The sequence below is a fragment of the Ruegeria sp. K11 genome (assembly GCF_056531905.1).
In genome coordinates, this window is sequence record NZ_JBQFMP010000008.1 from 221,669 (window position 1) to 274,517 (window position 52,849).

Annotated in this window: 52 protein-coding genes (1 of these 52 only partly in view); 22 read left to right on the forward strand and 30 right to left on the reverse strand. The window is 59.3% G+C overall.

Features of this window, described 5'->3' with window-relative positions; all coding sequences use genetic code 11:
* Nucleotides 1-462, reverse strand: partial view of a flagellar basal-body MS-ring/collar protein FliF gene (gene fliF / locus ACR0K4_RS14710; protein ID WP_480854582.1) — the 5' end (the start) only. It extends 1,134 nt beyond the left edge of the window; 462 of the gene's 1,596 nt are visible here — the first part of the coding sequence; it begins with the start codon at nucleotides 460-462; its stop codon lies off the left edge, out of view.
* A 119-nt stretch (nucleotides 463-581) separates the two neighbouring features.
* Here fliF and ACR0K4_RS14715 point away from each other — a divergent pair, with 119 nt between their 5' ends.
* From ACR0K4_RS14715 to ACR0K4_RS14735, 5 genes are read left to right on the forward strand one after another with little or no spacing between them, the layout of a single operon-like run.
* Nucleotides 582-1,079, forward strand: coding sequence for a flagellar basal body-associated FliL family protein (locus tag ACR0K4_RS14715; RefSeq protein WP_480519207.1), 498 nt, complete (start codon nucleotides 582-584; stop codon nucleotides 1,077-1,079).
* Between the two features lie 9 nt (nucleotides 1,080-1,088).
* Entirely contained in the window at nucleotides 1,089-1,646 is a 558-nt protein-coding gene (locus tag ACR0K4_RS14720; RefSeq protein ID WP_480854583.1) for a hypothetical protein, read from the forward strand.
* The gene (locus tag ACR0K4_RS14725) at nucleotides 1,643-2,233 is read left to right on the forward strand and encodes a MotE family protein (protein ID WP_480519203.1); all 591 of its coding nucleotides are present in this window, start codon (nucleotides 1,643-1,645) and stop codon (nucleotides 2,231-2,233) included. The genes ACR0K4_RS14720 and ACR0K4_RS14725 overlap by 4 nt, the downstream gene beginning before the upstream one ends.
* Nucleotides 2,234-2,278: 45 nt before the next feature.
* Nucleotides 2,279-3,148: a flagellar motor stator protein MotA gene (gene motA / locus ACR0K4_RS14730; RefSeq protein WP_480519201.1), complete on the forward strand. Its 870-nt coding sequence runs from the start codon at nucleotides 2,279-2,281 to the stop codon at nucleotides 3,146-3,148.
* Nucleotides 3,145-5,283, forward strand: coding sequence for a hypothetical protein (locus ACR0K4_RS14735; RefSeq protein ID WP_480519199.1), 2,139 nt, complete (start codon nucleotides 3,145-3,147; stop codon nucleotides 5,281-5,283). The genes motA and ACR0K4_RS14735 overlap by 4 nt, the downstream gene beginning before the upstream one ends.
* Before the next feature lie 52 nt (nucleotides 5,284-5,335).
* On the opposite strand, the gene ACR0K4_RS14740 is transcribed toward ACR0K4_RS14735, so the two are convergent.
* The gene (locus ACR0K4_RS14740; RefSeq protein WP_480854584.1) at nucleotides 5,336-6,694 is read right to left on the reverse strand and encodes an MmgE/PrpD family protein; all 1,359 of its coding nucleotides are present in this window, start codon (nucleotides 6,692-6,694) and stop codon (nucleotides 5,336-5,338) included.
* Between the two features lie 522 nt (nucleotides 6,695-7,216).
* Between ACR0K4_RS14740 and ACR0K4_RS14745 the strand changes: the two genes are divergently transcribed.
* Nucleotides 7,217-7,546: a hypothetical protein gene (locus ACR0K4_RS14745; protein ID WP_480519195.1), complete on the forward strand. Its 330-nt coding sequence runs from the start codon at nucleotides 7,217-7,219 to the stop codon at nucleotides 7,544-7,546.
* Nucleotides 7,547-7,549: 3 nt separating this feature from the next.
* Here the strand turns inward: ACR0K4_RS14745 and ACR0K4_RS14750 are convergent, their stop codons facing one another.
* Nucleotides 7,550-8,059, reverse strand: coding sequence for an ion channel (locus ACR0K4_RS14750; RefSeq protein ID WP_480854585.1), 510 nt, complete (start codon nucleotides 8,057-8,059; stop codon nucleotides 7,550-7,552).
* A 76-nt stretch (nucleotides 8,060-8,135) separates the two neighbouring features.
* Nucleotides 8,136-9,041: an oxygen-dependent tRNA uridine(34) hydroxylase TrhO gene (gene trhO, locus ACR0K4_RS14755; protein WP_480854586.1), complete on the reverse strand. Its 906-nt coding sequence runs from the start codon at nucleotides 9,039-9,041 to the stop codon at nucleotides 8,136-8,138.
* A gap of 96 nt (nucleotides 9,042-9,137) precedes the next feature.
* On the opposite strand from trhO, the gene pncA reads away from it, so the two are divergent.
* Nucleotides 9,138-9,737, forward strand: a complete 600-nt coding sequence (pncA, locus tag ACR0K4_RS14760; protein ID WP_480854587.1) for a bifunctional nicotinamidase/pyrazinamidase — start codon at nucleotides 9,138-9,140, stop codon at nucleotides 9,735-9,737.
* On the opposite strand, the gene ACR0K4_RS14765 is transcribed toward pncA, so the two are convergent.
* Nucleotides 9,734-10,267 (reverse strand): hypothetical protein, encoded by a 534-nt coding sequence (locus tag ACR0K4_RS14765; protein WP_480854588.1) that lies wholly within the window; start codon nucleotides 10,265-10,267, stop codon nucleotides 9,734-9,736. The genes pncA and ACR0K4_RS14765 overlap by 4 nt on opposite strands.
* A gap of 165 nt (nucleotides 10,268-10,432) precedes the next feature.
* Here ACR0K4_RS14765 and pncB point away from each other — a divergent pair, with 165 nt between their 5' ends.
* Nucleotides 10,433-11,725, forward strand: coding sequence for a nicotinate phosphoribosyltransferase (gene pncB / locus ACR0K4_RS14770; protein WP_480854589.1), 1,293 nt, complete (start codon nucleotides 10,433-10,435; stop codon nucleotides 11,723-11,725).
* Nucleotides 11,726-11,835: 110 nt separating this feature from the next.
* Here the strand turns inward: pncB and ACR0K4_RS14775 are convergent, their stop codons facing one another.
* Nucleotides 11,836-12,909 (reverse strand): ligand-gated ion channel, encoded by a 1,074-nt coding sequence (locus ACR0K4_RS14775; RefSeq protein ID WP_480519184.1) that lies wholly within the window; start codon nucleotides 12,907-12,909, stop codon nucleotides 11,836-11,838.
* Nucleotides 12,910-13,045: 136 nt separating this feature from the next.
* Nucleotides 13,046-13,246, reverse strand: coding sequence for a hypothetical protein (locus tag ACR0K4_RS14780; RefSeq protein WP_480854590.1), 201 nt, complete (start codon nucleotides 13,244-13,246; stop codon nucleotides 13,046-13,048).
* Between the two features lie 158 nt (nucleotides 13,247-13,404).
* On the opposite strand from ACR0K4_RS14780, the gene panB reads away from it, so the two are divergent.
* The 3 genes from panB to glpK all read left to right on the forward strand — a co-directional run bounded on the left by panB (nucleotide 13,405) and on the right by glpK (nucleotide 16,628).
* Complete coding sequence (gene panB / locus ACR0K4_RS14785; RefSeq protein ID WP_480854591.1) at nucleotides 13,405-14,244, forward strand: 3-methyl-2-oxobutanoate hydroxymethyltransferase; 840 nt, start codon at nucleotides 13,405-13,407, stop codon at nucleotides 14,242-14,244.
* Nucleotides 14,241-15,083, forward strand: a complete 843-nt coding sequence (gene panC, locus ACR0K4_RS14790; RefSeq protein WP_480854592.1) for a pantoate--beta-alanine ligase — start codon at nucleotides 14,241-14,243, stop codon at nucleotides 15,081-15,083. The genes panB and panC overlap by 4 nt, the downstream gene beginning before the upstream one ends.
* A 66-nt stretch (nucleotides 15,084-15,149) precedes the next feature.
* Nucleotides 15,150-16,628 carry a glycerol kinase GlpK gene (glpK, locus tag ACR0K4_RS14795; RefSeq protein ID WP_480854594.1) on the forward strand — a complete coding sequence of 493 codons (1,479 nt, stop codon included), beginning with the start codon at nucleotides 15,150-15,152 and terminating at the stop codon, nucleotides 16,626-16,628.
* A gap of 95 nt (nucleotides 16,629-16,723) precedes the next feature.
* Here glpK and smpB read toward each other — a convergent pair whose 3' ends face one another.
* The 10 genes from smpB to ACR0K4_RS14845 all read right to left on the reverse strand — a co-directional run bounded on the left by smpB (nucleotide 16,724) and on the right by ACR0K4_RS14845 (nucleotide 24,876).
* Nucleotides 16,724-17,206 carry an SsrA-binding protein SmpB gene (gene smpB / locus ACR0K4_RS14800; protein ID WP_480519174.1) on the reverse strand — a complete coding sequence of 161 codons (483 nt, stop codon included), beginning with the start codon at nucleotides 17,204-17,206 and terminating at the stop codon, nucleotides 16,724-16,726.
* Between the two features lie 48 nt (nucleotides 17,207-17,254).
* On the reverse strand, nucleotides 17,255-17,797 hold the full coding sequence (idi, locus tag ACR0K4_RS14805; protein WP_480519172.1) for an isopentenyl-diphosphate Delta-isomerase: 543 nt from the start codon (nucleotides 17,795-17,797) through the stop codon (nucleotides 17,255-17,257).
* A 147-nt stretch (nucleotides 17,798-17,944) separates the two neighbouring features.
* On the reverse strand, nucleotides 17,945-18,358 hold the full coding sequence (locus ACR0K4_RS14810) for a c-type cytochrome (protein WP_480519170.1): 414 nt from the start codon (nucleotides 18,356-18,358) through the stop codon (nucleotides 17,945-17,947).
* 113 nt (nucleotides 18,359-18,471) lie between these two features.
* The gene (locus tag ACR0K4_RS14815) at nucleotides 18,472-19,485 is read right to left on the reverse strand and encodes a P1 family peptidase (protein ID WP_480519653.1); all 1,014 of its coding nucleotides are present in this window, start codon (nucleotides 19,483-19,485) and stop codon (nucleotides 18,472-18,474) included.
* Between the two features lie 82 nt (nucleotides 19,486-19,567).
* A complete protein-coding gene (locus ACR0K4_RS14820; protein ID WP_480854596.1) occupies nucleotides 19,568-20,314 on the reverse strand; it encodes an SDR family oxidoreductase in 747 nt (248 codons plus the stop codon).
* Nucleotides 20,315-20,369: 55 nt separating this feature from the next.
* Nucleotides 20,370-20,789, reverse strand: coding sequence for an alternative ribosome rescue aminoacyl-tRNA hydrolase ArfB (gene arfB, locus ACR0K4_RS14825; protein WP_480854597.1), 420 nt, complete (start codon nucleotides 20,787-20,789; stop codon nucleotides 20,370-20,372).
* Nucleotides 20,790-21,052: 263 nt separating this feature from the next.
* Nucleotides 21,053-21,700, reverse strand: a complete 648-nt coding sequence (locus ACR0K4_RS14830; RefSeq protein WP_480519164.1) for a queuosine precursor transporter — start codon at nucleotides 21,698-21,700, stop codon at nucleotides 21,053-21,055.
* Between the two features lie 91 nt (nucleotides 21,701-21,791).
* Complete coding sequence (locus ACR0K4_RS14835) at nucleotides 21,792-22,676, reverse strand: esterase-like activity of phytase family protein (RefSeq protein WP_480519162.1); 885 nt, start codon at nucleotides 22,674-22,676, stop codon at nucleotides 21,792-21,794.
* Nucleotides 22,649-23,512: a penicillin-insensitive murein endopeptidase gene (mepA, locus tag ACR0K4_RS14840; protein ID WP_480854598.1), complete on the reverse strand. Its 864-nt coding sequence runs from the start codon at nucleotides 23,510-23,512 to the stop codon at nucleotides 22,649-22,651. The genes ACR0K4_RS14835 and mepA overlap by 28 nt, the downstream gene beginning before the upstream one ends.
* Nucleotides 23,509-24,876: an MFS transporter gene (locus ACR0K4_RS14845; protein ID WP_480854599.1), complete on the reverse strand. Its 1,368-nt coding sequence runs from the start codon at nucleotides 24,874-24,876 to the stop codon at nucleotides 23,509-23,511. The genes mepA and ACR0K4_RS14845 overlap by 4 nt, the downstream gene beginning before the upstream one ends.
* A 128-nt stretch (nucleotides 24,877-25,004) precedes the next feature.
* Here ACR0K4_RS14845 and ACR0K4_RS14850 point away from each other — a divergent pair, with 128 nt between their 5' ends.
* The 3 genes from ACR0K4_RS14850 to yaaA all read left to right on the forward strand — a co-directional run bounded on the left by ACR0K4_RS14850 (nucleotide 25,005) and on the right by yaaA (nucleotide 28,214).
* Nucleotides 25,005-25,292 carry a YggT family protein gene (locus ACR0K4_RS14850; RefSeq protein ID WP_480519155.1) on the forward strand — a complete coding sequence of 96 codons (288 nt, stop codon included), beginning with the start codon at nucleotides 25,005-25,007 and terminating at the stop codon, nucleotides 25,290-25,292.
* A gap of 78 nt (nucleotides 25,293-25,370) precedes the next feature.
* Nucleotides 25,371-27,410 carry a DNA helicase RecQ gene (recQ, locus tag ACR0K4_RS14855; RefSeq protein ID WP_480519153.1) on the forward strand — a complete coding sequence of 680 codons (2,040 nt, stop codon included), beginning with the start codon at nucleotides 25,371-25,373 and terminating at the stop codon, nucleotides 27,408-27,410.
* Between the two features lie 33 nt (nucleotides 27,411-27,443).
* A complete protein-coding gene (gene yaaA / locus ACR0K4_RS14860) occupies nucleotides 27,444-28,214 on the forward strand; it encodes a peroxide stress protein YaaA (RefSeq protein ID WP_480519151.1) in 771 nt (256 codons plus the stop codon).
* 125 nt (nucleotides 28,215-28,339) lie between these two features.
* Here yaaA and ACR0K4_RS14865 read toward each other — a convergent pair whose 3' ends face one another.
* Nucleotides 28,340-30,553 (reverse strand): response regulator, encoded by a 2,214-nt coding sequence (locus tag ACR0K4_RS14865; protein WP_480854600.1) that lies wholly within the window; start codon nucleotides 30,551-30,553, stop codon nucleotides 28,340-28,342.
* Nucleotides 30,554-30,670: 117 nt separating this feature from the next.
* Here ACR0K4_RS14865 and ACR0K4_RS14870 point away from each other — a divergent pair, with 117 nt between their 5' ends.
* The gene (locus ACR0K4_RS14870) at nucleotides 30,671-31,522 is read left to right on the forward strand and encodes a 2-keto-4-pentenoate hydratase (protein WP_480854601.1); all 852 of its coding nucleotides are present in this window, start codon (nucleotides 30,671-30,673) and stop codon (nucleotides 31,520-31,522) included.
* A gap of 1 nt (nucleotide 31,523) precedes the next feature.
* Here ACR0K4_RS14870 and ACR0K4_RS14875 read toward each other — a convergent pair whose 3' ends face one another.
* Genes ACR0K4_RS14875 through ACR0K4_RS14890 form a run of 4 tightly spaced genes read right to left on the reverse strand, consistent with a single transcriptional unit; the run spans nucleotide 31,524 to nucleotide 38,201 of the window.
* Nucleotides 31,524-33,566 carry a hypothetical protein gene (locus ACR0K4_RS14875; RefSeq protein ID WP_480854602.1) on the reverse strand — a complete coding sequence of 681 codons (2,043 nt, stop codon included), beginning with the start codon at nucleotides 33,564-33,566 and terminating at the stop codon, nucleotides 31,524-31,526.
* Nucleotides 33,563-36,325: a DUF4159 domain-containing protein gene (locus ACR0K4_RS14880; protein ID WP_480854603.1), complete on the reverse strand. Its 2,763-nt coding sequence runs from the start codon at nucleotides 36,323-36,325 to the stop codon at nucleotides 33,563-33,565. The genes ACR0K4_RS14875 and ACR0K4_RS14880 overlap by 4 nt, the downstream gene beginning before the upstream one ends.
* Nucleotides 36,322-37,197, reverse strand: a complete 876-nt coding sequence (locus ACR0K4_RS14885) for a DUF58 domain-containing protein (RefSeq protein WP_480519141.1) — start codon at nucleotides 37,195-37,197, stop codon at nucleotides 36,322-36,324. Before ACR0K4_RS14885 ends, ACR0K4_RS14880 begins: the two co-directional genes overlap by 4 nt.
* Nucleotides 37,194-38,201 (reverse strand): AAA family ATPase, encoded by a 1,008-nt coding sequence (locus tag ACR0K4_RS14890; RefSeq protein ID WP_480519139.1) that lies wholly within the window; start codon nucleotides 38,199-38,201, stop codon nucleotides 37,194-37,196. The genes ACR0K4_RS14885 and ACR0K4_RS14890 overlap by 4 nt, the downstream gene beginning before the upstream one ends.
* A 64-nt stretch (nucleotides 38,202-38,265) precedes the next feature.
* Here ACR0K4_RS14890 and ACR0K4_RS14895 point away from each other — a divergent pair, with 64 nt between their 5' ends.
* Complete coding sequence (locus ACR0K4_RS14895) at nucleotides 38,266-38,844, forward strand: DUF1285 domain-containing protein (RefSeq protein ID WP_480519137.1); 579 nt, start codon at nucleotides 38,266-38,268, stop codon at nucleotides 38,842-38,844.
* On the opposite strand, the gene ACR0K4_RS14900 is transcribed toward ACR0K4_RS14895, so the two are convergent.
* Nucleotides 38,841-39,782, reverse strand: a complete 942-nt coding sequence (locus ACR0K4_RS14900; protein ID WP_480854604.1) for a DMT family transporter — start codon at nucleotides 39,780-39,782, stop codon at nucleotides 38,841-38,843. The genes ACR0K4_RS14895 and ACR0K4_RS14900 overlap by 4 nt on opposite strands.
* Before the next feature lie 173 nt (nucleotides 39,783-39,955).
* On the opposite strand from ACR0K4_RS14900, the gene ACR0K4_RS14905 reads away from it, so the two are divergent.
* Nucleotides 39,956-40,711 carry a hydroxypyruvate isomerase family protein gene (locus tag ACR0K4_RS14905; protein WP_480519133.1) on the forward strand — a complete coding sequence of 252 codons (756 nt, stop codon included), beginning with the start codon at nucleotides 39,956-39,958 and terminating at the stop codon, nucleotides 40,709-40,711.
* A 61-nt stretch (nucleotides 40,712-40,772) separates the two neighbouring features.
* Complete coding sequence (locus ACR0K4_RS14910) at nucleotides 40,773-41,003, forward strand: DUF2798 domain-containing protein (protein WP_480519131.1); 231 nt, start codon at nucleotides 40,773-40,775, stop codon at nucleotides 41,001-41,003.
* Between the two features lie 42 nt (nucleotides 41,004-41,045).
* Here ACR0K4_RS14910 and polA read toward each other — a convergent pair whose 3' ends face one another.
* The 5 genes from polA to ACR0K4_RS14935 form a co-directional block, all read right to left on the reverse strand.
* Nucleotides 41,046-43,841, reverse strand: coding sequence for a DNA polymerase I (polA, locus tag ACR0K4_RS14915; protein ID WP_480854605.1), 2,796 nt, complete (start codon nucleotides 43,839-43,841; stop codon nucleotides 41,046-41,048).
* A gap of 103 nt (nucleotides 43,842-43,944) precedes the next feature.
* Nucleotides 43,945-44,268: an SH3 domain-containing protein gene (locus tag ACR0K4_RS14920; protein ID WP_480519127.1), complete on the reverse strand. Its 324-nt coding sequence runs from the start codon at nucleotides 44,266-44,268 to the stop codon at nucleotides 43,945-43,947.
* A 153-nt stretch (nucleotides 44,269-44,421) separates the two neighbouring features.
* A complete protein-coding gene (locus ACR0K4_RS14925) occupies nucleotides 44,422-44,892 on the reverse strand; it encodes a hypothetical protein (RefSeq protein ID WP_480854606.1) in 471 nt (156 codons plus the stop codon).
* A 60-nt stretch (nucleotides 44,893-44,952) separates the two neighbouring features.
* Nucleotides 44,953-45,636 carry a TIGR02117 family protein gene (locus ACR0K4_RS14930; protein WP_480854607.1) on the reverse strand — a complete coding sequence of 228 codons (684 nt, stop codon included), beginning with the start codon at nucleotides 45,634-45,636 and terminating at the stop codon, nucleotides 44,953-44,955.
* Nucleotides 45,637-45,813: a zinc-finger domain-containing protein gene (locus ACR0K4_RS14935; RefSeq protein ID WP_480519121.1), complete on the reverse strand. Its 177-nt coding sequence runs from the start codon at nucleotides 45,811-45,813 to the stop codon at nucleotides 45,637-45,639. It lies immediately after the preceding gene.
* 87 nt (nucleotides 45,814-45,900) lie between these two features.
* Between ACR0K4_RS14935 and ACR0K4_RS14940 the strand changes: the two genes are divergently transcribed.
* On the forward strand, nucleotides 45,901-46,893 hold the full coding sequence (locus ACR0K4_RS14940; protein ID WP_480519651.1) for an ABC transporter ATP-binding protein: 993 nt from the start codon (nucleotides 45,901-45,903) through the stop codon (nucleotides 46,891-46,893).
* Here ACR0K4_RS14940 and ACR0K4_RS14945 read toward each other — a convergent pair.
* On the reverse strand, nucleotides 46,890-47,357 hold the full coding sequence (locus ACR0K4_RS14945) for a DUF1203 domain-containing protein (RefSeq protein WP_480854608.1): 468 nt from the start codon (nucleotides 47,355-47,357) through the stop codon (nucleotides 46,890-46,892). The genes ACR0K4_RS14940 and ACR0K4_RS14945 overlap by 4 nt on opposite strands.
* A 110-nt stretch (nucleotides 47,358-47,467) precedes the next feature.
* Here ACR0K4_RS14945 and ACR0K4_RS14950 point away from each other — a divergent pair, with 110 nt between their 5' ends.
* The 3 genes from ACR0K4_RS14950 to ACR0K4_RS14960 all read left to right on the forward strand — a co-directional run bounded on the left by ACR0K4_RS14950 (nucleotide 47,468) and on the right by ACR0K4_RS14960 (nucleotide 51,941).
* A complete protein-coding gene (locus tag ACR0K4_RS14950) occupies nucleotides 47,468-50,386 on the forward strand; it encodes an error-prone DNA polymerase (RefSeq protein ID WP_480854609.1) in 2,919 nt (972 codons plus the stop codon).
* A 49-nt stretch (nucleotides 50,387-50,435) separates the two neighbouring features.
* Nucleotides 50,436-50,849, forward strand: coding sequence for a group III truncated hemoglobin (locus ACR0K4_RS14955; RefSeq protein WP_480854610.1), 414 nt, complete (start codon nucleotides 50,436-50,438; stop codon nucleotides 50,847-50,849).
* Nucleotides 50,850-51,002: 153 nt separating this feature from the next.
* Nucleotides 51,003-51,941, forward strand: coding sequence for a DMT family transporter (locus ACR0K4_RS14960; RefSeq protein WP_480519113.1), 939 nt, complete (start codon nucleotides 51,003-51,005; stop codon nucleotides 51,939-51,941).
* Here the strand turns inward: ACR0K4_RS14960 and ACR0K4_RS14965 are convergent.
* Nucleotides 51,936-52,670, reverse strand: a complete 735-nt coding sequence (locus ACR0K4_RS14965; RefSeq protein WP_480519111.1) for an NYN domain-containing protein — start codon at nucleotides 52,668-52,670, stop codon at nucleotides 51,936-51,938. The genes ACR0K4_RS14960 and ACR0K4_RS14965 overlap by 6 nt on opposite strands.
* Between the last annotated feature and the right edge of the window lie 179 nt (nucleotides 52,671-52,849).

The following is a 52,849-nucleotide window of genomic DNA, read 5'->3' on the forward strand; positions in this document are numbered from 1 at the left end:
CGGGTTTGTTGATCCATTGGCGATATGCACACGCGCCTGGCTGACATGAGGACCGCCGACAATCGTGCGCGCCAGCTCCCCTTCTTTCGCGCGCCAATATGCAGCGTCGAACATCTGTGATGTGGTCCCGAAACCGCTGAGCGTATCCAGCAACTCATAGCCGCGATTGCCGTTGGCGGGCAGGCCTTCACTGGCCAAGGTCATCCTAAGTTCATCGCGTTGCGACGCCGGGACGTAAATCGAGCCGCCCTTGATGTCATAGGCCACACCGCGCTGATCCAGTGTGCGTACGATATCCCCGGCGGCTCCGTTCTCCAACCCGGCGTAGAGCAACGTCATCGATGGGGCGGTCGCGATTCGCGACATCGCCAATACGCCGAGAAAGACCAGAGCAGCAGCGCCCGCCACCGTTATTTTCTTACGCATGTCCAAACTTGCCCAGACAGTTCCGATCTGCTGCACGCTCACCTCCGACTCGTCGACATTCTGTGCGACTGATCCCTTGTTTGAACGATTGCTCTTAACAATCGGTTAGTCCCTGTGGGGTTATGACGGTTGCCGAACCGAAACATGAGGACGGCATGACCGACGCAACCGCAGAACAGGCAGAAAGCCCAAAAAAATCTGGGAAATCTGGGATGATTCTGGGTCTGATTCTGGCCCTTTCGGGGGCCGGTGGCGGTTACTACCTGACATCGTCCGGTCTCTTGCCAATCGGGCGATCAGAGACGCCAAAAGACGCCCTGACGACAGAGAATGGTCAAGGCGTAAAGGCCCTGCCCGATGTGGTCTTTGTCGATCTGCCGCCGGTCATCGTTTCGGTGAACGGGGGCGACGCACGCCATCTTAAGTTTCACGCGCAACTGGAAGTCGACGCTGGCCATGCCGCCGATGTCGAGACGTTGAAGCCGCGAATCATGGACGTCCTCAACACCTATCTGCGTGCAATTGAACTGCCCGATCTTGAGGATTCGCGAGCGTTGGTTCGGATTCGCGGCCATCTGCTGCGGCGGATCGAGATCGTCGTTGGTGACGGCCGCGTGCGGGATGTTCTCGTCATGCAATTTGTTCTGAACTAGGAGGCGATATTGGAGCTGATCGCAGATATTTTGCTGGTTGCGGGCGCGCTTGGGGCGGGATTGTATTGCTTCGTTCTGGCACGTCGACTGAAACGGTTCACAGATCTTGAAAAAGGCGTAGGCGGTGCGGTTTCCGTTCTGTCATCGCAGGCCGATGAGTTGAAGCAAACACTCGATTCGGCCCGTCATGCGTCGGACCAGTCCGGGGTTGTGTTGCAGGATCTCACTCATCGCGCGGAAACGGTTGCCCAGAAATTGGAGCTGATGATGGCGTCGATGCATGACATCGCGCCAGACGAACCGGTTGGGTCAACCTCTGTCGCGGAGGTTGTTTTGCCAGAAGTAAAAGACATGACACCGCCAGAGGCGGAGAGACCGAACAATGCCGGGGAAGCCGGGGAAGCCGGGGAAGCCGGGGAAGCCGGGGAAGCCGGGGAAGCCGGGGAAGCCGGGGAAGCCGGGGAAGCTTCAACGCAACTCGACGCCAAGACAACCAAACCTTCAAAATCGCCGGAAGGACTGTTGTTCTTTCGCCATGCCCGCCCGCAATCCGGAGCGGCACAATGAAACGCAGGTCAGCCCAAAAATCCAACGCGTCGCGCGGAGGCGTTCTAACGGTCATTTCACTACTCATGATCGGCTCGGCCATCATTCGTATCGGGTTGGAAGCAGGCCCGGTGCTGGCTTTGGGAATTGATCCAGAACAGAAGATCGAAACCGAGAAAAGCGGCAAACTCGGCACCCCGGACGATTTGCAAATCCTTCTGACGGCGCTCTTGCAGCGCGAGGCACAGCTGAATCAGCGTGAAGATGCGATCATTGACAAGGAAAAGGCGTTGGACATCGCAGGAACGGCAATCGCAACTCGATTGGCAGCCTTGCAGGACGCCGAAGACTCTCTGCGCGAAACGCTGGCTTTGGCGGACCAGGCCGCAGAAAACGATCTGACCCGGCTGACAGACGTCTATCAGAACATGAAACCGAAAGACGCTGCGGCGCTGTTCGAAACAATGGATCCGGTTTTTGCCGCCGGTTTTCTATCGCGCATGCCGCCAGATTCCGCGGCGGCTGTGATGGCCGGGCTCAGCCCGCAAGCGGCCTACACGATCAGTGTGGTTATGGCCGGGCGAAATGCTCAGGCACCGAAGGAGTAACGCAGTGCCTGTCATCCACATATCACCGAGTTTGGGAGAGCGTTCATGATCGGACTCATCGGTATTGTCGTCATTTTCGTCATGGTTTTCGGCGGCTATCTGGCTGCAGGCGGCAAGATGACCATTATCCTGAAATCCCTGCCGTTCGAAATGATGATGATCGGCGGGGCTGCCGTCGGCGCGTTTCTTATCAGCAATGACATGAGCGCGGTCAAACACACCGTCAAAGACATGGGAAAAGTGTTCAAAGGTCCTAAATGGAAACCCCAGGACTATCGCGATTTGCTTTGCCTGCTGTTTTCACTCATCCGTATCGCTCGATCAAACCCGGTTGAGGTTGAGCAGCATATCGAAGAGCCTGCCTCTTCAAGCCTGTTTTCAGCCTATCCCAAGATACAGGCCGACAAAGAGGCGGTCGATCTGATTTGCGACACCATGCGGTCAGCGGCCATGAATTACGATGACCCCCATCAGGTCGAAGAAGTTCTGGAAAAGCGGATGGAGGCGAATTTCCATCACGCGATGCATTCCAGCCATGCATTGCAAACGGTCGCTGATGGGCTTCCAGCCCTTGGCATCGTGGCGGCAGTTCTGGGGGTCATCAAAACGATGGGCTCAATCGATCAACCCCCCGAGGTGCTTGGGAAGTTGATCGGCGGGGCCCTGGTCGGCACATTTCTGGGGGTGTTTCTGGCCTATGGGCTTGTTGGTCCATTCGCCGGAAAACTGAAAGCCGTGGTCGAAGAAGACAACCATTTCTATCAGTTGATCAAGGAAGTTCTGGTCGCGAATCTTCACAACCACAATGCCGCCATGTGCATTGAGGTCGGACGGCAAAATACGCCCACACACAATCGACCCGGCTTTTCCGAACTTGAAGAGGCGTTGAAAGATCTCAAGCAGGCTGCCGCATGATCCGGATCTTATATGTCTTTCTCGGGTTTCTGTTGGCAGGATCGACCGCCATTGCACAGGAACTGCGCGTGCGATCGGGCGAACATGGCACCTACACGCGCCTGGTCGTTCAGATACCGGTCGGCAGCAACTGGACTCTGACGCCACGGCACAAAGGGGCCCGATTGGACGTTGCCGTAGATGGCGTGACATTTGACATGGAAGGCGTGTTTGCGCGGTTGTTCGGCAATCGCCTGATCTCGGCCACACAATCGGAACCCGGTGCAAGCCTTGAGCTGGAGTTTGGCTGCGAATGCGTAGCATCGGCCTATGTATTCCGGGGTTCAATGATTGTCATCGACATAGCACCTGGCAGGTTTCTGCCGTCTGTCAGTTCAAAACCCTTCCCTGTCTTGCCTTTGCCGCCCCGCGTTCAGCGGCAGGTTGAAGTGGATTTTCCCGGCAACGCACTGTCTTTGCCGCTGCAGTTGCCCCGCACAAATCTGGAAGAACAACTGATGTCACGGCTGCTGCAAGGGTCCGACCGTGATTTGATAGATCTGAACCTCGCGAATGTCGGTGATCGCCCCCTTGCGTCATCAGGTACAAATCCTGATTCTGACGCTTGGTTGAATAACCTGCAGGTCTCGTCGGTATTAGATGACCTGCACGGGATCGGCCCTTTGTCCCTGAAACCCATCGAAACAGAGCCGCCCTGTATCGCAGATGCGGATCTAAATCTTGAGAACTGGAAGGGCGAGCCGCCCTTTCAAAAACAGCTGGCCGCCTCAAGGGCTGGTTTGTATCGCGAGTTCGACAAACTGGACTCCTCCATCGCGAAAAACCTTGTGCATCTGTATATCTATTACGGGTTCGGCGCAGAGGCATTGCAGGTCATCGGCCTGACATCCCAAACCGGGCCAGAGGCCGACAGATTGATAGCAATTGCCGAATTGGTTGACGGCGATCCCGTTTCAGATCCCAACCCGTTTCGAGGGCAACAAAAATGCGACGGCGACGTCGCATTATGGGCTGCGCTGACCGAAGGATACCTTGAGCATGGGACAAACCCGAATGCGATCGAGCAGGCGTTTGCAAAGCTCCCAGCTCACCTGAGAAGGAATCTGGGGCCCGCTCTGGCAGACATTCTGGTTCGGGGCGACCAGTTGGAAGCGGCCCGGCGTGTTCTAAGGGCAGTTGACCGGATTGCTCCGAAAGGCAGCACCGATATGACGCTGGCACAAGCCCAAATCGCTGCGGCCCAAGGCGACACGGCTGAGGCCGAGGCGCTGCTTGCCAAAGCCACGACATCTGCACCGGCGGATCAGGCTCCGTTAGCACTTGCCCGGCTTGTCGAAAAACGCTGGTGGGACCGAGGGGGAATGGCGCAACACGAACTGGACCTCGCCGCGGCTTTTGCGCTGGAACTTCGCCGATCTGAAGATGGCCCTATGATGGCGCAAACGTATGTTCTGGCGCTGGGTCTACACCAGTCGTTTGACGAAGCAATGCGCAGAATGGGTGATGCGCCTGCTGACGTTGGATGGAACAAGACCCGAAACCGCGTGATGCAGCTTATGTCAGAACGCGCGGATGACATCACCTTTTTGCGTTATGCGCTCAGCATGTCGACGCCAACCCGTGACAGCCTGCAATCCGAGACTGCGGTTGTCATATCGAAACGTCTGGCCAATCTTGGGTTTGGGGCACCGGCCGTGGCATTGACTGAGCGCCTGCAAAACCAGAGCGTTGATCGCGCCATGGTTCGGGCGCAGGCCGCGTTGGCGAACGGCCGGCCCGATCAGGCACGCCTTGAAATCGAGGGGCATGAAACCGAGGATGCGGACCGGCTGCGCGCCAGAGCGTACGCAATGGCGAAAGACTATGAGAGGGCCGCGTCTTTGTCTTTGCGTCTTGGAGATCGCGATGCCGCCGCGCATTATTTCTGGCTGGCGGGACAACCGGATATTTCACATGAGCCTCACGCCGGGAAGTTCGGCGTGTTGGCAGATTTCAGTCGCGCACTGGAACAACCGATCCCCCGAGAGCCCCAGAAACCTCTGAGCGACGCCGCCGCTCTACTGGAAGACAGTGCTTTCGCACGTGACCAGATCATCAGCATGTTATCACATCTGGAGGCGGCACCGCTCGACTGAAGCATCCGCCCTACACCGCCTCTGGCACCAACCCTGCAAAGCAATCTACAGATCAGTGGTCGGGCAGTGGTGGATCGTACAATAGGGCTGCCAAGTCGAAAAAGCTGGAAGCTGGCGCGGGCAGGTGCAGTATGGCTGCGCAAATCTTCTCGGATCTAGAGAGACCAATGGTGGGAACAGAAAACTCCATGAATTTGTCGACAATGTCTTGGCGGCTCATCGGATTTTCCGGGCCACCGCGCGCGTGGATATCGCCTGATTTCAGAATCCGACCATCACTTGTCTTGACCTCGACATCCGCCCAGCGGCCAGACGGAAACCGGGCGCTGTGACGGGCACATTCGGACACTCTGATCCTGCGCATGACCTCAATGACCACGGGATCTGCCAAACCCGGACCCGAGATATGTTCAACTCCGATCCTGCCATGCACCGCCTGAATGGCTGCGGCGAAAGGCAGGGAATATTGTGCTTGTGACGTCGTTTCCGGCAGTTCGGAAAATAGGCAAGCAGCCTCGTGGAAGCTGTTGATCTTCACCGCCCTGATCTGTGGATGTGTCAGATCATGCGCGCGCATCAGCATCCTAATGCCGTCAATCGCAGCATGTGCCCACCGACAGATCGGATAGGGTTTCACATATTGATGCTCAATCTGCCAGAACGCACCCAGATCGGCCCAGTACGGTGCCGCGCCTTCGGCTTCCACCGTGATCGCGGGTGCCCCGGTAAAGCCACGCTCGGCCAGAATGGCCGCAGACACACCCACCATCGCCCCCCAGCCCGATCCGTCATGCAGCATTGTGGGGTTGGCGATTTCACGCATCATCTGGCTTCTGGGGCCATGATACTCGGCAATGCCCAAAGCATGCCGCAGCTGATCAGCCGAATGCGCGCGCAAGCGCGCGGCCATGGCGGCAACACCCAAGGCATTCCAGGCACCCGAGGTGTGGTAGTCTGACACGGAAGCATGCAAAGCCATAGCTGCCCGACCTGCAATTTCGTATCCGGTCACAATCGCAGCCAGCGCCTCACGACCGCTGAGGTCCGGTTTCTGCTCGGCCAGAGCCAGAAGCGCGGGGATGGCGACAACTCCGATGTGACCCTTGGTTGGGTTGTAACCGTCATGCGCATCCAGATTATCGGTTTGTGTCGCCGCAGCATAAGCCGCCCCGGCCAAACTAACCTGCCGCCCGTCGAACAACATGCGCGCACCAAAGGCGGGATCGTTCGTGGCATAGAGCAGCGCCGCCGTGTCCCGCGCGATTATCCCGGCCTGCATTGGACCCGCAGCAACTAAAACGCCCATCGTGTCCAGCAAGGTCAGCGCTGCGGCCTCAATTGCGCTTTCCGGCATGTCATCGGGTTGCGAGTCCAGGGCGAACGCGGCCAGTTTATCGAACGTGTTCGGCATCAGTTAACTCCAGAGCAGTTGTGCCGCAATGCGGGCATGCAAGGTTACGGTGGATCGGGTTGGACAAAAAGCTGGCGCAACAGGTTGCAAGGCCGTTCTGGCAATAGCTGCGTTGGAATTCATTGCTTTCCTCCGGTGTGCAGATCAAAACCCACGGGAAAATTCAGCCACATGACCGGGCAGGCTTGTGCTCTGATCCCGACGCGATGTGTCGGATCACTGCCTGAATTGCGTATGAAAACCTCGATACGGGCAAAAATCTACGAAATCGGCGGAAACGTTCGGCGGTCCGCCGCCGGTTTTTACCCTGCGCGCGAAGCCGTGAGCCATCGTGACTTGAAAACCGAATCAGTGATTCTTTCATATAACTGAGACGCAAAAAAACGCGCTGTACAAGGTCGGTAAACGACGGGACAGACTGGCAAAACTAGGCACCGAAAGTGCGCATGCTGGTGGAAATCTTGAAAAAGTTCCTAAAATGTTCTATATTTGTTCCAATGTGGAACGGAGGTTTATCGAGCGATGACATATGCTGCCCGTCAAAGCTGGTACGACGCACCCAGCAACGACTACCACATGCTTCCCATTACAGATCGGCAAATGCGCTATGCCCGCGCGATCGCCGAAAAATCCGCCCTCGAAATCCCGGTCGAGGCGCAACGTGACCGAAAATCTTTGTCGGATTGGATTTCGGCAAACAAACCGCATGATCCATCGCCCTTTGCCAACTATCCGACAGGCAAACAGGTCGCCTTTGCCGAGCGGATCTCTCGTAGTAAACGCCGTCCGATTCCGGCCGAGTGTTTTCGTGACAAACAAATGATGTCGCAGTGGATTGACCGCAATAAATAGACCCTAATTTGAGGTTTTTGTGTGCGCCCGCGCATAAAGACCAACTGCTGCCGCAACAAACAATCCCAGCAGGATGTAACCTGTGATCGCCTCGGCGACCGCCAGAGCCCGGCACAAACCGGCAGGGCGAAGGTCTCCGAAACCGACCGTGGTGAAGGTGACGTATGAAAAATACAAAACGTCCGCCGGCCCCTTCGCGCCTACCACGCATATATCGTGATACCCGAACGAGCCGTACACGGCGGCAAATAGAAAGGGCACGACCTGAATGAACGAAATGCCCATCAGCAACAGCAGCCTGCGTGGCGATTTGACCTGAGTAACGTAGTACCAGATCTGCGAGATCATCCAGACGAGCAAAGTGATGGTCGCAATGGTACCGATAGTATCGCCGGCCGCGGCCTCGCTGAGATTCGACAGGCCAAACCAGGCCAGAAAACTGACAAGAACCAGGCCCGACGCTGCAAATAACGTCGATTTCCATTCTTCCAGCGTTTTCGGCTCGTGACGCATATGGCCTCCGACAGGGTGTTCTGGCGGGCATCATCAAGCGTCAAGTACGTCCATGCAACCGGAATTGCAGGATGAATCAGCCCTGACCCAGATGGGATTGCCCGCGGTTTTTTGCCAGACCAATCTGTTTCTGCCGTTCACGAAAGCGCGCCTTGTCCTCGTCCGAGGTCTCGTCAATACAGCGGTGACACGACACGCCATGTTCATATTCAAGGCGTTTGACATCCTCGGGAAGAATCGGACGGCGACAGCCATGACACAGCCTGTGCGGTCCTTCGACCAGACCATGCCCGACCGAGACGCGATTGTCGAAAACGAAGCACTCACCCTGCCAGGCGCTGTTTTCGGGGGGCACCTCTTCCAGATAGCGCAGAATGCCGCCTTTTAGATGGTAGACATCCTCGACCCCTTGACCCAGCAGATAGTTGGTGGATTTCTCGCAACGAATACCACCAGTGCAGAACATTGCGACCCGCTTGTTATGAAAGCGACCCTTGTTTTCCTCCCACCAAGCGGGAAATTCACCAAAACTTGCCGTTTCAGGGTCTATTGCACCCTCGAATGTCCCGATTTCGACTTCGTAGTCGTTGCGGGTGTCGATCACCACTACATCGTCGGCGCGGATCAGATCATTCCAGTCCCGAGGCTCTACGTAATGTCCGACACTGGCGCGTGGATCAACATCCGGCTGCCCCATGGTCACGATCTCTTTTTTCAGCCGCACCTTTAACTTGCCAAAGGGGGGGTGATCCGAGCGCGCCTCTTTCCACTCAAGTGTCGCGCATCCGGGCAAGGCACGGATATGGGACAAAACAGCGTCGATCCCTGTTCGCGGTCCGGCAATGGTTCCATTTATTCCCTCTTGCGCCAGCAACAGGGTCCCTTTGACCGCATGCGTGCGGCACAGGTCCTGCAACGCGGGACGCAGGGCATCCGGGTCCTCGAACCGGGTGAAGTGATACAAAGCAGCGATGGTATACATGTGCGCGATCTAATGGTCTGTTGCACAACACGCAAGAGACCGCATTGACGACCCTTTGGGCAACCCATACCGATAGGGGCAGCAAAGGAGACGCCAATGACCCACGCCCTGATTGTGATCGATGTCCAGAACGATTTCTGCCCCGGCGGTGCATTGGCCGTGGCTGATGGAGATCAGATTGTTGCGCCCATCAACGCCATGATGGACAGGTTTGATGCGGTGATCCTAACACAGGACTGGCATCCGGCTGGTCACTCCTCGTTCGCCAGTTCACATCCGGGCAAAAGTCCGTTCGAACTGACGCAGATGCCATATGGTGCGCAAGTGCTTTGGCCAGATCACTGCGTTCAGGGCACTGAGGGCGCGGCTTTTCATCCCGATCTGCGCACCGATGCCGACCTGATCCTGCGGAAGGGATTCCGCAGCGCAATTGACAGCTATTCGGCGTTTTTCGAGAACGACCAGACGACACCAACCGGTTTAAAGGGCTATCTAGATACACGTGGCATCGCCCGACTGACCCTTGTTGGCTTGGCCACGGATTTCTGCGTGCATTACTCTGCGGTTGATGCCGCACGGTTGGGTTTTGACGTCACAGTCGATACGGATATGTGCCGCGCCATCGACATGGATGGCTCGCTGGCGGCTGCCCGGACTGCCATGACCGACGCAGGTGTCACCTTGATCGGCCCCTAAGGCGTCGCGCCCCGCGCGGCGAGGTACCGTATAATAACGAAAACCAAAACCGCCAGACCTATGGCAATCCCGATGCGGCGGGGCACTGGCTTACGCTCTGCCCGCGTCGGTATCGGATCTTGCGGTGCCAGGGGCTGCAACGGCTCCCGGCGTGGTCTGGCTTTGCCGGGCTGCGCCACTCTGATGTGGTTCAGAAACTGCCAGAAATCGAAATCCCCGCAATATTCACCCTGAACACCCATGTTTCGGATATTCGCAAACAAGCGTTTCAAAATGCGCGCACGATCCACAGCATCCTCGGGCGCATAAAAGCCGGTTGGCTGCCCGCTTTTGCGCGTTTCCAGACTGAACCCGGATTCCAGAAATATCCTGCGAATTTTAGGTGACGCAGACCGCAACGCCTGCGCCGTCCGGAAATCCCGGAACAAAGCCCTGACCGCACGGTTGCCGGTGAGCGCCGCCATTCCGTGTTCGGGATCAACTTCGTCCGGAGCAATCGCAACTATATCAAAGTCGTACTCGAGACCCATTCACTTATTACAACCTTTTCTTCCATCCCCATCTCCTCACTACACACTGAGGAGCGCATTTAATTTGCCCACTTTGTGACCTGTCCTTGTCATTGTCACTATTTGAGCGACTCTTGCCAATCTCCGCCTCGATTGATCTAAGAACGGAAATCGCAGGAGTTTCCCATGGTCGACATCGCAACGCGGGTGTACAATCATAAATGGAAAATTGACCCAATTATCAGGTCTTTAATCGACACAGATTTCTACAAACTGCTGATGTGTCAGTCAGTGTTTCGGAATAAGCCCCAAACGACTGTCGAATTTTCGCTGATCAACCGGTCGAATCACATACCCTTGGCCAGTTTGATTGACGAAGGTGAATTGCGCGAGCAGCTCGATCACATTCGGTCTCTTAGCCTCAGCCGTGGCGAGAGCACATGGCTGCGGGGCAACATGTTCTATGGCAAACGGCAGATGTTCCGTTCGGATTTCATGGAATGGTTCGAAAGCATGCGCCTGCCCGCCTACCATCTTGAGCGCAAGGGTGATCAGTACGAGCTGACTTTCGAAGGCAAATGGCACGAGGTCATGCTGTGGGAAATCCCCGCTTTGGCGGTGCTGATGGAATTGCGTTCACGTGCAGTTCTGAACGGTATGCGCCGGTTCGAGTTACAAGTTCTCTATGCCCGGGCCATGACAAGGGTTTGGGAAAAGATTGAACAACTGCGCAAAACGGATGGGCTTGGCATTGCCGATTTTGGCACGCGGCGGCGGCATTCCTTTCTATGGCAGGACTGGTGCGTACAAGCGATGATCGAAGGATTGGGATCATCTTTCACCGGCACTTCTAATTGCCTGATCGCCATGCGGCGCGAAGTCGAGGCCATCGGCACAAACGCGCACGAGCTGCCCATGGTCTACTCTGCCCTGGCCGAGGGCGACGACGCGCTGGCACAGGCGCCGTACGACGTTCTCAGCGATTGGCATGATGAGCATGACGGCAATCTGCGCATCATCCTGCCTGACACCTATGGAACCAAGGGGTTTCTGGATCATGCCCCTGACTGGCTGGCGGGCTGGACCGGGATTCGCATAGACAGCGGCGACCCGGCAACCGGGGCCGAGACCGCAATCCAATGGTGGAAGTCCCGCGGCGAAGACCCCAGAGAAAAACGGGTGATCTTCTCGGACGGGCTGGATGTCGACAAAATCCAGGACCTGCACCGGCAATTCGCCCATCGCACCAAAGTCTCGTTCGGCTGGGGCACTTTGCTGACCAATGATTTCCAGGGGCTCGTGTCCGATGACGCGCTCGCCCCGTTTTCATTGGTGTGCAAAGCGGTGTCCGCCAATGGGCGTCCAACCGTCAAACTGTCGGATAACCCCGAAAAAGCGATGGGTCCCGCAGACCAGATCGATCGGTACAAACGGGTGTTCGGTGTCGGCGCGCAAGAGGCGATTGAGGTGATTGTTTAGGCTCTGACCATGGTCTGCCCGCGCGCCCGGGCACGTCTTTGACCAAACCCTCGACAGAGAGCTGAACCCCGAAACAAACGTTAGGGTCACATTTTTCGCAGACCCTTTACCTAAGGCATCAAAAGGTAAGCGGAAACTGCGTAAACCACGATGGCTGCATATCCCAGCGGGTAAATCCATTTGATCGCGTAATTGTCCAGCTTTCGGGCAGCCTCTTCCCGGCCCGAGACCTTGAGCTTGCGCAGTGCCACGTTAAACACGATCAGCGCTCCGGTCATCAGGAACATGCATTGCAGGACGAAATCCAGAAATGTCAGGTAACCCAGCTTTGGGAGATCCGCGGAAATCGCCCAGTTGAACGCAACAAAAACCAACAGGTTACCCCCCGCGATCTCGATCCGTCGGCGATATTCATCCAGAAAGAACAGCGCCCAGCTGACCGTGATCAACACCAGCATCGGCAGGAAGACCCGGATAACGTAGTAGGTCTGATGCCGGCTGCCGTCGAAGGCCAGCGTCACCTGATCGCTATCGCGACCCGAAATCCCCTTGACCTGCGATGCCTGAACCCGTGCATTGCCCAGAATCCACTCTTCTTCGCCTAACATGTCGCCCAGGCCCGAGTGATCCTCCAGCGGGTAATAGCTCACGTATTCAGATGGCAAGATCGACACGACCTCGAAAAAGAAATCCTGCGTGTCGAACGGATATTTGCGGAAATCGAAATGCGGTGCCTGCAACGTCAGCGAAGATTTCTCGACATAGACCACATGCCCGTCATGGCTCAGCGAGGCGGCGGATTCGTGAATCCACTTGTTGCTTTGCTGGTTATGAATGACAAAAGCGGGCAATACCGCGCCAATCTCTGCCGCGTGATCAGCCAGATCGGGGGGATTGAACACCCGGATGTCGCGACCAACCGCTTCCGCATCAAACGCCAGGGACGGGTCCGTCCATTCGACGCGCAAGACAACAACCGCACCGTAGTTTTCAGCCTTCTGATCGACGCTCGTGATCTGATCGATCCGGATACCGATCCCAACATTCAGTGGGTTTTCCGGCGTTCCGGCCAGGGCATTCAGCCCACCGCCCAACACGTTCTGCGCACCTGCCCTGTCAGTCTGGATGAGGCACAAACAGACAGTTGCGACGATCAGGGAAAGAAAGCGGAGGAAACTCATCATCGTATTATTTCAGCTATCCAGGTGGTGGAATTGACAGGCGCGGCTCGCCTTCGGGTGTTGGGTCAAGTGATGGCAAACCTATCACGTGCGGTTGAGGATGCATTTTTCCGCTCATCCTGAGAGGCAGAACCCTTGTTCAGGCATGTATCCGACCTTGTAGGATGTCCGTGAAGACACCCGAATCAATCACCTGTGCAGCGGCGCTGATCAGGCCCAGATGCGGCGGCTCAGGCTGCGTTAAGTTGGCAATGTCGGATTTGGCCAAAGTCTGACCGGGAAACAATCTGGCATTCACCGCCCCTGCCGATGCAAAGGGGCGAAACGCTTGCTTTGTCATGTAAATCCCCACAATCGAATTCGTTTTGGCCGACCGTTCCCGCTCCAATGTCTCTTTAAACCTCGGGTCAATCAAGGAAATGTTCGCGCAACCGGGGTTTCTATAGCCGGTCTGGTTCTGCTATGCCGCGCTGCAACATGAACCCCGGAGGAGCGATCATGAGCGCCACCGCCCGCAAAAAAGCGCCAAATGCCCAGGATATCCGCGCTCGCAAGGGCGGCCAGCCGCTGGTCAGCCTGACTGCGTATACCACCCCGATGGCACGGCTGATGGATGATCATTGCGATTTTGTTCTGGTTGGTGACAGCGTAGGCATGGTGCTACATGGGTTGGAGTCGACTCTTGGTGTCACGATGGAAATGATGATCCTGCACGGGCAGGCGGTGGCGCGCGGGTTGCAGAAGGCGATGATGGTGATCGATATGCCCTTCGCCAGCTATGAACATACCCCGGCAGATGCCTTTCGCAACGCGGCCCGTCTGATGGCGGAAACCGGCGCAGGTGCCGTCAAGCTGGAAGGCGGGGTTGAGATGGCCGAGACGATCCGATTTCTGGTCAAACGCGGCATCCCGGTGATGGCCCATATCGGTTTGACACCGCAATCGATCAACACTCTAGGGGGCTACAAGGTACAGGGTCGCGACACGCAAGCTGAATCCGTTCTGGCTGATGCCCACGCTGTAACCGAAGCAGGCGCTTTTTCCGTCGTGTTAGAGAAAATACCACAGGGTTTGGCCGACCAGATCACGGAAGAGATTGCAATTCCAACCATCGGAATCGGAGCCTCAGCCGGGTGTGACGGGCAAATTCTGGTGGTCGATGACATGGTGGGGTTCTTCACCGCCTTCAAGCCAAAATTCGTCAAACGATACGCGGAACTTGGCCCGCAAGCCGAGGCTGCCATTGCCGAATATGCCGCCGATGTGCGTGCGCGCGCGTTCCCGGCTGATGAGCACGTTTTCTCGGATCAGGCCCCAGCGCAGGGGCTCAAGACATGACTGCGCCCATTCTGCGCCAACTGGCGGATCTGCGGGCGCTGACGACAGTCTGGCACAGCGGCGGAGATCGGATCGGTGTTGTCCCGACCATGGGCGCACTGCATCCGGGACATCTATCGCTGGTCGAGGCTGCAAAGGCAGGCACGGACCGCGTCATTGTCACGATCTTTGTAAACCCCAAGCAATTCAACAACCCCGAAGACCTTGCCAATTACCCGCGTACGGAATTGGAGGACGCGGCCAAACTCGCACCATATGGCGTTGACGCGATTTACGTGCCGGACCCGGATGAAATCTATGCGCAAGGTTTCGCCACCACAGTCTCTGTCGCTGGCCTGACGAATGTGATGGAGGGCGAGTTTCGTCCCGGGCACTTTGATGGTGTCGCCACTGTGGTGGCAAAGCTGTTTTTGCAAACACAAGGAAACAGAGCCTATTTCGGGGAAAAAGACTATCAGCAACTGATGATCGTACGCCGGATGGCGCGCGATCTGGACATCCCCATCGAGGTCATCGGTTGCCCGACGGTCCGCGAAACCTCGGGGCTGGCCATGTCCTCGCGCAATCTGCGCCTTTCGTCCGAGGGGCTGGCTGTGGCCGCTCATAAGTATCGGATCATGACCAATTTGGCCGCGACGCTGCGGCAGGGTGCGCCGTTTGCCAGCGTGGTCCGGCAAGCGGAAACGGATCTTTTGGCTGCGGGATTTGCGCAGGTTGAATATATCCAGCTGAGGTGTGCGGAAACGCTCGACCCTCTGACCCATGCAGATCGCCCCGCTCGGCTTTTTGCCGCCGCCTGGGCCGACGGGGTGCGGCTGATCGACAATATTCCTGTCTGAACGCTCTGGTCCGCGTGCCATTGTTTGCGCTAAAGTCCCGCAAAACGACACGGGAGGGGCGCAGGCGTGACCTATATTCTTGCCATTGATCAGGGCACTACATCATCACGGGCGATTTTGTTCGACGCAGACATGCAGCGTGCAGGCACCGCGCAGCATGAGTTCACACAGTATTTCCCGCAAGAAGGCTGGGTCGAGCATGACGCGAGCGAGATCTGGAACAGCGTCCTGCGTGTTTGCCGCGAGGTGATGGACAGCACCGGTGTCACCCCGGCTCAGATCGCGGGCATTGGTATCACCAACCAGCGTGAAACAACCGTTGTCTGGGATCGCAAAACGGGCGAACCGATTCACAATGCGATTGTCTGGCAGGACCGCCGCACCGCCGAGATTTGCGCCCGGTACAAGCAGGCAGGATGCGAGGATGACGTGACCGCCCAGACCGGCTTGCTGCTGGATCCCTACTTTTCCGGCACAAAAGTCAAGTGGCTGTTGGATACCGTCCCCGGGGCCCGCGCTCGTGCCGAGAACGGAGAGTTGCTGTTCGGGACCATCGACAGTTTCCTGATCTGGCGCCTGACCGAAGGACAAAGGCACGTCACCGACGCCACCAACGCTGCCCGAACCTTGTTGTTCGACATTCACAAGCGCGAATGGAGCCCCGAGATCTGCGACCTTCTGGATGTGCCCTTGAGCATGCTGCCAGAGGTCAATGATTGCGCTTCGGATTTCGGCAATACGACACTGTTTGGGGGTGAAATCCCGGTTTTGGGCGTGGCCGGAGACCAACAAGCCGCCACGATCGGGCAGGCCTGTTTCCAACCTGGAATGATGAAGTCCACCTATGGCACCGGCTGTTTCGCGCTGCTGAATACCGGCGACAAACCTGTTGAGTCGCGAAACCGGCTGTTGACCACAATCGCCTATCAGTTGGACGGGCACACGACCTATGCGCTTGAGGGATCGATCTTTATTGCCGGAGCCGCCGTGCAATGGTTGCGCGACGCGCTCAGGATCATCGACGCGGCCCCGCAAAGCGGAGACTTGGCCGCACAGGCCGATCTGACGCAGAACGTGGTGCTGGTGCCCGCCTTTACCGGACTTGGCGCACCCTATTGGAGGCCGGATTGCCGTGGCGCCATGTTTGGGCTGACACGCAATTCAGGCCGGGCCGAAATCGCTCGCGCCACGCTGGAAAGCATCGCCTTTCAGACCCGCGATCTGTGGCAGGCGATGCAAGGCGACTGGGGCGCCGACGCCAATGTGATCTTACGCGTCGATGGCGGAATGAGCGCATCCGATTGGACCATGCAGGGCCTGTCCAACATCCTTGGGGCAGCCGTGGACCGTCCTGTGATGCAGGAAACCACAGCTCTGGGCGCGGCATGGCTAGCCGGGATGCGAGCCGGGGTCTATCCGCAACAGCAAGAGTTTTCGGAAACCTGGGCGCTGGATCGCCGTTTTGAGCCGGAAATGTCCCAGCAGGATCGAGATACCGCTTACGCCCGTTGGCGGAAGGCCGTTCAGGCGACCATGGCGTTTTAGGCGTTTTGCGGTTTATCCGAGGTCAGACTATCGATATGCGCGTTCGACCGCAGGGAGAGGCAGCGTATTTCGATTCAAATCAAACGCAATGCGCCCTAGCTGTGGTCTTTCATCAGCCGCTGCTTTTGACGTGACCAGTCGCGTTTGGCCTGCGTCTCGCGCTTGTCGTGTAGCTTCTTGCCCTTGGCGATGCCGATCTTCAGCTTCGCACGACCCTTGTGGTTGAAATACAGAACTAGCGGCACCAGCGTCATGCCCTTGCGCTGGGTCGCGTTCCACAGGTTTGACAACTCCTTGCGCGACACCAGCAACTTGCGGCGGCGGCGTTCTTCGTGCTTGAACACCTTCGCCTGCTCATAGGGCGCGATATAGCTGTTGATCAACCACAGCTCACCGTCATCAACGCTGGCATAGCTTTCGGCAATGTTCGACCCGCCTGCGCGCAGGGATTTGACCTCGGACCCCTCCAGTACGATGCCGCACTCGATATCGTCTTCGATCGCGTAATCGAAACGGGCACGCCTGTTCTCGGCGATGACTTTGTAATTCGGGTCTGTCTTTTGCTTCTGCTTGGCCATGACGCGTTGATTTAGGCCCCCTGTGCGGCCCTTGCAAGCCTGCGCGCGTCAGGATTTGGCAGAGATAATCAGGTCCGGACCAAAAATCGTGTCCGCATGGTTGTGCAAATAGATTTTGAGCCATGGCGTGAACCGTTCGGGGTAACGCTGAACCTCGGCCAGCAGGTCGTGGTAGTCGATCCAGCGAATCTCCATGACCTCGGCCGGGTTGGGTTCAATCTTCAGCGGGCCGCGCACATGGGTCAGGAAAACATCCACGACCTCATGTTCCACCATGCTGTTGCCGACGTCGGCGTGATACTCCAACCGGTGACGGTATTCGGGGTAAAGCCCGGTGATCCCAAGCTCTTCGCGCAGACGGCGTACCGCGCATTCGGACGGTGTTTCGCCCCAGTCAGGATGGGTACAGCAGGTATTCGCCCACAGGCCGGGCGTATGGTACTTGCCCAGCGCGCGGCGCTGCAAAAGAATCTCGGTGCCGCGCACGACAAAGACCGAGACCGCTTTGTGCTTCAGGCCTTTTTCATGCGCTTCCAGCTTTTCAACAGGGGTCAATTCGCCATCAACCCAGGCCGGGATCATGATGCCCATCTGTCTCCTCCTGTTGCGGATATGCCGATCCGGGTCACAGCATCGGTTTTCCACCAAAGTGGCGCTGATCGGCCCTATGATCAATCGCACGAAAGGCCGCAGGGGCTGCGGCCTTTTGCACCTGACAACAGGATTTTCCCGAGGGCGTTATTCGCCCGAGACGCTTACGATGTAGGCATAGACGTCTTCGGCACCCTTTTTCAGCTTGAAGGTCATCTTGGATTTGGCCGCCGTGTCATCCAGATAGGTTTTCAGGAAGGCTTTTGGATCCTGCGCATATTCCGCGAATGTGGTTTCGTCCCAGACCAGACCGTTTTCACCGGCAGCCACGATGCTGTCGCCATATTTGAACCCTTCGACGGTTCCGGCGGTACGGCCCGCGATACCATAGAGGTTCGGGCCGGTCTTGCCGCCCTTGACGATGACCTCACCAGCGGGATCCGCGATCAGGTGGCAGGATTTACATTTGTTGAATGCCTTCTTGCCAGCCTCGGCGTCACCTTCCGCATACGCGGGAAGGGCCAGCAGACCGGCAATTGCAGTGGCAAGAATACGATTCATAGCTTTTGCTCCGATAGGAATTGGCTGCACCGAATGGATCGCTGGCGCAGCCGAGAGTCAACGCGCAGATTGCCGCGCGAGGGCACTGTGTCACAGCCCGACTTTGGTCGTCCTTAACCTAAGTCATGTAGCTGCGACCAGCAGGGCAGGATGTCGCCCGGGCTCGGCTTGGCCAGAAAGACGGCGCGCGCTATCGCCCGCGCAAGACACAGCGACGCGGCATGGCCAATCATTCCGAGCATGTCCGGCGCGGTCGTCCGCGCGCCTGTGCTGACGCCAAAGACAAGGTCACCGTCACCAGGCGTATGTGCCGGGACGATCGCGCGCGCGATACCGTCATGGGCGGCCATGGCCAGCCGCTGGCATTGCGGTTTCGACAGCGCTGCATCGGTGGCGACAATGGCAATCGTGGTATTTGCGCGGTCTGGTGGGCCCCCGTGCATGGCCTTCGCTTTGCGGCTGTTGTGGACCCGGCCCAAACCTGCTTCCGGATTTGGACCCAGACCGCCGAACTCGGCATCGATTTCGAATGGGGCGGCCCAGAAATGGCGGTCGCCCGGCGTTGTCACGCTACCCAGCGGGTTGGCCGCGACCAGAGCGCCCACGGTGATACCATCCTCCAGAACCAGTGATGCCGAGCCCAGCCCGCCCTTGTGCATGGCCGCCAAAGCTCCGGTTCCGGCGCCGGCCGTGCCCAGTTCAAATTGCTGTGAGGCCGCAAGGTAGGCCGCCTTGCCGAGGGCGCGATAGGGGTTTTCGGCCCAGCCCTTGTCACCGCCATTGAGCAGATCAAACAGAATCGCGCCCGGAACGATGGGAACGATAGCCGAGCCCACCTGGAACCCGCGCCCCTCACCTCTCATAGCGTCCGACACGCCCGAGCAGGCGTCCAGCCCGAAGGCAGATCCACCAGACAGTGCAATCGCATCGACGCGGTCCACGGATTTGTCGGGGGCCAGCAGATCGGTCTCACGCGTACCCGGGGCACCGCCCATCACATGAACCGAGGCGGTAAAGGGCTGATCTGCTGTCAGCACCGTAGCTCCGGATTTAAGCCGGTCGTCCTGTGCGTTCCCAACTTTGAGGCCGGGGACATCGGTGATCAGGTTTCTGGGTCCGGGGGTCATCGCGGGTGCGGACGTTGGCAGGGGAGCGCGCTGACGCACGCTGCCTCCGGCGAGAGTATTTGTGAAAAGATGAAGGGGCGGGTCAGATGCATCGGCCTCCGTCCACTTCGAGGGCGGTGCCTGTGATCATGCTGGCCTCGTCCGAGCAGAGGAAACAGGCAGCGTTGGCCATATCTTCGGGGGTCGAGAAGCGACCTATGGGGATGGTCGACAGGAATTTGGCCCGCATTTCGGGCGTGTCTTCGCCCATGAAGGACTTCAGTAGCGGGGTTTCTCCGGCGACGGGGCAGATTGCGTTTACGCGTACGCCGGACGGCGCGAGTTCGACGGCCATGGTTTTGGTTGCAGTGATCATCCAGCCTTTAGAGGCGTTGTACCAGTTCAGGTTCGGGCGTGGGGACAATCCGGCGGTTGACGCCACGTTGAGGATCGCGCCTGCGCCGTGCGCTTTCATGTGCGGGACAAAGGCGCGGGCGGTCAGGTAGACGGATTTCATGTTCACGGTGACGACGCGGTCGAAATCGTCCTCGCTGACGTCTTCCAGCGGGGTCGGCAGATGGGTAACGCCCGCATTATTGACCAGAATGTCGAGCTGGCCATAGGCGGTATGGGCTGCGTCGGCCATCGCCTGCACGGAGATTCCGTCGCCCACATCCACTTGCTGCGCCATGGCGTTCGGCCCCAGCTGCGCGGCCATGTCTTGTGCGGCGGCGCCGTTGATGTCGGCGATCATCACGCGGGCGCCTTCGGTCAGGAATTTCTGCACAATGCCTGCGCCAAAGCCGGACGCGCCGCCGGTGACGATTGCGGTTTTGCCCTCTAACCTCATGATCTTGCTCTCCGTTGCCGGGGTAAGACTAGCAAGGCCGTGCGAAGTTACCAGATTATTCTTCCGAGACTTTCCCCCGCAGCGCCTTGACGTCCCCGCGCGCCTTTTTGGCCGCAAGCCGCCGTTTGACCGAGCCATAGGTGGGTTTGGTGGCGATCCGGCGCTTGGGTTTGACCAGAGCGCGGGTGATCAGTTCGACCAGACGGGCGCGGGCAATCTCTCGGTTGCGGGCCTGCGACCGGGTTTCCTCGCATTGGATGATGATCGCGCCATCTTTGGTCCAGCGGCGACCGGCCAGACGTTTCAGCCTGTTCTTGACGGGATCAGGCAACGACGGAGACCGCGCGGCCTCGAACCGCAGCTCAACCGCCGTGGAGACCTTGTTGACGTTCTGCCCGCCAGGACCGGAGGAGCGCACAAAGCTCTCGGTCATTTCCCAATCCTGCAGGATGATATCGTCGGTGATGTGCAACATAGGGCGACCTTACTAGGGCCCTGCGGAAACAGAAAGGGCCGCCCCCGGCGGGACGGCCCTTCGAAAGTTCAGGAGGTCGGGTCGGTTAGATCAAACGACCAGCCGGGGCGAGCGCCCCACCAAGGGCTGCCCTAGCAGGCGATCCCCCCGGTTGTTCCGACACCTCTCTCCAATCTCTTTCTCGACACTGGATCACCTCCTTTTCTATCTGTTGCGGTTGAAAAGAAGCGTGCCACAAGTTGTGCCAATCTCCAAATGTTTTTTTACGCAGGCTGCGCCGCGGTCAGGCGGGCAACGATCACCTTGAACGGGATCAGGGCGATCAAAGCCAGCGACAGTTTCACCAGCCAGTCGGCAAAGGCCAGCGTCACCCACAACGGGGCCATTGGGCCGGACAGCATGAAGGGCACAGGCTCCCACGCCCAGTTGATCGCGGCGTCCGCATTGGCACCGAAGAAGGTAACCGAGGCCGAAAAGGCCAGAGTGAAGAAGATCGCGGTGTCCAGCGCCGATCCGACCAGAGTCGAAACCAGCGGCGCGCGCCACCAGCGGCCACCGCGCATGGCGTTGAATACGGTGACATCGGTCAGCTGCGCGATCAGGAAGGCGGTTCCCGACGCGACAGCGATCCGCAGCGGTACAGCGGCATAGGTGAAACCGTCGCCCTGCAGCATGATCTGGCTGCCAATCAGCGAGCAGATGATGCCGGTGATAAAGCCTGCGAACACGACCTTGCGGGCCGTGGCGACGCCATAGACGCGGTTCATAATGTCGGTGACCAGAAAGGCCAGCGGATAGGTGAAAGCACCCCAGGTCAACAGCCCGTCAAAGATCAGAAACTGGACCAGAATGTTTGAGGCCACAACAATGGCGGCCATGGCAATGATGCCGGGAATATAAGAGCGTTGCATGTTCAGATGCCCGTTTTGACAAGGTAGCGGCGACTTGGCCCCAGGACCGTCCCAAGGCAAGCCGTGCGTTTAGACCCTTGGCCGCGCCCTGTCAATCGGGCAGCAGATATTCCACCAGTTCGGTGCGCTGCAAGCTCAGAAAGTTGTCGTCCGAAATCATTGTGGCACGCAGGCGGTTCTGATCATCGCGCCAGATCGACAGACCTTCGAGGTTGTCATGTGTGCCGGTGGTGGTTTCGAACAGAATCTCTTCAGAGCTGGGCACATCGCCAGTAATCTGCCAGCGGCGCAGGCGGGACCGGAAACCGGTCAGCGACACGGCGCGCTCTAGCAGGTAAAGCCGCCCATCCGGTCCGAAATCGGCGGCAACAGGCAGAAACTTACCCCTAGGTGGCAGTATAAACGGCGTCGACCAACGCGCACCGTCCCAGCGGTAAACCGGGATATCACCCTGTACCGTGCGGTTCTTTTCGGTCAGCGTGTAAAGTCGCCCCTTCGTGTCAATGGCCAGCGCTTCAAAGGACCCGTTTCCATCCAAGCTCTTGAACGCATCCGGACGCGGAAGAACGCGCGCAGGCGCATCGGGTGCGGCATAGTAGGCCACCCGGTGAATACCCTCGAAAGAGATGTAAAGCCCGCCATGTGGTGCCATCGCGATCCCTTCGGAATCGCCCACATATCCCGGCAATAAGCGCCCGCTGCTGGACAAAACCGGCCACTGGTCAAGAAGCGTGATGCCCGTGATCTCATCACCTGCGCGCTCAATCCCGGCCGTGACCAGCCGAGCCCGGTCGCTGAGCGCAATGATCCGCGTGCCTTCCTCCGAGATATGGAGCGCAGAGAATCCGCCGAACCCATCCACACCCGAGCGCCATGTGAAACTGCCCAGATGCGTCGCCGTTTTGACCTCCATCGCGGCGACGGGACCGGCCAGCAGCAGTGCCGCGATCAGTTGGACTGCAGAACGGCGGCGCATTGCTGGGGCAGATCGGCCAAACGGTATTCGCGGCGTTTCTTGGGTGGAGGCGCGTTCGGGTCGGGTGGCGGCGGGTTGAGGATATTCTGCACCCATTGCTGCGCCTCTGCACAGCCATCGCCCTTGGGTGGCGGGTCCTGGTTGACGCAGCCGCGCGACCCTTTCGGGCAATTCAGTCGCACATGAAAATGATAGTGATGCCCCCACCACGGCCTGATCTTGCGCAAATACGCCCGGTTGCCCTTTTCATCGTTGCACATCTGAACCTTGGCCCCGGGGAAAACGAAGATCCGCGCCACGCGCTTGTCCTTGGCCGCCTCGCGCAGCACCGCATGGTGTTGTTTGGTCCAATTGCCGTTCACATAGGCCCCGTTGGCGCGGCGCAGGGAAATCGACGAGATATTCTCGCGCGCCTTGCGGCTGAGGCGCATGTTATCTCCGGGCAGCATCCAGATGTCGATGTCCAGCCCCAGTTGATGCGAGCGGTGCCCCGAGGTCATCGGCCCGCCCCGCGGCTGGCTGATATCTCCGATATAGAGACCATTCCACCCCGGCTGTTTGGCCGCAAACCGGCTAAGGTTCTGCACATAGTCGATCGCCTGCGGATGCCCCCAGTTGCGGTTGCGCGACAGGCGCATGGCCTGCCATGTGGGCCCCGTCTCGGGCAGTTGCACCGACCCGGCAGCGCAGCCGCGCGAATAACTGCCGAACGCGGCTGATTTTTGCTGCGACCCAACCTTCTGTGCCCCGAAAAGCTGCTTGGCCAAGGGTTGAGCCCCCGCCGTGCCTGCAAGTGTCAAAGCTACCAGAACGGCCAAAAAACGTAATAAAATCATCTGCTCTGATCCCCTTCCGGTTTCACCCAGCGCATCAGGAATAGACCCAGAATAAACAACCCAATGATCGGTGACACCCCTAGTCTTGCGCTGCCGGTCATGGTTGTTGCAATCCCGATCAGCAACGGCGCGGCGAAGGCGGTGGCCCGGCCCGACAGGCCGTACAGACCAAAGCTCTCGACCGGGGTCGCGGGATCGGTATGGCGCACCATCATCGAACGGCTGGCGGATTGCAGAACCCCGCCCATCCCGCCGATCAGCACGCCGCAGCCGAAGAACACCAAATCCGGCAGGTTTGAGCCTTCGGGCAGCGCGATACCATAGACCTGCGTCCGATCCATCGACACCACGGTGAGGCAAACGAAAATCAACACCCAGATTGCGACCAAAATCACTGGTTTAGGGCCGTATTTCCGATCCATCTTGCCGCCAATCCACGCAAAGATGGCCGAAGCCAGAACACTGACGATCCCGAAGACGCCGATCTTGATCAGGTCCCATTCCAGCACCAGACGCGCGTATACACCACCAAAGCTGTAAAGCCCGTTCAGCGCATCGCGGTAGAACATGGACGAGCCAAGATAGGTCGCAAGACTGACCCGGTGGCGCAACGCGGCGATGGATTTGCCCAATAGCTGCAGCGCCTCCCCGACACTGCCCTGTTTCTGGGTGTCCGGGTCATCCCTCACCCACAGGAAATACGGCACCATGAACAGGATGAACCAACCCGCCGTAAACGGCCCGACAAAGCGTGTGCCCTCTTGCGCGGCGGCATCCAGCCCAAGGATCGGCGCAATCCCGATTAGTGTCTTGCCGTTGGGCTGTTCCACAAACAGCGTCAGCATGATTGCAAGTGAGATCAGGCCGCCGAAATAGCCAAAGGCAAAACCGGACCCCGATATCTCACCCACCTCATCATCATCCCCCAGATCGGGCAGCTGAGAATTGATGAAGATCAGCGCATATTCCGCGCCCACAAAGCCCAACCCGAAGGCCGACAGCATCAACCACATATTCGAACCATCAGGCAGCGTGTACCACAGTGCGGCTGAACCCACCGCGTACATGACCGAAAAGCCAAAAATCCACGGAATGCGCCGCCCCGAGACATCCGCCATCGCGCCCAGCAAGGGCGCCCCGAACGCGATGATCAGCCCGGTGATGGTCAGGCAGTTCGCCCAGACCGTCTGCGCCTGCGCCGCCGCCGCATCAGTGTCTAATCCGGTATTCGCGTAATACTGCGCCGCAACTCCCGCGAAGAAGGGGCCAAAGACAAAAGTCACCAGCAATGTATGGAACGGCTGACTGGCCCAGTCAAAAAACCACCAGCCCCAAATGCGCTTGCGCTTGGAAATCTCGGCCATCTCTGCCCCTGTTTTTGTTGCATTCATAAGACGGGGCTTTCAGCAGATGCGCAAGCGTTGAGTGCACCCCACTTGCTCTTTGCCGTCCCGGCGCTTAGGTCTCAGGGCAATCGAAGAACGGAGTACCCATGCAGTCCCTATATGAAATCCTGCAAATGCTGCTGAGCGTCGTTTGGTTCGTGATTATCGCCCACGTAATCATGAGTTGGCTGATCAACTTTCAGGTGCTGAACCTGCATCAGCAGGTTGTCGCACAGATTTGGTATGGGTTGAACCGGCTGTTAGAGCCAATGTACGGACCGATCCGGCGTGTGTTGCCGCCCATGGGCGGGCTTGATCTGGCCCCACTGATAGTGCTGCTGGGCGTCTTTGCGCTGCGCATTATTCTGGCGAACAATGCCGCGTTCTTCTACTGACCTCTTGTTCACCGAATCTTAGTATGTGATGGTCCTGTCTTAAGAGCAGATAAACCTTAATACAGGGCCATCCCAAGCATGTTCGACTCCGCACCCTTGTTGCGAGACGTCTTTGGATTCGACACCTTCCGCCCCGGGCAGGAGGAGATTGTCGATGCCGTGACGGTGGGTGAAAACGTGCTGGCGATCATGCCGACGGGTGGCGGTAAATCCCTTTGTTTTCAATTGCCCGCGCTGCTGCGCGACGGAGTGACAGTGGTCATTTCACCTCTGATCGCCCTGATGCGCGATCAGGTGCGCGGGCTGCAGGAAGCGGGCGTTGAGGCCGGGGCGCTGACCTCGGGCAACACCCCCGAAGAAACCGATGCGGTGTGGGAGGCGCTGGAGGCCGGGCGGCTGAAATTGCTTTACATGGCCCCCGAACGGCTGGCCGCCGGATCCGCCTTGGGAATGCTGCGCCGGATCAATGTCAGCCTGATCGCGGTGGACGAGGCGCATTGCGTCAGCCAATGGGGCCATGACTTCCGCCCCGATTACCTGCGGATCGGAGAGTTGCGGCGTGCGTTGAATGTGCCTCTGGCGGCGTTTACGGCGACGGCAGACGCCGAAACGCAGGACGAGATCGTTCAGAAACTGTTCGACGGTTCCGAACCCCGGAAATTCCTGCGGGGGTTCGACCGTCCTAATATCCATCTGACCTTTGCCGCCAAGGATGGCCCCCGCAAACAAATCCTCGACTTTGCCAGTGCGCGTAAGGGTCAATCCGGCATCGTTTATTGCGGCACCCGCAACAAGACTGAGGTGCTGGCGCAGGCCCTGCGTGCCGAAGGACATTCTGCCTGCCACTATCACGGCGGCATGGACCCCGAAGACCGGCGCATTGTCGAAACCCGCTTTGCGCGCGAGGATGGCCTGATCGTGGTCGCCACCGTTGCCTTCGGCATGGGCATCGACAAGCCCGATATCCGCTGGGTCGCCCATGCGGACCTGCCGAAATCCATCGAGGCGTATTATCAGGAAATCGGCCGTGCGGGCCGCGATGGAGGCCCTGCCGAAACCCTCACCCTTTTCGGCCCCGATGACATCCGGCTGCGCCGGTCTCAGATTGACGAAGGCCTTGCCCCGCCCGAACGCCGTATGGCCGATCATGCGCGGCTGAACGCGCTGTTGGGGTTGGCCGAAGCGCTGGCCTGTCGCCGCCAGAACCTGCTGGGCTATTTCGGCGAACAGGCCGAGCCTTGTGGTAAATGTGACCTCTGCGACAGCCCGCCCGAAGTGTTCGACGGCACGACGCCCGTTCGCATGGCCCTGTCCGCGATCCTGCGCACCGAGGAGTGGTTCGGCGCGGGGCACCTGATCGACATCCTGTTGGCGAACGAAACCGACAAAATCCGCGCACGGCGTCATGACGCTCTGTCCACCTACGGTATCGGCAAGGACTGGTCACGTGCGCAATGGCAGGCGATTTTCCGGCAGATGATGGGTCACGATCTGGTCCGCCCCGATCCCGACCGCCACGGCGCGCTGCGCATGACCGAGGCCGCCAAGCCGATCCTGAAGGGCGAGGCGCAGATCCAACTGCGCAAGGACACGATCCGCAAAGCCACCCGCCGCCCTGCGGTCAAGGCGATGGTGGCCGAAGAGGACGCGCCGCTGCTGAGCGCGCTCAAAGCCAAACGCCGCGCGCTGGCGGAGACGCAGCGCGTTCCGGCCTATGTCATCTTCCCCGATCGCACCCTGATTGAAATGGCCGAGAAACGCCCGATGACGCTGGACGATATGGCCCGGATCGGTGGGGTCGGTGCGAAAAAGCTGGAACGCTATGGCGACACCTTCCTTGAGGTGATCGCCGGAGAGGCCGAGGCCCTGCACCCCGCCCGCCGTAAGCTGGCCGGTCGTGAGCAGGGCGAGATTTACGACCAGCTGCTTGAGGTTCAATCGCAACTGTCGCGCGGGCCCGAGGGGATCGACAAACCGCTTAGCTGCTCGGCCTCGCAACTGGCCAAGGTCGCGCAGCTGCGACCGGAAGATCCGCGCGGGATGGAACAGGTTCTGGGCGACCGTCGTCACGAAAGGTTTGGCGCCGCCTTTCTGGACGTGCTGCGGCAAGCGGGCTAGATACGGCCTATCAGGCAAGAAACGAGGGCGGATATGCTGGTAGTGATTTCCCCGGCCAAAAGGCTGGACTGGGCCGAGCGCCATGTTGATGTTACGCAACCCGATTTTCAGGATGACGCCATCCGGCTGTCGAAAACCGCCCGCAACCTGACGCTCGGTGATCTGAAAAAGCTGATGGATCTGAGTGACGATCTGGCGCGCCTGAACCGCGACCGGTATCGCGCGTTCTCGGATGCGCCTTCGGTCGAGGCCACACGTCCCGCCGCGTTGGCCTTTGCAGGCGACACTTATCAGGGGCTTGAGGCTGCTTCGCTGGATGCAGATGAGATGGGCTGGGCGCAGGATCATCTTCGTATTTTGTCAGGACTGTATGGTGTGCTGCGCCCGTTGGATGCGATCCAACCCTACCGGCTGGAGATGGGCAGCAGGTTGAAGACCCGTCGCGGTAAGAACCTGTATGAATACTGGCGCGACCAGCTGAGCAAAGCGCTGAACGCGCAGGCGGACGAGGTTGGCTCGAACATATTGGTCAACTGTGCCAGTCAGGAATATTTCGGCGCGGTTGATCTCAAGGCGTTGAAGCTGCGCGTGATCACGCCGGTGTTTATGGAAGACAAGGGCGGGACGCCAAAAATCGTGAGCTTCTTTGCCAAGAAAGCGCGCGGCGCAATGGCCCGCTATGTCATTCAGCGCCGGTTGACCGATCCGGCGGGTTTGCTGGAGTTTGACACCGGGGACTATGCCTATCGTCCTGACCTGTCTGAGAGCGATAAGCCGGTGTTTGTGCGCCCATATAGCGCTTAGACGCGGTCAACCTTGTGGATTTTGGCGAGGGCCAGAGCGAGGGGCCAGCCCCTCGCGCTCCCCGGGATATTTTTGGCCAGATGAATGGGAAGCCCTGACGAAACGGTTGGTGGTGGTGCTTCGGTTCAGGGGGCAAGCTCAGCCGGTTTTGTGACTTGTCGCACGTTATCCGGGCAGTGCTGCAGGATCATTCTGTGGATCAGCGCTTTGTGCAGGGGTTTGGTCAGGTAGTGATCCAATCCGGCGGCCAAAATGCCCTGATCATCCCCGGCCATGGCATGCGCAGTCAACGCCACGATGGGGACGTGGCGGTCGGTTCCAATTTCGCGGCGGCGAATTTCGCTTGTTGCCTCTTTTCCGTCCATCTTGGGCATGGAGATGTCCATGAAGATCAGGTCAGGATCAAATTCGACATGTGCCTCGACGGCTTCCAGCCCGTTAGAAACAAACCTCAGTTCAATTTCCAGATCCTTGGTCATTTTCTTCAGGATTAACTGGTTTGTTCGATTGTCCTCGGCGGCGAGGACGCGCATCCTCCTTTGGTCTTCAAGGCATAGCGACGGTTTGTCGGGCTTGATCGCGCATGCATCAAACTTGGTGGGTTTGAAACCGGGTGCGCCCAGGGCCAGCAGTCGGGAATAAAGCTCGGCGCGGGGGATGGGCTTTTGCAGAACACCTTCGATCAAACGATGGGCCGGGTCGGTGTGGATGACGCCAGGATTAGCGGACATAACCACAATCGGCAGATCCCCCCATCCTTGGTCTCGCAGGGTGGTCGCAAGCTCGAGCCCGTCCATGTCCGGCAGGTCATGATCGCAGAGGATCAGATCGACGCTTGGGTCGACGAGGGCCAGCGCTTCGGTCCCCGTCGCGCAGACCGACGCGCGTGATCCCAACCGGCCCAACTGCTTGGCCAGGATGGCGCGATTGACTGCCAGATCTTCGACGATCAGAACATGCCGCAATCGTTCTGCAAGATCAGGTGGTTCGGGCTGTGGGCCTTCCGCGGTGGGCAGAGTCATGCGAAACCCGAAACACGATCCTTCGCCCAGCGCGCTTTCGACCCAGACAGTGCCGCCCATCATCGTAATCAGACGTTTGGTGATCGCCAAACCGAGCCCGGTGCCCTCGAATTGTCGGTTTTGCTGATCCTCGACCTGATTGAATTCGCCGAAAATATGCGCGATCTTGTCGTCTTCGATACCGATGCCGGTATCTTCGATGGCCACGTGAACATCGCAGTTCTCGCCTTCCGAATCTGGCACGCCAGTCACTCGGATCAGAACGTGGCCATCTGCGGTGAACTTGATCGCATTGCCCACCAGATTTGTCAGGATCTGCCGTACGCGACCGGGGTCACCGATAAACAAGGTGGGCAGAAAAAGGTCGTAATCCACCAGCAGGGTCAGCCCCTTGTCGCGCACGCTGGGCTGCAACAGCATTGCCACCTCAAGAATACACCGCTCTAAATCGAACTGTTCGGGGTGCAGGGTCAGCTTGTCAGCTTCGATCTTGGAATAGTCCAGAACGTCGTTGATGATGACCAGCAGCGCCTCGCCCGAGTTGCGGATCGTGTTGACGTAAAGCTGTTGTTCATCGCCCAAAGGCGTTTCGGTCAACAGTTCGGTCATGCCGACAATGCCATTCATCGGTGTGCGAATTTCGTGACTCATATTGGCCAGAAATGCGGATTTGGCGCGGTTTGCAGCCTCCGCTCGCTCTCGTGCGGCTTGCAATTCCGCCTCATGCCGGACGGACTCGGTGATATTCAGCGCAAGACTGACCACATCGCCGCCCTGTCCCCGCTGATCAATCAGTCTGATATACTGGCCATTCCATAGCTGGATCACCACCGGTTCGGGATTGGGCTGAACCCACCTGCGCTGCATTCGAACGCACCAGTCTGGTGCCGCCTCGGCACCGATATCAACGATGCCCTCACGTGTCAGGATATCCAGGATCTGGGCATAGGCGATTCCGGGCGCAACCTCTTGCATGCCATCAAACACACTCAGATAGGCGGTATTTGCACCAATCAGAGTGCTGTTTTCATCAAAGAAAGCAAAGCCGTCCTGAATGGTTTGGATGGAATGCCAAAGCCGACGTTCGGCCACTTCGATTTTTGCATTGGCCACCGTAAGATCGGATTTGACCTTTTCGTTTTCATCCCGAACGGTCGCAACTTCGGCCTGCGTCTGGTCGATGCGTCGAGTCAATGCAATCGCATGATGACCCAGTTTACGATTGGCCGCAGAAAGCTCTGCCTGTTTCAGCTCAAGCAACCGTTCAGCTGCCAGCCGTGCCCGTCGCTCCTGTGCAAGTTTTTCCGCAAGACTCATCTTTGGTGATCCCGGCCCGTGTCGGACTCAACATCCCTGCAGAGCGTGAAAAAGTGCTTAAACCGTTGCCACGTGGTCGGCAGGCGTGTCAGACTCTGGGGACATAGGAGCGATATCATGGGTTTTAGGAGTTATATCTCAGTAACTTATGGAGTTTTCTGGCTGTCGGGTGCGGCTCAGGCAGGGTGTGCGTCGGACGGTGACATTGAGACATTCGTGCAAGACTATTTGAGCAATACGCCCACCATTGCCGTTTCGGCAGGGGGCACAATGGAAGATGCGTTGTGTTCTCAGGCCAAGCTGGTGCGCGCGTTGGAGCCCCATATGGGACCGGTGATTGGCTACAAGGCCGGACTGACCAGTGCCCCGGCGCAGGACCGGTTTGGCGCCTCGGAACCGGTACAAGGCATCCTCTATCGCGATATGATGCTCGAGGATGGCGCGACTGTTCCGCTCAATTGGGGCGCGCGCCCGGTTTTCGAAGCTGATCTGGTGCTTGTCGTTGGGGACGCGCAAATCAACGAGGCCGAAACGCCCGAGGAGGTTCTGCAGAACGTCTCGGCGATCCGACCGTTCATCGAGCTGCCCGACCTGACCCTCGCCGAGGGTGAACCAATCACGCCGGTGACCCTGACCGCAATCGGAGTTGCACCAAAACTGGGCGTGTTAGGCTCGGAGATCGCTGTATCGGATGCGGCTGAGATGTCAGAGGCTTTGGCCGGTATGGTCGTCACGCTTAGCGCCGCAGATGGCACCGTGCTGGCCGAGGCTCCGGGCACCGCCGTTCTTGGCCACCCGGCGAATGCCGTGCTTTGGCTGATGTCCAAAAGCGTGACATTGGAAGCCGGAGATTTGGTTTCGGTCGGGTCCTTCGGACCGCTTGTACCACCAGCCAAGGGCAAGGGCAGCGCAAAGGTGACTTATGACGGCTTACCCGGCAATCCGACAGTCAGCGTGGTGTTTGAATAAGCTAGCGACGGCCTTCCCGCAGCCACCCACCCAGAAGGAACCCGCCAGCCAACAGCAGAACAATCCAGGGCGGCAATAGTCCGGCCTGCGTAACGTCACGTGTCTCATAAGCGTCGCGCGGGGTCAGGCCGATCCATCCCCGTCCCGCCGCCGGGCGTCCGGCACGCACGTTCCGGATAGACGGCAAACCGTCTTCCACCCGTATTACGCCGCCGCGCAACCCGGCCAGAACCGGGTCCAGAATGTCGCCTGTCGCGATGGTGCGCTCGAACTCTTTCGGGGCAGCGGGGCCCAGCCCGATCACTGCCATATGGTCCCCTTCCTGCAAACGATAGAGGCCGATCTCGGGACCGACATATTGCGTTTCGAACCGACCCGGAGATACCTCGTCTAGCGTCATTTCAAGCGTTTCGCCATTTGGCCTTGTGATGGTAACCGGGCCGACTTCGTCTTCCAGAGTCTGGCGGATAATACGCATGACCTGCCCATTGGCCTCGGCCCACAGGGCCTCTTCTTCCAGTTCAGGCTCTTTCATCATCCAATGCGCCAATCTTCGCAACAATTCCAGCTGCGGGCCGCCGCCCTCAAATCCGCGACTCCAGAGCCAGGCGTGATCCGACGCAAGCAGCGCAACGCGTCCCTCGCCCACGCGGTCCAGTAAAAGCAACGGTCGTTCATCTACGCCGGTCATCAGCAGCTCACCCGTGCGCTGATTGACATCGATCTGCCGTAGCCATGCCCCCCAGTCTTCTGAATCACCAAGGCTGGTCGTGACAGGGTGTCGATGCCCAAGATCGGTGACCATCGGGGTATAGCGTTCCTCGATCACCCGCGCGGTGGGTTGTGCGGGCAGAATCGGGCCTAGCGGCGAACGAAAGATGCTGTCAGCAGTTGCGAAATCTGGCCCGGCAGCGATCAACACCGCACCGCCGTCATTGATATAGTTGGTGACGTTGTCCAGATAGATAGCTGGCAGAATGCCACGCCGCTTATAGCGGTCGAAAATGATCAGATCGAAATCGTTGATCTTTTCCAGAAACAGTTCTCGGGTCGGGAATGCAATCAGTGACAACTCGTCCACCGGCACGCCATCCTGCTTTTCCGGAGGCCGCAGGATGGTGAAATGCACCAGATCGACCGAACTGTCGGATTTCAACAAGTTGCGCCATGTGCGTCCACCGGGATGCGGCTCGCCCGAGACCAGCAAAACCCGCAAACGATCCCGCACGCCATTCATCTGGATCAGGGCCGTATTGTTGCGGTCCGTCAATTCGCCATCGGCTTCGGGTACGGTGAACTGAAGAACGTTGCGCCCGCCATGCGGCAGCGTGATCGGCAGCTCGACATCCACCCCGATGGGGATAGTGAACTGGTCCGGCTCGCTGCCATCAACGGAAATCTCGAGCGGGGCCGAGGCCACTCCGACAGGCGCGGCACCGCTGTCTTCGACACGCAAAGTCAACGTAACGGGTTCTCCGATGATGGCAAATGCAGGCGCGTTGCGCACGATCAGACGACGATCCCAATCTGCCGCGCGGCCGGTCTGCAGCAGATGCATCGGCGCAGGAAGATCAGGGGCCTGATCGACATCATGCACGATGCCATCCGAGACAACCAGAATGCCCGCGATCCGCGCCCGTGGTTCCTCCGCAAGCGCCTCGTTCAGCGCGGCCATGACCTGCGTGCCTTCATCGCCGTCACCATCACCCACCTTGATCCGGCGCAGCTCTATATTGTCGCGGGACTCGATCTCAGCCGCCAGATCATCAGCGGCCTGTTTCGTCTGTTCCGCGCGGTCTGACAGGGTCTGACTGGCGCTTTCGTCTTCGATCATCAAAACGATGTCTGTCAACGGCGCACGATCCTCGACCTGATAGACCGGCCCGGACAAGGCCGCGATCACCACGAGGGCCGCCAATCCGCGCAGGGCCCAGCCGGACAGGCCGCGCCACAGCGCCAGACCCACGCCCGCGACAGCGATTGCCGCAACCGCCGCCAGAACAGGCCAGGGGATCAAAGGATCAAAGATGACGGTTCCGGTCATTGGCCCAACCTGTCCAGCAAAGCAGGCACATGGACCTGATCAGATTTGTAATTCCCGGTCAGCACATGCATCACCAGATTGACGCCGAACCGGTTGGCCAGCTCGCGCTGACGCTCACCGGCGTAACCGCGCCCCACCGGCAACAAGGCTTGTCCATTGCGATCTACGGCCCACGCTCCGGCCCAGTCGTTGCCGCCGATGACAACCGGCGTGACATTGTCGTTGAGGTTACGGAAGGGCATCCCCTCGATCTGTTCGGCATCAGGCGGAGCGGCCTCGACCCAGACATCCGTGCCGCCATAGCGACCGGGGAAATCCTGCAACAGATAGAAGGTTCGGGTCAGCACGTGGTCCCGTGGTATCGGCTCTAACGAGGGGATATTCAACGGAGCCGCCAGTTGCTGCAGCTTGCGACCATTCGGACTGGAAGCCCCAAACCGGGCAACATCCGAATCCCGCGTGTCGAACAGGATCATGCCGCCGGACCGTAAATAGGCGTTCAGCCGGGCATAAGCTTCGGCGGATGGCTGCGGTTGTTCAGGTGTGATCGGCCAATAGAGTAGCGGAAAGAACGCGAGTTCATCGCGCTCCAGATCCACACCAATTGGGTCCGCCGGTTCGACCGATGTGCGGTAATACAACGTTTGAGCGAGACCGCGCATACCGGCCTCGGCGACGTTGTCGATTTGCGCGTTGCCGGTCAGAACATGCGCCAGAACCAGCTCATGCGTGGCATTCAGCGCAAAATCCGTCTCATCCGGGGTCTGGGCCTGTGCCTCAGGCACCACAAGCGCGATGCCCAGCACTGTGGCGGCAGCTTTGGCCAATCCCAACCGCCCGGACAAGGCAAGCGACGCGATCACGTCAATCGTCAACAGCACCAGAGCAAGGCTGAGAAGAATGCCGCCAATCGGCGTCTCGGTGCTGATTTCCTGCCCCTTGATCGGAACATCCGATGGCCAGACCGCCGGGCTGAGCACCGCATCCTCGGACAATACGTTCAGCGCCAGTTTCTGCTTGCCGCTTTCATACAAGCCCGGTCTCAGCGCGGGCCCAATCTGGCCCGAGACCAGCTCGACGCCGTCGACGCCAGCCAGATTGCCGGCATCTGTCAATGTTCCGAACCCGTCCATGACCTGTATCGGTTCCCATGTGGTGCCCTGAAGCTGCGACACCTGTCGGGATTTTGCCGCCGAAGCCACTGCCAGACGATCCAGCATCTCGACAAACAGGCCGGACAGCGGCAGGCTGGACCATTCTGCGTCGGCAGTGACATGGAACAATACCACCTGCCCCAGGCCCAGCGCCTTGCGCGTCACCAGCGGCGTGCCGTCCGACAGCGATGCAATCACACGATCTGCCAGATTAGGGTCTGGTTGCGCCATCACCTGCGTTGTCACGGTGACGTCGCCCGGCACCTGCAATCCAAAAAACGGTGAGCTTTCGGTGAACGGTGCGAGTCCCTTGGCCTCGCCCCAGCTCATCGCGCCGCCGACTGAGCGGCCACCGCTGCGCAGGCGGACAGGCAACAGCGTATCTTCGGCATCGCGACCCAGATCGCTGGCAGCCATGCGCGGACCGGCAAAGCGCAGCAACAAACCGCCCTGTTCGACCCATTCGATCAACTCTGCCTGTTCCGCATCTGACAGTTTGGCCACATCCGCCAGCACGATCACATCCGGGTTTGCGGGTAGAACGTCCAGCAAACCGCCATCGACAAAGTCTGCCGTGGGGATCAGCACTTGCGTCAGGTAGTGAAGCGGCGACAGCAGCTCCAGCCCTTCGCGGTTCAGCGTGCCCGCGATCAACGCGACTTCGCGTCTTCGCAAGCTGTCATCGGTCAGTGTAAGCGCACCGGCGGACCGCTGACCCTGAATTTCGAACCGGGTAATACGCGCGCGCAATTCGGATGGCAGGGCCAATTCGACCTGCGCCTGAGTCTCGCCACTTTCAAAGGTCATCTCGGCCGATTGCAGAACACGCATTGCTCCTGCGGGATCACGGCCCTGCGCCAGAATGGTAATCGTTTCCGCCGGACCCGGAGTGGACCTTTGCGCATTCAGCTCAATCACACCGTCCTGATACGTGGCAGGCAAAACCGCCATAACCGGCGAGGCCGTGCGGTACACGGTCACACCGCCGCGAGCCTGCAAAGCCGACAGGACACGGTCATGGCCGTCATAGGCCAGCTTGTCACTGAACCAATACGTCTCGAACCCGTCATCTACCGCGTCGAGTGCGGCCAGAACCTGATCAATCTGCGCGGTCGTAGGCTGCCACGGCGATGGCACCAGACCGGGCAGGCGGCTGCGCCATGCCTCTGCGGCCTGAAAAACGGGGGCTTCGGGGTCGGTCAGCTGCAGGATCGAAACCGGTCGCCCCGCGCGACCAGCTTCGGTCAGCTGTGCATCGATCTGTTCAAGGGTCGAGGACCACCGGGTTGCCCCGGCCCAGCTGGCATCCAGCACCAGCAACAAAGGTCCCGACCCCTGCTGGTCGCGGGACGGGTTCAGAACCGGCCCGGCCAGACCAATGATGATCGCGGCCGCCGCCAGCATGCGCAGCAGCAAAAGCCACCACGGCGTTCGGTCCGAAACGCTTTCATCGTCCTTCAGGCCCAGCAGCAGGGTAACCGCGGGAAACAGCCTGCGAATGGGTGCAGGCGGCACGGCCCTCAGAATAAGCCAAAGGATCGGCAGGGTGATCAGACCCAGCAACACCCATGGCGCGGTAAAGCCGATGCCCGCCAGAACCGTCATACCGTTCCCCCATCCAGCGCACGATAGAGCCACAAAAGAGCCGCTTGTGCGCTGTCACCCGTGTGATGCAGACCCAGTTGCCAGCCTGTTGCGCGCGACAGTTGCGTCAACGCATCTTTGCGCGCGGCCAGACGCTCCAGATACCGGTCGCGCAAATCGGCCGCCTTGAGCGTCTCGTGACGTGTGGTGCCGCCGACGCTTTCGAAAATCGTCCGACCGCGATAGGGAAAGCTCTCTTCGCTGGGGTCCAGAACCTGCAGCAACACGCCGCGTACGCCGCGGTCAGCTGCTTTGGTCAGGGCCAGTTCGACCTCGTCCATCGGACCCAGAAAATCGGAAATGAACACGGCCCGGGCATGTGGGATCATCGCGCGGTGTTCGGGCGGGGCATAATCCGTCTCGGAATCCTCGGTCCACGCCTGCGCCAGACGCACGATCTGCGCATTGCCACGTCGGGGTGGCAGGGTGGTGCCGGTCAGGCCCACACGCTCGCCCCCGCGCACCAACAGAATTGCTGTGGACAGACCCAGCAAGCGCGCCCGATCCGCCTTGGTCGGCAGAGTTTTGTCGGACGCAAACCGCATTGATGCGCCCTGATCGACCCACAGCATCACCGATTGCGCAATCTGCCACTCGCGTTCGCGCACGAATTGCTGATCCCCCCGCGCCGAGCGGCGATGGTCGATCATCCGTCGACTGTCGCCGATCTGGGCCGGGCGGTACTGCCAGAAATCATCCCCCAGACCCGACCGCCTGCGCCCGTGATCGCCCAGCAGGACTGTTCCGGCCAGATGTTCAGCCCGCGCCAAAAGGGGCGGCAGCCGGGACGCTTCGGCCTCGGATCGTTCGCGAAGAGTCAGCGCCGCATTCACGCCGCAGCCTCGGTGCGGATCAGACCGGTCGCCGTGGTTTCGATCAGATCAGCCAGACTGTCGCCACGCGCCCGCGCCGCAAAGTTCAACGCCATGCGGTGACTGAGCACCGGCCGCGCCATATCCAGAACATCCTCGGCATTGGGGGCCAGCCGCCCCTGCAGCATCGCCCGTGCCCGCACGGTCATCATCAACGCCTGCGCCGCGCGGGGCCCGGGACCCCAGGCAACTGTTTCAGAGACACGCTCGGATACGCCAGCCTCATCAGGGCGGAAGGCTCGCACAAGATCGAGGATCAGCTCTACAACCGACTCGCCGACCGGCATACGGCGCAGCAGCACCTGCGCGGCCAGCAATTCCTCTTTGGTGAAAATTTCGTGCGCCTCCTCTTCCTCGACGCCCGTGGTGGCCAGCAGGATATCACGTTCGGTCTGACGGTCGGGGTATTCCACGTCGATCTGCACAAGGAACCGGTCCAGCTGCGCCTCGGGCAGCGGATAGGTGCCTTCTTGCTCAATCGGGTTTTGCGTCGCCAGAACATGGAACGGCACACCCAGCGAGCGGTCCTCGCCAGCCACGGTCACAGTTCGTTCCTGCATCGCCTGCAACAATGCCGATTGCGTCCGGGGGCTTGCGCGGTTGATCTCGTCCGCCATCAGCAACTGGCAGAAGATCGGGCCCGAGATAAACCGGAAGTGTCGCGCCCCGTCTTCATCGGTGTCCAGAACCTCGGACCCCAGAATATCCGCGGGCATCAGGTCAGGCGTGAACTGAATACGATTGCCATTCAGGCCCATAACGGTGGACAGCGTTTCAACAAGGCGGGTCTTGCCAAGACCGGGCAAACCGATCAGCAATGCGTGCCCGCCGCACAGCAATGCGGTCAGTGTCAGGTCCACGACCTTTTCCTGTCCGATAAACCGACGGGTGATCGAGGATTTGGCCTCTTGCAGTTTGGCTTCCAGCGCTTCGATCTCGGACACGAGGTCGGCGGGTTCGGTCATGACTTTCCCTTCCGTGGACTAATATGGTTGAAGTGTATCGCGCGAAAAGGAAATGGCAAAAGTAATGAGCGGACAAAAACCTGTGACACCTTCCCCTGATGGCATTGCGGCATCAGTCAACGCCGCGAAAACCAAGGGTTTACCCCCGGTTCACCTGTGGAATCCTCCGTTTTGTGGCGATCTGGACATCCATATCGCCAAAGATGGCTCTTGGAGTTATTTAGGGTCGCCGATCAACCGGTTCGAGCTTGTGAAGCTATTTTCCTCAATTCTTAAGAAAGAAGATGACCGCTATTTTCTCGTGACTCCGGTCGAGAAGGTGGGAATCACCGTCGAAGACGTGCCCTTTGTGGCGGTCGATTTCGACACCGAAAGCACAGGTCAGTCACAAATGCTGACTTTCACCACCCATGTAGGCGACGCCGCCGTGGCCGGGGCTGATCACCCGATCCGTATCGTGATCGACCCCGAAACAGACGAACCATCCCCCTATATATTGATGCGTGCCAACCTTGAGGCGCGGATCGACCGCAAAAGCTTCTATCGGCTGGTGGACATTGCCGAGCATAACGGCGATTGGTTCGGCGTTTGGTCAAACGGACAGTTCTTCCCGCTGATCCGCTCGGATGCATTACCGGATTAGGCCGTGCGCGGCACCCGGCGGTCCTGCGCCAGCACCACGGCCACCGCGACAATGGCTGCGCCCAGCGCGCGGGTCCCGTTCCACTCATCCCCCAGCACCAGCATGATCACCATCACATAAAACGGTGCAATGTTGATGTGGAACGATGCCAGCGCCACCCCAAGCTTGCCGACGGAGGCAATGAAAAAGACCTGACTCAGACCCATCGCGACCAGGGCGTAAATCATCAACATCCCGGCTTGCCGAAGATCGAATGCCGCCGTCGGCAGCACCTCAGCGCCCACAAGCCCTGTGGCCAGAAACAGGGCGCTGGCCGTCACAAGCCCGCCCGCGAAGGTGATGGAACTGCGCCCGATCTGGCTAAGCTCGGGGAAATCCCGTGCCGTCGCCATGCTGGCCCAGCAGAACAGCCCGGTCGAGACGATGGCGCAGGCCGCGCCCAAGCCCAGTTGGGCCGGGGCCACCGCGCTGGTCGCAATCACCCCCCCGATGATCGACACGACGACACCAATGGCAAAATTCCACCGCAGGCGGCGCGTTCCCGTCGCCAGTTCCAGCACGGTTGCGAACAAGGGCGCACAGGATGCAATGATTGCCACGGTCACCGGGTCAGTCAGTTTTTGCGCCAGGATGATCAGGAACATCCCTGCTCCCAACATACCACCAACCAGCAAGGCATGCCCCCACCGCGCGCGCAACATCCGTGCCGGCCCATCGATCAGCATCCAGATCGGCACCATGACAACCACCGCCAGCGCCAACCGCGCCACAAGCAGCGCGACCGGGGGCCAAGTTTGCAAAAGCACCTCGGCTGCCGGAAACCCTGCCGCCCATGTCAGCATCGAAGCCACGGCCAGACCATTGCCGGGTAAAGCAGAGCAGCGTCCGGAAGACACAGGAAGAGTGGTCCCGCGCACGGGGTCAGGGCTCATCGCCATGGTGTCAGACCTTCTGTTGGAGCGGCGCGCAAAAATGATTCGCCGCGATGGCTCGAAAATCCCTGATTTGCACCGGCCGATCTGGCCGATTTTCGACAATCTGTCGTTTTCAGTCCCTTTCGTGGATTTCACCCCGAAGCTATGCTTCTCGCAAACGTCAATGTGATCAGCTCATGCCCAGATTTGCCGCCAATATCTCGCTGCTCTTTGCCGAGCTACCCTATCTCGACCGCTTCTCCGCCGCCGCCGAGGCCGGATTTGATGCCGTGGAAATCCTGTTCCCATATGAGTTGGCGGCCAAGGAAACCCGCGGCGCCCTAATGGCCAACGGGCTGGATCTGGTGCTGATCAACGCACCACCGCCCAATTATACAGGTAGTGAACCCGGCTATGGCGCGGTGCCGGGCGGCCACGCGCGGTTTCAATCCGACATCCGCCGTGTCATGCGCTATGCCGACGTGCTGAAACCGGAGCTGATTCATATCATGTCAGGCTATGCCTCAGGCCCCGAGGCGTTTGAGAGCTTTGTGCAAAATCTGAAATGGGCCGCAGATTTCGCCCCTTCCCAACAGTTCACCATCGAACCGCTCAACCCGGTGTCACAACCAGATTACTTCCTGAATGACTATGTTCTCGCCGTCGAGATACTCGACACGGTGAACCGTCCCAATGTCGGGCTGCAATATGACAGCTTTCACGCACATATGATTCACGGGGACGCTTTGAAAGTCTGGGATCGGTTTCACTCCAGGGTGATCCACGCCCAGATCGGTGCGGCCCCGGATCGCTCGGAACCCGGGCGCGGACCGACGGATTTCCCGGCCTTGTTCGAGGCTTTCTCGGATAAAGGGTTCACAGGCTGGGTCAGTGCCGAATACACCCCGTCGACATCACGCACCATGGACAGTCTGGGCTGGATGCCCACCTAGCTCTGGCTTTTCAACGAAAAATCCCGCAGATGAAGGCAATGTTGCTGCAAGGATGCCTCAGATGCTTCCCGCTCGTTATGCTCGTGCCCTGTTCAGCCTGATCATGTCTGGCCTGATGTCCTGTATCGTCACAGGCATCGCCACGGCCAAAGCCGTCGGCTTCGGGCCCACAACATTTGGCGACTGGATGGCGTCCTGGGCATTCTGCTGGCCCATCGCATTCACCGTCATCCTGTTGCTTGCCCCATCGGTGCAACGTCTGGTCAATCGCCTGGTCAGTTCCCCGGACTGACCCGCGGCGAAGAGGGCCCGCCGGGCCTGATGAGCCGCGCCCTCAGTGCGCCTCGGCCCAGTTGGCCCCTTGCCCGGCATCCACGCTCAGCTTGACATCCAGTTTGACGGCAGGATCCGAGGCCCCCTCCATCACGTCGCGCGCCACGCCGATCACCTGATCCACCGCGTCTTCGGCCACTTCGAACAGCAATTCGTCATGCACCTGCAACAGCATCTTGGCAGGCAAGCCATTGATCGCATCAGGCATCCGCACCATCGCCCGCCGGATCACATCCGCCGCCGTGCCTTGAATCGGCGCATTGATCGCCGCGCGGCGCGAGAATCCCGCATGCGGGCCCTTGGCATTGATTTCCGGCGTGTGGATTTTGCGGCCGAACAGGGTCTGGACGTATCCATTCTCTTTGGCAAAGGCGATTGTGTCGTCCATATAGGTCCGGATACCCGGGAAGCGTTCGAAATAACGGTCGATAAAGCCCTGCGCCTCAGCCCGCGGGATGCGCAGGTTACGCGCCAGGCCAAAGCCCGAGATGCCGTAGATCACACCAAAGTTGATCGCCTTGGCCTGCCGTCTGATCTCCGGCGTCATCTCGTCCAGTGGCACGTCGAACATTTCGGACGCCGTCATAGCGTGAATGTCCAACCCATCCGAAAACGCCTGTTTCAGAGTCGAAATGTCGGCGATGTGCGCCAATATCCGCAGTTCGATCTGGCTATAGTCGAGGCTGACCATCACATTGCCCGGTTCAGCGATGAACGCCTCACGAATGCGCCGCCCCTCTTCGGTGCGCACCGGGATGTTCTGCAGGTTCGGATCGGTCGAGGCCAGACGCCCCGTGTTCGCCCCGGTAATCGAATACGACGTGTGCACCCGCCCCGTATCGGGGTTGATATGGGTCTGCAGCGCGTCCGTATAGGTCGATTTCAGCTTGGACAATTGCCGCCAATCCAGCACCCGGCGGGGCAACTCGTGCTCGGTGGCGAGGTCTTCAAGAATATCGGCCCCGGTCGAATACTTGCCGGCCTTTCCCTTCTTGCCGCCTTCCAGACCCATCTTGTCGAACAGAATCTCGCCCAGTTGTGCGGGCGAGCCCACGTTGAAATTCTCACCCGCCAGTTCGTGAATTTCAGCCTCTAATCCGGCCATTTTCTGCGCAAAAGCGTTGGACATGCGAGACAGGACATCGCGGTCGACCTTGATGCCGTGCATCTCCATCTCTTTCAGCACGGGTACCAAGGGTCGTTCCAGCGTTTCATACACCGTCGTCACCTGCACCTGATGCAGCTGCGGTTTGAACAGCTTCCACAGGCGCAGCGTGATATCCGCATCCTCGGCGGCATAGGCAGTGGCCTCGTCAATCGGCACCTTGTCAAACGTGATCGCCGATTTGCCCGAGCCCAGCAACGGCTTGATCGGGATCGGCGTGTGGCTCAGATAGCGCTCGGACAGAGTATCCATGCCATGCCCATGCTCGCCGCCATGCATCGCATAAGACATCAGCATCGTGTCGTCGATCGGGGCCACGTTGATGCCATAGCGCGCGAAAATTTTGGCGTCGTATTTCATGTTCTGCCCGATCTTCAGGATCGACGGGTCCTCGAACATCGGTTTCAACAGGTTTAGAGCCTCATCAAGCGGCATCTGCCCCTCGGCCAGCGCATCGGTGCCGAACAGATCATCCGTTGCGCTTTCGCGGTGGATCAGGGGGATGTAACAGGCCTCACCCGCCTCGACACACAGCGAAATGCCGACCAGATCGGCGATCATCTCGTTCAAGCCAGTGGTTTCGGTATCCACCGCGACCCAGCCGCGCTCATAGGCCTGATCGATCCATTTCTGCAGCGCGCCCGCATCCCGCACGCATTCGTATTTCGTTGCATCAAACGGGATCGCCTCGGCCTCAATCTCTTCGACCGGCGCGGGCGCATCCGCGATCACGGGGGCCTCAGCGCCCAGCTTGTCAGCGATGCGCTTGGTGAGGGTGCGGAACTCCATCTCGGCCAAGAAACCCAGCAAGGTTTCGGGCTCGGGGTCTTTCACCTCAAGATCGTCCAGCGTGAAGTCCAACGGCGTCTGCTCATCCAGTTGCACCAGCTTCTTCGACAGCTCGATCTGATCGCGTTTTTCGATCAGGGTCTGGCGACGCTTGGGCTGTTTGATCTCTTCGGCGCGGTCCAGCAGGGTTTCCAGATCACCGTATTCATTGATCAGCAAGGCCGCCGTCTTGACCCCGATCCCCGGAGCACCCGGCACGTTATCCACGCTATCCCCCGCCAACGCCTGCACATCGACCACGCGTTCAGGGCCGACCCCGAACTTTTCGAACACCCCATCCCGGTCGATGCGCTTGTTCTTCATCGCGTCCAGCATTTCCACACCGTCGCCCACCAGCTGCATCAGGTCCTTGTCGGAACTGACGATGGTCACACGCCCCCCGGCTTCGCGCGCCTGCACGGCCAAAGTTGCGATGATGTCGTCAGCCTCATACCCCTCCAGTTCCTTGCAGGCGATGTTGAACGCCTTCGTCGCCTCGCGGGTCAGCGGCATCTGCGGGCGCAAATCCTCGGGCATCGCCTCGCGGTTGGCCTTGTAAAGGTCGTACAGATCATTGCGGAACGTATGCGAGCCCTTGTCGAAGATCACCGCCACATGGGTCGGTGCGTCGGGTCCGGCGTTCCCTTCGACATATTTCTGCAGCATGTTGCAGAACCCCGAGACTGCCCCGATGGGCAAGCCATCCGATTTTCGCGTCAGCGGCGGCAGCGCGTGATAGGCCCGAAAGATAAAGGCTGATCCATCGATCAGATGCAGGTGACAGCCTTTTCCAAACCCGCTCATGCCCGTGCTCCTCTCCGTTACGCCCACCCGTCCTGCCATGGAATGCAGATGGATGCCAGTAGTAGAACGCGCAGATCAGGCCGTCTGCGATTTTGCCAAAGCCTCAGGGGTAGAATTCACACCACCCGGTATGAATCCAGCCTTTGAACTGAGTCTCGACATTGTCGATGGCTCCGTTTTCGACATAGCACCACTTTCCTTCGCAGGCGCGAATATAGGCTGCGTCGCCGTTGCGAAGGCTTCCGATCTGCTGGTGATTTGATCCCGGCCCGGTTCTGATCGCCAGAAAGCCGTCGCCGTTTGGGTTCAGGCCTTTCACAAGGCACCCGGTATCCGTGATGACCGGACCGGTGGGCTGAACAATCTGTTGAGACTGAGCACTGGTGGCAAGGAAAATGCATAAGGCGGCGCTTAGAATACGCGTCATCGCGATGGTCTCCAAAATTCATGTTTAAAACAAGGGAAAACCTAGCCCAACAAGTGCTGTCCGTCTACGGGACGTAGCAAGCCTTCGTTTCTGGAGCGTCCACGCAAATATGCCTGAGATGAAGACAGGCCCATGCCTTCATTAAATACGGGCTTACCCGCCAAATAGGCCCGAGAAAAAATCCGAAAAACTGTCCAGCAGCGCCATGATGATCAACACCCCGAGCAGCGCAAAAAACGCCCAGGCAAAGAACTGAAACAGGATAGCGCCGGTACCGATGACAATCCCGGCGATGGCGGGACGTGTTTTTTCATGCCGCAAGACACCAATGGTGGACAGTACAATGGCCAATCCACCCAGCATGGCCACGCCAATTCGCAGGTGGTCATCCAGATCCCGCGTCGGCGCAACGGGTGCGGGTTGTTCCAGCCCGGCTGCGGCCCGCAAGGTGGATTTTCCGATCTCGGCGGCAAGCTCTCCCAAAGACACACCCGTCGCCTGTTGCGGTGCGAATGGACCCGCCCAAAACACAAACAGTGCGGCAAGCAATGCGATTGCCGAAACAACAAAGCCGATCCAACCGAAGAAAGGGCTGGCAGGGCTGTCAAGTGTAGCGTCGGTCATGGTCCTCGCCTAAGCAATTTTACTCATTTTCATAGACAAAAGCGGCGATTCTTGGGCGAATTAACGAGCGTCGGATTGATAAAGCCATCGCGACAATGTGACGGAATACGGAAGCGGCACCCAAATTCCGAACCGCACGCCCGCGGCTCGCAGAGTTTCACCGATCCAGACATTGCACGTGCGCAACGCGTTAAAGCGCCCATTGGCGGCAAAGAATCGATCGGTTTCGGAAAAACCGGACACATTCAAAGGAATCCATTGCCCCTGATCCGTTTGCTCAAAACTGGCCGTGATGGCCCTGAGGAACCGTTCAAACTGGTCCGAAGACAAGTGCATGGACGGCAATTGCATCTGCGGGTTCAACTTGGCAATCACGTCCACGCGAATGACGGATCGATCTCCTGTCAGGCCCCGAGCGATCGCGCCAAACGACACATCCGAATAAGAACCGGTCGTGGTATAAAACGCGCGCGCACCCCAACCGATCATCACCCATTCTGTGTGCGGATAATGCACAGGCAGGCCAGCGTGACGCAGCCCATCCAATTCCCGACGTGCAATGGGTGTCAGCGGAATCAGGAAATCGTAGTGAATTGGCCCCTTGATCAACCGTATCTCAACAGTGTCCTGATCATGGGGGCGGGTTCCGGGCCCAGGCACAAGTGCCCCGACAAACGCAGCCAGAAAATAGCCAATGACAACAACGCTCAGGCAGATCAGAGACCGCCCCAGCGCCTTGCGCATCTACGAAACTTCGCGCCCCTTCAGCACGTATTTGCAATCACAATAGGGGCATTCGACCCAACCCGTATCTTCGGGGATCTGCAACCAGACACGCGGATGGCCCAAAGCGCCCTCGCCGCCATCACAGGCAACGCGAGAGGTTTCCACGATCTTGGTTTCCGGCGCTTCGATGGTCACGGCTGGCAGTCCTTCTTCGGTTGTCGGCCTCGCGGGCATGTATTAGGTGCGTTTATGAGCGATGAGCAAACCGGGGGCAAGAGCCACATGAGCGATGCGGCAATCAGGATCGAAGGGCTGCGCAAGACCTATCGCGGCGGCAAGGGCCAGCCCGAGAAACAGGCGCTGAAAGGGATCGATCTGACCATCCCGCGTGGCTCGGTCTTTGGTTTGCTGGGGCCAAACGGCGCGGGCAAATCGACTTTGATCAATATTCTGGCCGGTCTGGTGGTGAAATCATCCGGTTCCGTGTCGATCTGGGGGTTCGATCAGGATCAGAACCCGCGCCAATCCCGCGCCGCCATTGGCGTGATGCCGCAAGAGCTGAACCTTGATCCCTTCTTTACCCCGCGCGGCGCGATGGAGGTTCAGGCCGGTCTGTACGGCGTGCCCAAATCCGAACGCCGCAGCGATGAGATCCTCGAACTGGTGGGCCTCGGCGACAAGGCCGAGGCCTATGCCCGCACCCTCTCCGGCGGGATGCGGCGGCGGTTATTGCTGGCCAAGGCGCTGGTACATTACCCCAAGATTCTGGTGCTGGACGAACCGACGGCGGGCGTGGATATCGAGCTGCGCCAGATGCTCTGGACCAATGTGCGCAAGCTGAACGAACAGGGCATGACCATCATCCTGACCACCCATTACCTGGAAGAAGCGCAGGAAATGTGTGACGAGATCGCGATTATCAACCATGGCGAAAAGATCGCGCAGGACAGCACCGCCAACCTGCTGAACCGCATGGACAGCCGCACTATGGTGATCATCCCCGACAGCCCTGTGGCTGGTTTGCCTGTGGCTGACGGTGTCGAGGCCGCGCTGCGCGACGATGGCAGTCTGGAACTGAACTATCAAAGCCAAACCACAAGCGCCGAACAGGTTCTGGAATCCGTCCGCTCTGCCAATATCCGCATTCGCGACGTGCGCACCGAAGAGGCCGATCTTGAGGATGTGTTCCTCGCGCTGACCTCCTCTCGCACCGATGACACCCCGGCCGACGACCACGATCAGCCGCGCCGGGGCATGCACCGGGTCAAGCTTTAAGCCCTGTCGATCCGCGCGTGATAGCAGTTGTTCAGCGCGGACCGGATGTGGATGTAGGCGACGTCATCCCGCGCGAATATGGTTTCGGCAGCGGCCTGCAACTGGGGCTGCGGTGTGATGACTCCGGTGCCATAGACAATGCGGTCATCTGACCCGTAGCCCTTGATCAGATAATTGGGTGATGCAGTCAGTGCTTCGGGCAAATCCACCGGGTCCTCATAGCGCTGACAAGGCTCTGCACAAAGGTAAATCGGCCCGGTTTCCGCAAATGGCTGCGTTTCGGGGAAAGGCCTGTGCGCCAGAACCAGCATCTCTTTTCCCTTGGGAATGTAAGTCAGGCAATGGCGGCACGGGTTTCCTTCCCCGTTCGAAATCGCACGCTCGGGCGGGTTGCCATAGCCGTCCGGTGCGCCGTCGCGATAGGCCTCGACCTGAGCAGTGGGAAGGGCGGATATTCTGTGCATGGTGTCTCTCCTTTTTTGGCCACCCTGCCCGTCGCGATGACCTCAAGCGACCCGTTTCCTGCGCAAAGGACTCGAAAAAGAACAAAACGTGAATATAATGCGGAGTCGCCATGTATGCCGAGCTGTCGATCACGTCGAATTTCACCTTCCTCACCGGGGCCTCGCACCCCGAGGAGTATATGGAGCGTGCCGTGACCCTGGGCCTGCCCGCGATTGCGATTGCCGATGACAATTCGGTCGCCGGGATCGTGCGCGCCCACACCCAAGCGCGCGAGATCGCCCGCAAGGTGCGCGAACGGCTGGAATGGGAGAGGCAAAACACCTCTATCGGCCCGCCCTGCCCCGATCACATCCCGAAACCGCCATCCTATCCCATCCACGCGGTGCCACGCCTGATCCCCGCCGCGCGGCTGATCTTTACTGACGCACCCACGGTCACTGCCCTGCCGCTGAACCGGCAAGGCTGGGGCAATCTGTGTCGGATTCTGTCTACGGGCCGCCGGCGGGCCGAGAAAGGCGACTGCATTCTGCACCTGTCCGACCTTCTGGACTTCTCCGACGGTCTGCACCTGCTCCTCTGGCCACAGGCGACCCGGTCGCAGGGCGGCGCGGACGGATGGCGGACACAAGCGCAACAGCTGACGCGCCGCTTTGCCGGGCGGATTCATCTGTTGCTGCACCCTCGGTATGATGGGGCTGATAGCGCATATTTCCGCGAATTAGAGACTGAGTCGCAGCAACTCGGCATCCCCACACTGGCCAGCGCCGCGCCGATGATGCATCACGGCACCCGCCGCAAACTGGGTGATGTTCTGACCGCCATCCGCCTGCGTCGCAAGGTCGATGAGCTGGGCCGCGACGCGCTGGCCAATGGCGAACAGCGCCTGCGGTCCGAACCCGAGATGCTGCGCCTTTTTAAAGGTCATGAAGGAGCCGTCGCGCGGGCGCATGCCCTCAGCGAAGACCTGACCTTCTCGCTGGACGAGCTGCGCTATGAATACCCCAATGAGGGCAATGATCAGGAAACCCCGACCCAGCGCCTGCACCGTCTGGCGCATGAGGGGTTGAACTGGCGCTATCCGGCGGGCGCGTCAGAGAAAGCAAAGAAAATGCTGGCGCATGAGCTGACCCTGATCGCCAAGCTGAAATACGAACCCTATTTCCTGACCGTCCGCGATATCGTCACATTCGCCCGCTCCCGCGATATCCTGTGTCAGGGGCGCGGCTCGGCGGCAAATTCGGTGGTCTGCTTCTGCCTCGGCATCACCGAGGTCAGCCCCGAACTGGGCACGATGGTGTTCGAACGCTTCGTGTCCGAGGCGCGGGACGAGCCCCCCGACATCGACGTGGATTTCGAACATGAACGCCGCGAAGAGGTGATCCAGCATATCTACGACCGTTATGGCCGCGAACGCGCAGGGCTCTGCGCCACCGTCGTACATTATCGCGGCAAGCGCGCCATCCGCGAAGTGGGCCGCGCCATGAGCCTGACCGAAGACACGATCTCGGCCCTGTCCTCACAGCTCTGGGGGTTCTTCTCGACCAAAGGGCTTGAGGCTGAACGGATGCGCGAGATCGGCCTCGACCCCGAGGATCGCCGCCTGAAACAGACTCTATCCTTGGTGTATGAGATCGATGGCTTCCCGCGCCACCTGTCTCAGCATGTGGGTGGTTTCATCATCACCGAAGGACGGCTGGACGAACTTGTGCCCATCGAAAACGCCACGATGGAGGGTCGCACGGTTATCTGCTGGGACAAGGACGATATCGACAGCCTTGGCATCCTCAAGGTCGATGTGCTCAGCCTCGGGATGCTCACCTGTATCCGGAAAGCGTTCGACCTGATCCAGCGTCACCATCAGACCGGTTATACTCTGGCAACCCTGCCACCCGAGGACCCGCAGGTCTATGACATGCTGTGCAAGGCGGACTCGATCGGCGTGTTTCAGGTAGAAAGCCGGGCACAGATGAATTTTCTACCCCGGATGAAACCGCGCAGATTCTATGATCTGGTGATCGAGGTCGCCATCATCCGCCCCGGCCCCATTCAAGGCGACATGGTCCACCCCTATATCCGCCGCCGCAATGGCGAGGAGGAGGTCAGCTTCCCCTCGGACGCCTTGGGCGAGGTCTTGGGCAAAACGCTGGGCGTGCCGCTGTTTCAGGAACAGGCAATGCAGATCGCTATCGTGGGCGCGGATTTCACCCCGGAACAGGCGGACCGGCTGCGGCGATCGCTGGCGACCTTCAAGAAACATGGCAATGTCAGCGAATTCCGCTCCCTGTTCCTGCGCGGGATGGAGCGTAACGGCTATGAACAGGATTTTGCCGAGCGCTGCTTTTCGCAGATCGAAGGCTTCGGGTCCTATGGCTTTCCCGAAAGTCACGCGGCCAGTTTCGCGCTGCTGGTCTATGCCTCAGCCTGGATCAAATGTCACCACCCGGGCATCTTCGCCTGCGCGCTGCTGAACTCGCAGCCCATGGGGTTCTATGCGCCTGCACAAATCGTGCGCGACGCGCGGGAACACGGCGTGCAGGTGCGCCCGGTCTGCATCAATGCCAGTTTCTGGGACAATGCGATGGAACCCGACGGGCGCGGCGGGCTGGCCCTGCGGCTGGGGTTCCGCCAGATCAAAGGCCTGAGCGAGGAAGACGCCAGCTGGCTGACCGCCGCGCGCGGCAATGGCTATACGCAAGTCGATGACGTCTGGCGGCGCGCCGGGCTTGGCCCGTCGGTGATCGAACGGCTGGCCGAGGCCGATGCCTTTGCCGCCTGCGACCTGACAAGGCGCGAGGCTCTGTGGCAAGCCAAAGCGATTGCGACCGCGAAACCGCTGCCCCTGTTTTCACAGGACTTGGAAGGCGAGGCGCTGGACGAACCCGAGGCCTATCTGCCGCAGATGACCCTGGGCGAGCAGGTGGTCGAGGATTACGTCGCCACCCGCCTCAGCCTGCGGGCGCATCCGGTGGCCCTGTTGCGGCATATCCTGACGCCCGGACCGCGCGACAAAACCACACCTGTTGCCTGACGTCCGAACCGGCTACTGCCCCTGAAACAGAGACTGTTAAAGGATCCAAATGACCAGACCCGCCCTGCCCCCGCGCTTTCCGGCGACGCCCGCGCAGATCAACGCGCAGGTCCGCGCTTTCTATGCACGTGTGCGCGAGGATGCGGTGCTGGGTCCCGTTTTCAACACACATGTCCATGACTGGCCCGCGCATGAGGAAAAGATCGCCGCCTTCTGGCGCAACGCCATCCTGTTTGAGCGCAGCTATGACGGCAATCCGCAGCGGGTTCACATCGAACGCCCGGATGTAAAACCCGAGATGTTCGCCCATTGGCTCGACCTGTTCGAAGAGGTCGCCACCCAGACCCTGCCTCTGGAAACCGCAACCCCATGGGTGGCACTGGCCCGCCGGATCGGGGTGGGGATGCGGGCGGGGGTCCAATCAGCGCGCCAACCCAAGGACGCGCCACCGATCCTGCGATGACCTCAGATCATGGCAGCATTGCGGTGTTAGCGGTAAAATAGGGGCTATCCGCCCCGGCAAAATCGGTTTAATCAAAGATCACGACAGCCCGGGCGTCCCCCGCGCTGCACCGGCGCGCGCCACCACACCGACACATGATCCGAGGCCATGGGCATGAGCACTCAAAACACCACCCTTCGGGGACTAGGATTTGCGTTTCTGGGCTTTGCTGTCTTTGCCAGCCACGACGTCCTGATCAAGGTACTGGGCGGCACGTATTCGGTGCTGCAGATCATCTTTTTCGCCACGCTGTTTTCCTTTGTGCCGATGGCCGTGACGATCCTGACCGATCGGACCACGGGCAACTTCCTGCCGCGTCATCCTTGGCTGGTCCTGCTGCGCTCGGGCCTGATGATTACCTCCATGACCTGCGCGTTTTATGCCTTTTCCGTGCTGCCACTGGCCGAAGTCTATTCGCTGTTGTTCTCTTTCCCGCTGATCGTCACCGTCCTGTCGATCCCGATCCTTGGCGAAGTGGTCCGCGCCCAGCGCTGGGCTGCCGTAGGCGTCGGCCTGATCGGGGTCCTGATCGTCCTGCGCCCCGGTGCGACAGACATTACACTGGGCCACCTCGCAGCCCTTACAGCAGCGTTTTGCAGCGCGTTTGGCTCTGTTCTGGTACGCAAGATCGGGAATGAGGAGCGCTCGGCCGTGCTGATCCTTTATCCGATGTTGCTGGCTATCGTTGCGATGAGTCTGGCCCAGCCCGCCGTATATCTGCCACCATCGCTGCCGCATCTGGGCATGATGGCGCTGGTCGGCGTGTTTTCGGTCATCGCCCAACACCTGATTATTCTGGCCTATCGCGCCGCGCCCGCAGGCGTGGTCGCCCCCAGCCAATACAGCCAGATCATCTGGGCCACCCTGTTCGGCATGGCGTTCTTCAACGAAAAACCTGACGGTTGGGTCGCCGTCGGGGCCAGCATCATCATCGCCTCCGGCGTCTTTGTGGTCTGGCGCGAGAGTCGGTCCAACACCACCTCGGCCAACACACCGGTTTTGCGTGTGCGGTCGCCGCGATCAGATACGGGGGCAACGCGGCCTGGGTCATGACCCGTCGCGACACCGGATTTTAAGGTCCCCGTTGGTGCCGCCTTTTTCAAACCGGTCAATGGCCCGCACCAGATCGCTCAGTCTTTTGTGGCCGTAGGTGCGGGCATCAAAATCCGGGTACATCTTGCCCAACTGGCTGCCCACAAAGGACAAGCTTGCCCAGCCGTCCGCCTCTTTCGTGTTCCGAACAACGTTTCGGATCAATTGGAACGCGTGGTTTAACTCGTGTTTCGTATTGGCACCTTCGCCCTTGTTTGAGACATCCGCCTCGCCTTCGGGCTTTTGAATATTTTCAATGTAGATGAATCGATTACAGGCTGCCACAAAGGCTTTGGGTGTCTTGCGTTCGCCAATCCCGAACACGTCGAGCCCTTGTTCACGAATACGGCTGGCAAGGCGTGTGAAGTCACTGTCTGACGACACAAGAACAAATCCGCTAAAGCGATCCGCATGCAGGATATCCATCGCATCGATCACCAGCGCTATGTCGCTGGAATTCTTTCGGGACGTATTGGCGAATTGCTGATGGGGGACGATGGCATGTTCGGCCAAAGAACTGGAATCCCACCCTTGCGGAGACCCGTTTGAGAAATCTCCGTAAATCCGCCTGAGGCCCGCTTCGCCCAATGTGGCAATTTCTTCAAATATCCCGGCGGCGTGTTTGGCCGGAACATTATCGGCATCAATCAGAACCGCAAGGCGGTCCGTTGTCTTTAAAGTCAAATTCATCCCTCAACTTATAGTTTTATTCTTTGAGGGGAATGTAAGAACGAGAAAGGGCGCGCAAAAGCCCGCCCTTCGAGAATATTTTTCGCGATCAATACACCACGACCGAGCGGATGCTCTCGCCCCGGTGCATCAGGTCGAACCCTTCGTTGATATCGTCCAGACTCATAGTGTGAGTGATC

Bases quoted from the DNA above. Each gene is read 5' to 3' on its own strand.
- ACR0K4_RS14715 (WP_480519207.1), top strand. From the start codon at position 582: ATGACCGACGCAACCGCAGAACAGGCAGAAAGCCCAAAAAAATCTGGG.
- ACR0K4_RS14725 (WP_480519203.1), top strand. From the start codon at position 1,643: ATGAAACGCAGGTCAGCCCAAAAATCCAACGCGTCGCGCGGAGGCGTT.
- motA (WP_480519201.1), top strand. From the start codon at position 2,279: ATGATCGGACTCATCGGTATTGTCGTCATTTTCGTCATGGTTTTCGGC.
- ACR0K4_RS14735 (WP_480519199.1), top strand. From the start codon at position 3,145: ATGATCCGGATCTTATATGTCTTTCTCGGGTTTCTGTTGGCAGGATCG.
- ACR0K4_RS14740 (WP_480854584.1), bottom strand. From the start codon at position 6,694: ATGCCGAACACGTTCGATAAACTGGCCGCGTTCGCCCTGGACTCGCAA.
- ACR0K4_RS14745 (WP_480519195.1), top strand. From the start codon at position 7,217: ATGACATATGCTGCCCGTCAAAGCTGGTACGACGCACCCAGCAACGAC.
- ACR0K4_RS14750 (WP_480854585.1), bottom strand. From the start codon at position 8,059: ATGCGTCACGAGCCGAAAACGCTGGAAGAATGGAAATCGACGTTATTT.
- trhO (WP_480854586.1), bottom strand. From the start codon at position 9,041: ATGTATACCATCGCTGCTTTGTATCACTTCACCCGGTTCGAGGACCCG.
- pncA (WP_480854587.1), top strand. From the start codon at position 9,138: ATGACCCACGCCCTGATTGTGATCGATGTCCAGAACGATTTCTGCCCC.
- ACR0K4_RS14765 (WP_480854588.1), bottom strand. From the start codon at position 10,267: ATGGGTCTCGAGTACGACTTTGATATAGTTGCGATTGCTCCGGACGAA.
- pncB (WP_480854589.1), top strand. From the start codon at position 10,433: ATGGTCGACATCGCAACGCGGGTGTACAATCATAAATGGAAAATTGAC.
- ACR0K4_RS14775 (WP_480519184.1), bottom strand. From the start codon at position 12,909: ATGATGAGTTTCCTCCGCTTTCTTTCCCTGATCGTCGCAACTGTCTGT.
- ACR0K4_RS14780 (WP_480854590.1), bottom strand. From the start codon at position 13,246: ATGACAAAGCAAGCGTTTCGCCCCTTTGCATCGGCAGGGGCGGTGAAT.
- panB (WP_480854591.1), top strand. From the start codon at position 13,405: ATGAGCGCCACCGCCCGCAAAAAAGCGCCAAATGCCCAGGATATCCGC.
- panC (WP_480854592.1), top strand. From the start codon at position 14,241: ATGACTGCGCCCATTCTGCGCCAACTGGCGGATCTGCGGGCGCTGACG.
- smpB (WP_480519174.1), bottom strand. From the start codon at position 17,206: ATGGCCAAGCAGAAGCAAAAGACAGACCCGAATTACAAAGTCATCGCC.
- idi (WP_480519172.1), bottom strand. From the start codon at position 17,797: ATGGGCATCATGATCCCGGCCTGGGTTGATGGCGAATTGACCCCTGTT.
- ACR0K4_RS14810 (WP_480519170.1), bottom strand. From the start codon at position 18,358: ATGAATCGTATTCTTGCCACTGCAATTGCCGGTCTGCTGGCCCTTCCC.
- ACR0K4_RS14815 (WP_480519653.1), bottom strand. From the start codon at position 19,485: ATGACCCCCGGACCCAGAAACCTGATCACCGATGTCCCCGGCCTCAAA.
- ACR0K4_RS14820 (WP_480854596.1), bottom strand. From the start codon at position 20,314: ATGAGGTTAGAGGGCAAAACCGCAATCGTCACCGGCGGCGCGTCCGGC.
- arfB (WP_480854597.1), bottom strand. From the start codon at position 20,789: ATGTTGCACATCACCGACGATATCATCCTGCAGGATTGGGAAATGACC.
- ACR0K4_RS14830 (WP_480519164.1), bottom strand. From the start codon at position 21,700: ATGCAACGCTCTTATATTCCCGGCATCATTGCCATGGCCGCCATTGTT.
- ACR0K4_RS14835 (WP_480519162.1), bottom strand. From the start codon at position 22,676: ATGCGCCGCCGTTCTGCAGTCCAACTGATCGCGGCACTGCTGCTGGCC.
- mepA (WP_480854598.1), bottom strand. From the start codon at position 23,512: ATGATTTTATTACGTTTTTTGGCCGTTCTGGTAGCTTTGACACTTGCA.
- ACR0K4_RS14845 (WP_480854599.1), bottom strand. From the start codon at position 24,876: ATGGCCGAGATTTCCAAGCGCAAGCGCATTTGGGGCTGGTGGTTTTTT.
- ACR0K4_RS14850 (WP_480519155.1), top strand. From the start codon at position 25,005: ATGCAGTCCCTATATGAAATCCTGCAAATGCTGCTGAGCGTCGTTTGG.
- recQ (WP_480519153.1), top strand. From the start codon at position 25,371: ATGTTCGACTCCGCACCCTTGTTGCGAGACGTCTTTGGATTCGACACC.
- yaaA (WP_480519151.1), top strand. From the start codon at position 27,444: ATGCTGGTAGTGATTTCCCCGGCCAAAAGGCTGGACTGGGCCGAGCGC.
- ACR0K4_RS14865 (WP_480854600.1), bottom strand. From the start codon at position 30,553: ATGAGTCTTGCGGAAAAACTTGCACAGGAGCGACGGGCACGGCTGGCA.
- ACR0K4_RS14870 (WP_480854601.1), top strand. From the start codon at position 30,671: ATGGGTTTTAGGAGTTATATCTCAGTAACTTATGGAGTTTTCTGGCTG.
- ACR0K4_RS14875 (WP_480854602.1), bottom strand. From the start codon at position 33,566: ATGACCGGAACCGTCATCTTTGATCCTTTGATCCCCTGGCCTGTTCTG.
- ACR0K4_RS14880 (WP_480854603.1), bottom strand. From the start codon at position 36,325: ATGACGGTTCTGGCGGGCATCGGCTTTACCGCGCCATGGGTGTTGCTG.
- ACR0K4_RS14890 (WP_480519139.1), bottom strand. From the start codon at position 38,201: ATGACCGAACCCGCCGACCTCGTGTCCGAGATCGAAGCGCTGGAAGCC.
- ACR0K4_RS14895 (WP_480519137.1), top strand. From the start codon at position 38,266: ATGAGCGGACAAAAACCTGTGACACCTTCCCCTGATGGCATTGCGGCA.
- ACR0K4_RS14900 (WP_480854604.1), bottom strand. From the start codon at position 39,782: ATGGCGATGAGCCCTGACCCCGTGCGCGGGACCACTCTTCCTGTGTCT.
- ACR0K4_RS14905 (WP_480519133.1), top strand. From the start codon at position 39,956: ATGCCCAGATTTGCCGCCAATATCTCGCTGCTCTTTGCCGAGCTACCC.
- ACR0K4_RS14910 (WP_480519131.1), top strand. From the start codon at position 40,773: ATGCTTCCCGCTCGTTATGCTCGTGCCCTGTTCAGCCTGATCATGTCT.
- polA (WP_480854605.1), bottom strand. From the start codon at position 43,841: ATGAGCGGGTTTGGAAAAGGCTGTCACCTGCATCTGATCGATGGATCA.
- ACR0K4_RS14920 (WP_480519127.1), bottom strand. From the start codon at position 44,268: ATGACGCGTATTCTAAGCGCCGCCTTATGCATTTTCCTTGCCACCAGT.
- ACR0K4_RS14925 (WP_480854606.1), bottom strand. From the start codon at position 44,892: ATGACCGACGCTACACTTGACAGCCCTGCCAGCCCTTTCTTCGGTTGG.
- ACR0K4_RS14930 (WP_480854607.1), bottom strand. From the start codon at position 45,636: ATGCGCAAGGCGCTGGGGCGGTCTCTGATCTGCCTGAGCGTTGTTGTC.
- ACR0K4_RS14940 (WP_480519651.1), top strand. From the start codon at position 45,901: ATGAGCGATGCGGCAATCAGGATCGAAGGGCTGCGCAAGACCTATCGC.
- ACR0K4_RS14945 (WP_480854608.1), bottom strand. From the start codon at position 47,357: ATGCACAGAATATCCGCCCTTCCCACTGCTCAGGTCGAGGCCTATCGC.
- ACR0K4_RS14950 (WP_480854609.1), top strand. From the start codon at position 47,468: ATGTATGCCGAGCTGTCGATCACGTCGAATTTCACCTTCCTCACCGGG.
- ACR0K4_RS14955 (WP_480854610.1), top strand. From the start codon at position 50,436: ATGACCAGACCCGCCCTGCCCCCGCGCTTTCCGGCGACGCCCGCGCAG.
- ACR0K4_RS14960 (WP_480519113.1), top strand. From the start codon at position 51,003: ATGAGCACTCAAAACACCACCCTTCGGGGACTAGGATTTGCGTTTCTG.
- ACR0K4_RS14965 (WP_480519111.1), bottom strand. From the start codon at position 52,670: ATGAATTTGACTTTAAAGACAACGGACCGCCTTGCGGTTCTGATTGAT.